Source organism: Levilactobacillus yonginensis, assembly GCF_003946265.1.
GTDB classification, from domain to species: Bacteria; Bacillota; Bacilli; order Lactobacillales; family Lactobacillaceae; genus Levilactobacillus; species Levilactobacillus yonginensis.
The window spans coordinates 230,686-275,326 of the sequence record NZ_RHNO01000001.1; the positions used below are offsets into that span (position 1 = coordinate 230,686).

General features: G+C 48.9%; 39 protein-coding genes, 1 tRNA gene and 1 riboswitch (1 of these 41 cut by a window edge). Of the genes, 28 read left to right on the forward strand and 12 right to left on the reverse strand.

What is annotated here, in order from left to right; translation table 11 throughout:
- Positions 1-90, reverse strand: partial view of a hypothetical protein gene (locus tag EKM87_RS01035; RefSeq protein ID WP_125680927.1) — the 5' end (the start) only. The gene continues 108 nt to the left of window position 1, outside the view; 90 of the gene's 198 nt are visible here — the first part of the coding sequence; the start codon lies at positions 88-90; the stop codon falls past the left edge of the window.
- A gap of 217 nt (positions 91-307) precedes the next feature.
- Here EKM87_RS01035 and EKM87_RS01040 point away from each other — a divergent pair, with 217 nt between their 5' ends.
- A complete protein-coding gene (locus EKM87_RS01040) occupies positions 308-802 on the forward strand; it encodes a GNAT family N-acetyltransferase (RefSeq protein ID WP_125680929.1) in 495 nt (164 codons plus the stop codon).
- Here EKM87_RS01040 and EKM87_RS01045 read toward each other — a convergent pair.
- Positions 799-1,113: a DMT family transporter gene (locus EKM87_RS01045; RefSeq protein WP_125680931.1), complete on the reverse strand. Its 315-nt coding sequence runs from the start codon at positions 1,111-1,113 to the stop codon at positions 799-801. The two genes, EKM87_RS01040 and EKM87_RS01045, sit on opposite strands and share 4 nt — an antisense overlap.
- Before the next feature lie 2 nt (positions 1,114-1,115).
- A complete protein-coding gene (locus tag EKM87_RS01050) occupies positions 1,116-1,442 on the reverse strand; it encodes a DMT family transporter (RefSeq protein WP_125680933.1) in 327 nt (108 codons plus the stop codon).
- Between the two features lie 70 nt (positions 1,443-1,512).
- Positions 1,513-1,610: riboswitch (guanidine-I (ykkC/yxkD leader) on the reverse strand.
- 321 nt (positions 1,611-1,931) lie between these two features.
- Between EKM87_RS01050 and scrK the strand changes: the two genes are divergently transcribed.
- Genes scrK through EKM87_RS01070 form a run of 4 tightly spaced genes read left to right on the forward strand, consistent with a single transcriptional unit; the run spans position 1,932 to position 5,048 of the window.
- Positions 1,932-2,807, forward strand: a complete 876-nt coding sequence (gene scrK / locus EKM87_RS01055; RefSeq protein ID WP_125680935.1) for a fructokinase ScrK — start codon at positions 1,932-1,934, stop codon at positions 2,805-2,807.
- 18 nt (positions 2,808-2,825) lie between these two features.
- Positions 2,826-3,827, forward strand: coding sequence for a zinc-dependent alcohol dehydrogenase family protein (locus tag EKM87_RS01060; protein ID WP_125680937.1), 1,002 nt, complete (start codon positions 2,826-2,828; stop codon positions 3,825-3,827).
- A gap of 23 nt (positions 3,828-3,850) precedes the next feature.
- Positions 3,851-4,624, forward strand: a complete 774-nt coding sequence (locus tag EKM87_RS01065; RefSeq protein WP_125680939.1) for a fructose permease — start codon at positions 3,851-3,853, stop codon at positions 4,622-4,624.
- Positions 4,625-4,655: 31 nt separating this feature from the next.
- Positions 4,656-5,048 carry a VOC family protein gene (locus EKM87_RS01070; protein WP_125680941.1) on the forward strand — a complete coding sequence of 131 codons (393 nt, stop codon included), beginning with the start codon at positions 4,656-4,658 and terminating at the stop codon, positions 5,046-5,048.
- A gap of 820 nt (positions 5,049-5,868) precedes the next feature.
- On the opposite strand, the gene EKM87_RS01075 is transcribed toward EKM87_RS01070, so the two are convergent.
- Positions 5,869-7,269 (reverse strand): aminotransferase-like domain-containing protein, encoded by a 1,401-nt coding sequence (locus tag EKM87_RS01075; protein ID WP_125680943.1) that lies wholly within the window; start codon positions 7,267-7,269, stop codon positions 5,869-5,871.
- Between the two features lie 118 nt (positions 7,270-7,387).
- Between EKM87_RS01075 and thiD the strand changes: the two genes are divergently transcribed.
- From thiD to EKM87_RS01090, 3 genes are read left to right on the forward strand one after another with little or no spacing between them, the layout of a single operon-like run.
- Complete coding sequence (gene thiD / locus EKM87_RS01080; protein WP_125680945.1) at positions 7,388-8,188, forward strand: bifunctional hydroxymethylpyrimidine kinase/phosphomethylpyrimidine kinase; 801 nt, start codon at positions 7,388-7,390, stop codon at positions 8,186-8,188.
- On the forward strand, positions 8,185-8,685 hold the full coding sequence (locus tag EKM87_RS01085) for an ECF transporter S component (protein ID WP_125680947.1): 501 nt from the start codon (positions 8,185-8,187) through the stop codon (positions 8,683-8,685). The genes thiD and EKM87_RS01085 overlap by 4 nt, the downstream gene beginning before the upstream one ends.
- 20 nt (positions 8,686-8,705) lie before the next feature.
- Positions 8,706-9,266, forward strand: coding sequence for a TIGR01440 family protein (locus EKM87_RS01090; protein ID WP_125680949.1), 561 nt, complete (start codon positions 8,706-8,708; stop codon positions 9,264-9,266).
- A 409-nt stretch (positions 9,267-9,675) separates the two neighbouring features.
- On the opposite strand, the gene EKM87_RS01095 is transcribed toward EKM87_RS01090, so the two are convergent.
- Positions 9,676-9,927: a hypothetical protein gene (locus EKM87_RS01095; protein WP_125680951.1), complete on the reverse strand. Its 252-nt coding sequence runs from the start codon at positions 9,925-9,927 to the stop codon at positions 9,676-9,678.
- 811 nt (positions 9,928-10,738) lie between these two features.
- Here EKM87_RS01095 and EKM87_RS01100 point away from each other — a divergent pair.
- Positions 10,739-11,374 carry a pentapeptide repeat-containing protein gene (locus EKM87_RS01100; protein WP_125680953.1) on the forward strand — a complete coding sequence of 212 codons (636 nt, stop codon included), beginning with the start codon at positions 10,739-10,741 and terminating at the stop codon, positions 11,372-11,374.
- On the opposite strand, the gene EKM87_RS01105 is transcribed toward EKM87_RS01100, so the two are convergent.
- Entirely contained in the window at positions 11,366-12,343 is a 978-nt protein-coding gene (locus EKM87_RS01105; RefSeq protein WP_125680955.1) for a LacI family DNA-binding transcriptional regulator, read from the reverse strand. The genes EKM87_RS01100 and EKM87_RS01105 overlap by 9 nt on opposite strands.
- Before the next feature lie 209 nt (positions 12,344-12,552).
- Between EKM87_RS01105 and EKM87_RS01110 the strand changes: the two genes are divergently transcribed.
- The 5 genes from EKM87_RS01110 to EKM87_RS01130 all read left to right on the forward strand — a co-directional run bounded on the left by EKM87_RS01110 (position 12,553) and on the right by EKM87_RS01130 (position 20,202).
- Positions 12,553-12,624: transfer RNA gene (locus EKM87_RS01110), tRNA-Gln, on the forward strand.
- 1,088 nt (positions 12,625-13,712) lie between these two features.
- On the forward strand, positions 13,713-15,368 hold the full coding sequence (locus EKM87_RS01115; RefSeq protein ID WP_125680957.1) for a bifunctional aspartate transaminase/aspartate 4-decarboxylase: 1,656 nt from the start codon (positions 13,713-13,715) through the stop codon (positions 15,366-15,368).
- Positions 15,369-15,397: 29 nt separating this feature from the next.
- Positions 15,398-17,044: an aspartate-alanine antiporter-like transporter gene (locus EKM87_RS01120; protein ID WP_225426634.1), complete on the forward strand. Its 1,647-nt coding sequence runs from the start codon at positions 15,398-15,400 to the stop codon at positions 17,042-17,044.
- Positions 17,045-17,251: 207 nt separating this feature from the next.
- Positions 17,252-19,030, forward strand: a complete 1,779-nt coding sequence (gene aspS, locus EKM87_RS01125) for an aspartate--tRNA ligase (protein WP_191988547.1) — start codon at positions 17,252-17,254, stop codon at positions 19,028-19,030.
- Positions 19,031-19,521: 491 nt separating this feature from the next.
- On the forward strand, positions 19,522-20,202 hold the full coding sequence (locus EKM87_RS01130; protein ID WP_125680961.1) for a YoaK family protein: 681 nt from the start codon (positions 19,522-19,524) through the stop codon (positions 20,200-20,202).
- A gap of 347 nt (positions 20,203-20,549) precedes the next feature.
- On the opposite strand, the gene EKM87_RS01135 is transcribed toward EKM87_RS01130, so the two are convergent.
- The 4 genes from EKM87_RS01135 to EKM87_RS01150 all read right to left on the reverse strand — a co-directional run bounded on the left by EKM87_RS01135 (position 20,550) and on the right by EKM87_RS01150 (position 25,379).
- Entirely contained in the window at positions 20,550-22,286 is a 1,737-nt protein-coding gene (locus EKM87_RS01135) for an aryl-sulfate sulfotransferase (protein WP_164506404.1), read from the reverse strand.
- Between the two features lie 416 nt (positions 22,287-22,702).
- Positions 22,703-23,635, reverse strand: a complete 933-nt coding sequence (locus EKM87_RS01140) for a C39 family peptidase (RefSeq protein WP_125680963.1) — start codon at positions 23,633-23,635, stop codon at positions 22,703-22,705.
- Between the two features lie 289 nt (positions 23,636-23,924).
- The gene (locus EKM87_RS01145; RefSeq protein ID WP_125680965.1) at positions 23,925-24,740 is read right to left on the reverse strand and encodes a C39 family peptidase; all 816 of its coding nucleotides are present in this window, start codon (positions 24,738-24,740) and stop codon (positions 23,925-23,927) included.
- An 87-nt stretch (positions 24,741-24,827) separates the two neighbouring features.
- Entirely contained in the window at positions 24,828-25,379 is a 552-nt protein-coding gene (locus EKM87_RS01150; protein WP_125680967.1) for a cysteine hydrolase family protein, read from the reverse strand.
- Positions 25,380-25,623: 244 nt separating this feature from the next.
- Here EKM87_RS01150 and EKM87_RS01155 point away from each other — a divergent pair, with 244 nt between their 5' ends.
- The 12 genes from EKM87_RS01155 to EKM87_RS01210 all read left to right on the forward strand — a co-directional run bounded on the left by EKM87_RS01155 (position 25,624) and on the right by EKM87_RS01210 (position 38,850).
- Positions 25,624-25,941, forward strand: coding sequence for a PadR family transcriptional regulator (locus EKM87_RS01155; RefSeq protein ID WP_125680969.1), 318 nt, complete (start codon positions 25,624-25,626; stop codon positions 25,939-25,941).
- Positions 25,934-26,560, forward strand: coding sequence for a DUF1700 domain-containing protein (locus EKM87_RS01160; protein ID WP_125680971.1), 627 nt, complete (start codon positions 25,934-25,936; stop codon positions 26,558-26,560). Before EKM87_RS01155 ends, EKM87_RS01160 begins: the two co-directional genes overlap by 8 nt.
- A complete protein-coding gene (locus EKM87_RS01165; protein WP_125680973.1) occupies positions 26,557-27,516 on the forward strand; it encodes a DUF4097 family beta strand repeat-containing protein in 960 nt (319 codons plus the stop codon). The genes EKM87_RS01160 and EKM87_RS01165 overlap by 4 nt, the downstream gene beginning before the upstream one ends.
- Positions 27,517-27,638: 122 nt before the next feature.
- Positions 27,639-28,637 carry a tRNA dihydrouridine synthase gene (locus EKM87_RS01170; protein ID WP_125680975.1) on the forward strand — a complete coding sequence of 333 codons (999 nt, stop codon included), beginning with the start codon at positions 27,639-27,641 and terminating at the stop codon, positions 28,635-28,637.
- 457 nt (positions 28,638-29,094) lie between these two features.
- Positions 29,095-30,294 carry an enoyl-[acyl-carrier-protein] reductase FabV gene (gene fabV, locus EKM87_RS01175; protein WP_125680977.1) on the forward strand — a complete coding sequence of 400 codons (1,200 nt, stop codon included), beginning with the start codon at positions 29,095-29,097 and terminating at the stop codon, positions 30,292-30,294.
- A 187-nt stretch (positions 30,295-30,481) separates the two neighbouring features.
- Entirely contained in the window at positions 30,482-30,925 is a 444-nt protein-coding gene (locus EKM87_RS01180) for a flavodoxin domain-containing protein (protein WP_125680980.1), read from the forward strand.
- A 25-nt stretch (positions 30,926-30,950) separates the two neighbouring features.
- The gene (locus tag EKM87_RS01185; protein WP_125680982.1) at positions 30,951-31,469 is read left to right on the forward strand and encodes a GNAT family N-acetyltransferase; all 519 of its coding nucleotides are present in this window, start codon (positions 30,951-30,953) and stop codon (positions 31,467-31,469) included.
- A 284-nt stretch (positions 31,470-31,753) separates the two neighbouring features.
- A complete protein-coding gene (locus EKM87_RS01190) occupies positions 31,754-33,136 on the forward strand; it encodes an amino acid permease (RefSeq protein WP_125680984.1) in 1,383 nt (460 codons plus the stop codon).
- Between the two features lie 897 nt (positions 33,137-34,033).
- Entirely contained in the window at positions 34,034-34,696 is a 663-nt protein-coding gene (locus EKM87_RS01195) for a hypothetical protein (protein WP_125680986.1), read from the forward strand.
- A 236-nt stretch (positions 34,697-34,932) separates the two neighbouring features.
- Positions 34,933-35,589, forward strand: coding sequence for a WxL domain-containing protein (locus EKM87_RS01200; protein ID WP_125680988.1), 657 nt, complete (start codon positions 34,933-34,935; stop codon positions 35,587-35,589).
- A gap of 63 nt (positions 35,590-35,652) precedes the next feature.
- Positions 35,653-36,684 carry a DUF916 and DUF3324 domain-containing protein gene (locus EKM87_RS01205; RefSeq protein WP_225428368.1) on the forward strand — a complete coding sequence of 344 codons (1,032 nt, stop codon included), beginning with the start codon at positions 35,653-35,655 and terminating at the stop codon, positions 36,682-36,684.
- 12 nt (positions 36,685-36,696) lie between these two features.
- The gene (locus EKM87_RS01210; protein WP_125680989.1) at positions 36,697-38,850 is read left to right on the forward strand and encodes a WxL domain-containing protein; all 2,154 of its coding nucleotides are present in this window, start codon (positions 36,697-36,699) and stop codon (positions 38,848-38,850) included.
- A gap of 691 nt (positions 38,851-39,541) precedes the next feature.
- On the opposite strand, the gene EKM87_RS01215 is transcribed toward EKM87_RS01210, so the two are convergent.
- Positions 39,542-40,777: an ArgE/DapE family deacylase gene (locus EKM87_RS01215; protein ID WP_125680991.1), complete on the reverse strand. Its 1,236-nt coding sequence runs from the start codon at positions 40,775-40,777 to the stop codon at positions 39,542-39,544.
- Positions 40,778-40,896: 119 nt separating this feature from the next.
- On the reverse strand, positions 40,897-41,310 hold the full coding sequence (locus EKM87_RS01220; protein WP_125680993.1) for an Lrp/AsnC family transcriptional regulator: 414 nt from the start codon (positions 41,308-41,310) through the stop codon (positions 40,897-40,899).
- Between the two features lie 303 nt (positions 41,311-41,613).
- Between EKM87_RS01220 and EKM87_RS01225 the strand changes: the two genes are divergently transcribed.
- Both EKM87_RS01225 and EKM87_RS01230 read left to right on the forward strand, forming a co-directional pair.
- Positions 41,614-42,546, forward strand: a complete 933-nt coding sequence (locus EKM87_RS01225) for an ABC transporter ATP-binding protein (RefSeq protein WP_125680995.1) — start codon at positions 41,614-41,616, stop codon at positions 42,544-42,546.
- A gap of 1 nt (position 42,547) precedes the next feature.
- Positions 42,548-44,068 (forward strand): ABC transporter permease/substrate-binding protein, encoded by a 1,521-nt coding sequence (locus EKM87_RS01230; RefSeq protein WP_125680997.1) that lies wholly within the window; start codon positions 42,548-42,550, stop codon positions 44,066-44,068.
- The last annotated feature ends 573 nt before the right edge of the window (positions 44,069-44,641 follow it).

A 44,641-nucleotide genomic window follows, 5' to 3' on the forward strand; every position in this document is an offset into this window, starting at 1 on the left:
ACCGAACCAGAAATAGGTGATCAACATTAGCCAGAGATAGTAACCGAAGGCTAACTGTAAAAAGGTGGCGGTCGTTAGACTTGTGACCATCAGTAAGACGGCAACGAGACAGTAGAAGTCATAGATAATAAAGATGGTTTTCGCGTTCTTGATAAGTGCCCCTCCTTAAATGTTCCCCTGAGACCCATCCAATTATAACAGATACTTATTTGGCTAGGGCCTGAATTTATAGCGGTGGTGTTTGACCACTAAACGACTAGATATCAGGTATACTGAGGACATGAATATTTAATGGAGGTTGATTAAGATGACAGTCACAATTATGAACGCCCAGATTACCGATCTGACGCAAATCATGGTCATTGAGAATGCCGGTTTCTCAGTAGCTGAGGCGGCCAGTGAGGCCAGCATGGCCGAACGAATCCAGCAGATTCCAGATACTTTTTTGGTTGCCAAACAGGGCCCTGAAGTGCTGGGCTACGTGGTGGGGCCGGCGTTTGACCGCCGTTACCTGACCGATGACCTCTTTGCCAAGTCGACACCTAATGCCGCTGGGGCACCGTACCAAACGGTGCTGAGCTTGGCAGTTAGTCCACAGCATCAGGGTGAGGGCGTTGGTGGGCAACTTCTGACGGCGCTGGCTAAGGTTGCCCGACAGGAAAGTCGCCAAGCCATCACACTGACCTGCCTGAAGCGATTGGTCCCCTTCTATGAGGCCAATGGGTACGTGAACGAAGGCGTCTCCGCCTCGGCCCATGCGGGTGAGACCTGGTACAACCTGGTCTTACCGTTGATGGACTAGCTGATTAATTTCAATCCCATAGTAGCGCCCAGAATCACCGTCACCCAGAGCAACTTCCGCCAGTCCTTGGACTCGTGGAAGAAGAGCATGCCAGTGATGACCCCGCCGGCGGCACCGATTCCCGTCCAAACAGCGTAGGCGGTCCCCATCGGCAGGGTGTTCAGGGCGAGTTCCAGACCACCAAAACTAAAGGTAAAGGCCAGGATCATCAGTCCCCATAGCCACCATTTATGGGCGTGAAGGGCCCAGTTCATGAAGGTGACGCCCAACATTTCGCAGAGTCCTGCGACAATTAAGAATAGCCAAGCCATGATTAGTTTCCTCCTTGAGTTGTGGTGAACTGGAGGCCACCGATACCGATGACCAGCAATCCGACCAAGACGAGTTTACTGAAACTGATGGGTTCACTGAAGGCCAGCACACCCACGGCGGTCGTTCCCAGCGTTCCGAGTCCAACGTAGACCGCGTAGGCGGTTCCGGCGGGGATGACCTGACTGGCGCGAATCAACAAGTAGAAGCTGAGGAGCACCGCGAGGCCAGTTAGTCCCCATTCCCAAGGGGTGGTCGCGTGTTTGAAGCCCACGACCCAGCTGACCTCAAAGAGGGCACCTAAGACGACGAGTAACCACTGTTTAAGCATAAATACCGTTCCTCCTTAATCCTCACGACCAAATAAAAAGCCTGAGAAATATTGCCGAATTAACGACAATATCTCCCAGGCTTTTTCCCTTCCGTGGCCGTAGCCGCGGCTACGGGTTCTCTCTCGGACCAGACCCATGGTAGTGGCGGAACCCTAGAGAACTTTCTTCAGTTGTGAGTCAGTAGCGCTAGCTTAGCACATTTTGAAAAGAGGGGCAAGCTGGACGTGAAAATGCGTGTAAGAAACCGTGATAACAACGCTTTTACCCAGATAAGTGACGAATTTCACGAAAAATACAATCGATTGTATTTCCGTCCTGATAGGATTTTTACGGATTTTCTGAAAATTATTGTGCGAATCTCCCCCTTAAAAACGTCAAATGCGATGCTATACTGAAAACGATTTAAAAATGACTGTACCGGTCATTCATAGCTTTGGAAAAAGGTGCCGCGGGTCACGGCCCCCGGCGTAAATATGGAGGTAGCAATTATGCAACTCGGAAGTATTGAAGCTGGGGGAACTAAATTTGTTTGTGCAGTTGGTAACGAAGATTACCGTGTGCAAGACAAGGTGCGGATCCCAACGACCACCCCAGAAGAAACGTTAAGCAAAACCATCGACTACTTTAAGCAATTCCCAGAAATCAAGGCAATTGCCATTTCATCATTTGGTCCCATTGAACTGCGGCACAACTCGCCGAAGTACGGTTATATCACGGACACGCCTAAGAAGGGCTGGTCCAACACCGACTTTGTGGGGCGGCTCAAGCAGGATTTGGACGTGCCAATGTACTGGACGTCCGACGTCAATGGCTCGGCCTATGGTGAATACGTTATGTCGACACTGTTTAATGAAAACATCAACTCACTGGTCTACTTTACGATTGGGACTGGCGTTGGTGCTGGGGCGATTATCAACGGTAACTTTGTGGGGAGCTTAGGCCATCCCGAAATGGGGCACGTTCGCTTGAAGCGGCATCCTGATGATTTAGACTTTCCCGGGATCTGTCCGTTTCATGGGGACTGCTTGGAGGGATTAGTCAGCGGACCAACGTTCGACGCGCGGCTGGGGAAACCCGGTAAGGACGTGCCACTGACGGATCACGTGTGGGATATTTTAGCCTACTACGTGGCGCAAGCAGCCCTGCAGGAAACGTTGATGTTGCGGCCTGACAAGATCATCTTCGGTGGCGGTGTCGTCAGTGAAGACTTCTTGGTCAAGGTCCGGGCCGAATTCGACAAGCTATTGAACGGCTACGTCAGCGTTGGCAATCTGGAAGATTACATCGTGATGCCAACGGTTAAAGACAACGGTTCAGCCACGCTAGGTGACTTTGCCTTAGCACTCAATGAGTATAACAAGTGAGAGAGGGAGAACTAAATTATGAAAGCCTTAGTATTAACTGGAACCAAGCAAATGGAGATTCAAGACCTCGCCAAGCCAGAAGTTAAAGCGGATGAAGTGTTAGTTAACACCGCCTACGCTGGAATTTGTGGAACCGACCGCGCATTGTACGCGGGCCTTCCTGGTTCTGCCGATGCTGTGCCACCAATCGTTTTGGGTCATGAAAACTCTGGAATTGTTGCTGCCATTGGTAGCGATGTGACCAACGTGAAGGTTGGCGACCGGGTAACGGTTGACCCTAACATCTACTGTGGCCAATGCGAATACTGCCGGACTGACCGTCCAGAACTCTGTGATGACTTGTCTGCCGTTGGGGTTACTCGCGATGGTGGGTTGGAAGAATCCTTTACGGCACCTTCCTCCGTTGTTTACCCAATTCCTGACAGTGTTTCCTTAAAGGCCGCCGCAACCACTGAACCAATTTCTTGTGCGGTTCACGGGGTTAAATTACTCGACTTGACGCCATATCAAAAGGCCTTGGTCATCGGTGATGGTTTCATGGGGCAATTATTTGTGCAATTATTACAAGCTTACGGCGTACACCAAGTGGACTTTGCCGGCATCAACGACAAGAAGTTGGCTTTCAACAAGGAAAAATTTGGCGTTACGAACACCTTCAACACCAAGCATGAGAGCTTACCAGCCGACTACGACGTTGTGATCGAAGCCGTTGGGTTGCCACAAACGCAGGAACAAGCTGTTGAAGCAACTAAGAAGGGCGCTCAAGTCTTGATGTTTGGTGTGGGGAAGCCTAACCAGACTTTCTCCATGAACACCTACGAAGTTTACCAAAAGCAATTGAAGATCCAAGGGGCTTTCATTAACCCATACGCTTTCGAAGATGCCATTGCTTTGTTGGCTAGCGGTCAATTGGACGTGGAATCTTTGATCAGCCACGAAGTTAGTTTGGAACAAGTCGAAGATGTATTGAATGGTAAGGTTGCCGGCGTCAGCAAGGCTGTCGTCAAGGTTGCTGACTAGTCACGTAAAGGTAAGGGATAATCATGAAAGCTGAAGCAGTGAGTGATTTGAATGAGGGGGCGTCAGGCGTGGAATTAACTGGTCAACGAACCATTTCAATGTCCAAAGCAATTTCGTACTTCGCCCTGTCGCTGGTCATCAACTCAGCAGGAAACGTGCTGACGTTGGTCACAAGTGCTAAGATTCATCCGTCCTTCTTGGGGGCGGCGTATTGGTCAGCCGCGGAGGCCAACCTGGGGACGGCCTTCCACTGGAATTTGTTCTGGGCGTTCCTGATCATGGGATTCTTGACCGCAGTCTTAAACGCGGTCCTGATTCACCACTGGGACTGGAAACGAATCGCTGGGAACATGGTCTTCATGGTACCGTTCTCCGCGTTGATCCAAGTCTTTGAAGACTTCTTTGACGGCAAGTATCCCGCATTGTTTGCGGGCCTGCCAGACGCGCACAGTGCCGGGATGATCATCTTCTACATCGCCCTGAACTTCTTGGGGGTGGCCTTCATTGCGGTGGCCATTTCCATCTACCAACGGGTCAACCTAGTCTTGCATCCAGCCGATGATTTGATGCAGATTCTCCGGTTCCGGTACTTTAAGGGGCAAGCTGCTAAGGCGATGTGGGCATCGTACATTCCACCAACCATTATGGCCATCATTGCGATCATCATTACCCGGCAATTCACCAACTTCGGTCTGGGGACCGTCTTTGCCTTCCTGGCACAGGGTGGAATCACTGGGGTCGCTGACCGCGTCATCTTCCCTAAGCTGAAGCATCAGGCTGTGGATGTTGGTAAATAACGACTGAAAAAAGAAAGAGGCGTCCTTTAACATGGCAATTAATGACTTTATTACTGGGATTCAACACGTCGGCATTCCTTCCGCCGATTTGGACAAGACCATTGCGTTTTACAAGTCTTTAGGTTTTGAACAGGCCGGGCTATTTCCTAACGGGGCTAACCGGTGTGCCTTCATGCGATTCGGCAATTTGACGATTGAAACGTGGGAAGGCGACCCAACCAATCCAACGGCTGGTGCCATCAACCATATTTCATTGAACACGACTGACGTCGATCAGGCCTTCGCTGCTGCTAAGGAACAGGGCTTGGACTTGGTCAACGATGAGATTCAATCTATCCCATCCTTCTGGGACAAGGGCATTCGGTTCTTTAACATTTTAGGACCTAATCACGAAACGATTGAATTTTGTCAGATTCTCAAATAAGTAAGTTAGTGGTCACGCAATTCTGGGGGGATGGCGTGACCACTAACCCTTCAAGTGAAACGTTCAGCGGGAAATTTCACGAGGACTGGCCCGGCGCTGCCAGCAAAGGGCTAGCTTGATTCCTATGTGAATAACCAGCAAAAAAAGTTGTGGCTACGGCCGCAACTTTTTTTATCGTCAATTTTATTAGGTTGAAACGTGCAATCTCAACGTTACTTAACCTCGATAGACAAACAATCTAAAGGTTGAAAGTACTGAAACACCCACTATGCTTGATATAACAAGGATTGGGTGTAGGGGTTTAGTCAAATATGGCGGGAAATTGTTGCCTTACCGTTCGCCAAATTTTGCCTGGAACGCGGTGGGAAGGACGGGGCAAGCCAAAGAGCGGTCTTGCCCCTCGCTTGAAGCCGCAAAGCACGTCTCCAAGTCGTTCAAGAAAATCACTTGAAAATTCCACGGCTGAGTCCAAATTTGACTCACTCTCGGCTACCTAGTGGCGCGCCAATAATATTGCGTAAGTGCTGTCATTTAGGCATCTAAGCTAGCTTATTCTCCAGGAACCTATTTAACCGGAGGTGGTCAGAGGTGGAGCCAGCTGTGTCAACGGTGTTAGCCGATTTCGGCTTACAGCGTGGGACGGGTTTGAAGACTGGTGGTTTTTCCAGGCTTCAAACCGATCCGAAGGACCGCTTTTCAGGCCGGAGGCGTTCCCCACAGCAGGCGGAATCTCTGATTGCCTCCGGTGGCTGGGTGAGACGAATTTAAGTCGATAATGCTTTACTAGTCTTGGCTTGATAACGGTTTTCGCACGCTGTTATTACTGCAATTTTTGCGTTAAAACTTGTTGCAGGCTGGCGTCCATCCCAGCGAAGTTGAACCGGAAGGATTGCTTAGTGGCACCGTAAATGGGGCCAGGCTTAACCAGGATTTGGTTAGCCAACAGGTCGTTGAAGATGTTGGGGTCGGCCTGAGTGACCCACAGATAGAAGCCGCCCCGGGGTGTGATAAATTCCCAGTTGGGTCGCTCTTGGCGAAAGATAGCCGTCACGGCTTCACGGCGGGTGGCCAGTTCGGCGGTGAGCTTGGTAATTTCAGCGGTAAAGGTGTCGCTACTGAGGGCCAAGTGTGCCATGACCTGGGCCAACATGCTGGGTACGATGTCGAGCTTTTTTTGAACCTGGAGCAACCGTTGGCCAATGGCTTGCGGTGCGACGATCCAGCCCAGACGGGTCGTGGAACCCAGCAGTTTGGAGAGGGAGCTGATGTAAATGACGTTCTCAGGCGCCAGAGACTTGAACGTTGGGACGACATCTTCCTTGGGTACGAGCCAGCCAAACACATCATCCTCAATGATGGCAACTTGGTAGGACTGGCACAGGTGCAGGATTCGTTGGCGTTCGGCTAGCGGCATGACCCGACCGGTTGGGTTTTGGAAGGTGGGATTAAGTATTAATAACTTAATTCGATGTTTAAGAATTACGTCCTCCAGTACGTCGAGGTCTAAGCCATTAGGTGTCGTTGGGACAGCGTAAGTCTTTACACCGATGGTCTTAAAAATGGCACTGGAGTTGAAGTAGGAGGGCGAGGCAAATGCCACAGCGTCGCCCATTTGTAGGAGACTTCTGAGTATTAATAACAAAGACTGTTGGGCACCACCAGTAATAATTAACGACTGGTTGGTGGTCTTAAACTGGTTACGCTGCGTGTGGAGTCGACTAATTGTATGAATCAATGGCTGATAGCCCGCGTCCTGCTCCTGTTTCTGAGCCATTAAGAAACTTCGCCAGTCCATCTGAAGGGAGCCAAGTTGCGGAATTAAAGCCATTGGTAGTTCGTTAGCAGCACCGTCGATTAGATGGCCCTTGTCCAACGCCCGTGCTTGGAGGAGTTTACTCTGATAGGTGTCATCACGAGAAGAACCCGCGTTTTCCAGGAAGACATTCCAGTTTACTTTAGTTGTGAGTGAATTAACTTGTGGGAGCTCGGAAATAAAGGTACCGCTTCCAGTTTTCTTGACCAGGAGGCCACTCGCGGTGAGTTCCATGAAGGCCCGAGTCACGGTCGACCGGTCAACGTGAAGTAACTTCGCCAGGTCTCGTTCTGCGGGGAGTCGTTGTCCGGGAAGTAGCTTGTCCTCTTGGATGAGGCGCTTAACCAGTTGGGTGATGGCGAGGTATTTTGGCTTAATGGGTGGGAGATCTTCGTGCCAATTAATCATGAGCAATTTTCCTTTCTTTTGCCCCCAGTATAGTAATTGGCTGGATTAAAAACAAGCCAATTGGCCGTTGTGATTTTTTCACAAAAAACCAATACTAGAACGTGTAGGAGGAGATCACATGGAAAACGTCTTAACGATTGCTGGATCAGACAGTCTGGCCGGCGGTGGTATTCAAGCCGATTTGAAAACGTTTGAAGAGCTCAACGTCTTTGGCGTGAGTGCTCTGACCAGTGTGGCGAGCATCACGCCAACCAACTTAACCCTTCATCAGTTACCCACAGCGGTAATCGTTGACCAGTTGACGTCGATTCTGACGCAATTGCCGATTCATTTCGCTAAGACGGGTCTGCTGGGTGATCTGGCCACCTTGGAGGTCGTGTGTGCACAGCTCGAGTCAACCACGACACAGGTGGTGGTCGACCCGGTCCTGGTCTTTAAGGAAGGGCAGTCACAATTACAAGCAACTTACATAACCGCCGTCAAGCAACGGCTACTCCCGTTGGGTTACGTGACAACGCCAAATTTGGCGGAAGCGGCGCAACTGAGTGGGATGACCATCACCAACAAGACGGAGATGGTCGAAGCGGCCAAACGAATTCAGGCAACGGGTTGCCCCAACGTGGTCATCAAGGGTGGTAATCGGTTGACTGGGGACGTGGCCAGCGATTATCTGAGAATGGGCAGTGTAGATTATTGGTTTGAGAGTCCAAAGATCGATCGGCAGACGACCGATGGTGCTGGGTGTACCTTCTCCGCGGCAATTACTGCGCAACTGGCGAAGGGCCAAGCGTTACCGGAAGCTGTCGAGGTGGCCAAGCGGTTCGTCCACATGGGAATCACCCATGGTGTAAGCATTAGCGAGCGGCTAGGCAGTGTTTGGCAGGGAGCAAGTCGACAATGGGAGGAAGAGACAAAATGAAACGTGGATCATTAAGAGAAAACACTTTAGCAGCTGTGCTGATTGCCATGACCGTGGCGTTGTCAATTTTGGTCGTTATCCCCATTCCCGCAACCAAAGGGATGGTGACACTGTGTGAGGTGGGTATCTACACCAGTGCCATTCTTTACGGCGGCCGGATGGGTTTTCTAGTCGGTGGTGCCAGTGGGTTCCTGATCGATATCTTAACGGGTTATCCAGTTTGGTGCCTGTTCTCGTTGGTCATTCACGGGACGCAAGGCTTGGCAGTCGGGTATTTTACCCCACAAAACAACAAGTCAATCAAAACAATGATTGTGCCACTACTGATTGGCAGCGTTATCATGGTCGTTGGGTACTTTTTTGCCACGGCCTTACTGTTTGGCTGGCCCGCGGGGTTAGCTTCAATCTTCAGTAATATTATTCAAGTTGGATTCGGCATGGTGGTCACGTTGTCAATCGTGGGCAGCCTTGCCAAGTTGAAACCAAATTTAGTTTAGTCTAGGGAGTGTGTGTTGGTATGTTGGATATTAATTTGGATGAGTTGAAACAGCAGTTAGCTAAAATTGTACAAGACGTCTTGGACGCCGCAAAATTACACCGAGGAGACCTCTTCGTCTTAGGGTGCTCAACTAGTGAAATCGTCGGGGGCCACATCGGTAAGAATTCCGATTTGGATGTTGGGATGGCCGTTATCGAGACCCTACGGAGTAAATTAGAACCACTTGGCGTTCATTTAGCTGTCCAGGGGTGTGAACACATCAACCGGAGCGTGGTTGTTGAACGTGAAGTGGCAGAGAAGAAAGGCTTTGAAATTGTCACGGTTGTGCCAGCTATGCACGCTGGCGGGGCTGGCTCCATCGCCGCCTTCAAGCAATTCAAGGATCCCGTTGAAGTTGAACATATCGTTGCACAAGCCGGGTTGGACATTGGTGACACGTCAATCGGGATGCACGTCAAGTTCGTTCAGGTTCCCGTTCGTCCATCACAATTGGAATTAGGCGGCGCACACGTTACGGCACTACGGTCACGGCCAAAGTACGTCGGCGGCCCTCGTGCCAACTACGACCCAATCCAGTAAGATTTGCCGTCTTCGGCTGGCAGTCTGTGAGCGATTTTATTACGATGTTATTTTAACTAAATTGAAACTATACAAATAGAAAGAGGATTGAGACAACTGGGATTACCTAGCTGTTTCAATCCTTTTGCGTTAATGTGGATATTTGATAGTTTTAAGAAATAAGATATTGTGGTTATTTTTATCAACGCGGCATAAGTTTTTTTGCAGTTAACCCAATCGTAGCTGGAGGTTGTCAGGGTGGGGCCAGCTGTGTCGGTGGCGTTAGCTCGGTGATTTACCGAGGTTACGCCACGGGACGAGCTTGGAAACACGCGTTTCTGTCGTGGTTTCAAGTCGAGCTGGAGGACCGGTTCATAGGCCGGAAGCGGTCCCCACAGCAAGCCGGCACCCTGACAACCGGAGGCGGAAATTATAGTGTAATTGTGATAGCAAAGACGTGCTGGTTAGCAGTGAGCCGCCAATGCTTGGGGTCCTGATCCATGGCAACAGCTGGATGACACATAAGCTGCTGGATGTCTGCTTTGGCTGCGACGGTCAGTAGTTCTACACTGGTTTCGCGGGTCGTTAGTTCGGGCAATGTAGGGGAAGTTGCCACGTAGTAGTGGCCCTCCTGGTTGTGGTATTCAGTCGCAATAATGGGGTAAACGGTCCGTTTTTTCATAATAAGCTCCCTTGGTTGTTTGGCCAAGTATACCCGTTGGTTGCGGGAAAACCAAGTAAAATTGTAAACGTTTACATTTTTTTTACAATGAAATCAATCGTCGCATAATTGTATTTGGCAATCAGGGATTGCAGTGCTTGATGATTCAACGTATATTAACTAAAGGTTGAAAATACTGAAACACCCACTATGCTTGATACAACAAGGATTGGGTATTGGGTTTTAGTCAGACATAGTTGGAAATTATCGCCTTACCGTTCGCCAAATTTGGACTGGAACGCGGTGGGAAGGACAGGACAAGCCAGAAGGCGGTCGTCCCCTCGCTTGAAGCCGCAAAGCACGTCTTCAAGTCACCATTTTCAAGAAATTCACTTGAAAATCCCCCGGCTAAGTCCAAATTTGACCCACTCTCGGCTACCTAGTGGCGCGCCAATAATTCTGAATAAGTACTGTCATTCAAGCATTTAAGTTAGCTTAGTTTCCAAGAATCCGTTTAACCGGAGGAGGTTAGAGGTGGAGTCAGCTGTGTCGACGGTGTTAGCCGATTCTCGGCTTACAGCGTGGGACGTGTTTGGAGACTGGTGGTTTTTCCAGGCTTCAAACCGAGCCGCAGGACCGCTTTTCAGGCCGGAGGCGTTCCCCACAGCAGGCGGAATCTCTGACCGCCGCAGGTGGCTGGGTGAGGCTAATTTTAAGTCGATAACGCTTTTCTATTCTCGGTTTGATAACAGTTTCCGAACTTTCAACCTTTAGGTATATTAAGCTTTACGGCATGAAGTTGTTTGATGAAAGCAGAAAGGAAGTTTACTGAATGAATGCACCTAGACTAGCCAGGGCAGCCCTGTCGCCCGTTGAATTTACTAGCATTGAGCAGGAGGAGGACCACTTACTACAGTTTGGTGACTTACAAGGTCAGACAGTAGAAGAAATGGTGCAGGAACATCCGATGATTGATCAGTGCTATTTCAAAGGCATGACGTTTTTAAACGATACCTTTGATCGGTTTGAACTAACGGATGTTGTCTTTGAAAATTGTACGCTGGCGAATTGCCAATTGACCGGTGCCAGTTGGTATCGGGTGCAGTTTCAGAACTGTAAATTGGTGGGTTCCACGCTGGACCACGCCGTTTTGAAGGATGTGGCTTTTCAGGATTGTGATTTATCATTAGCTAATCTCAACCAGGCAAAACTCACGAACGTTACGTTTACTGATTCCCGGTTGAAGGAATTGAACTGCTTGGACACCCAGTTGCGTCAGGTAAAGTTGGTTGGCTGTGATTTAGATGCCGCTGACTTTACGGAAACGTCGTTGAAAAAGACCGACTTAACGACCTGTTCGTTTACCACGCTGCAAGCAACGGCATTGGATGTCCGCGGCTGTCAGATGACCACGGAGCAGGCAGCGTACTTTGCCCAACTTTTTCTTGGCATTGACTGGCTAGCGTGAAATGGTCGTGGCAGCCAAACGAATCTCGGCGGGGAGCATGTCAGCACCGTTGATCCGGTCTAACAACCGATCGATGGCGGTCTTACCCAACTGATTGATGGGCTGGCGAGCAGTGACGATGGGTTGAGGGAGAAAGTCAAACCAGTCCTGATCGTCAAATCCTCCCAGTTGAAGGGTGGGGAGGGCTAACTCGGGTAATTTCCGAAGAACGCCTTCCATGATGGTATTGTCGGCGACAAAGAGGCCATCACACTTCTGGTTGACCAGCAGTTGGCGGGTCATCTGCGGAACGTTACTGTTATCTGTACGAGCCGTGGCCTCAATTGCGGGATCGGGTTCCAGGCCAGCTGCAATGAGGGCTTGCTGGTATCCCTGCAGGCGTTCAGCAGCGGTAAAAGACACGGCACTGTTGATGATGCCGACGCGCTGGGCACCTTGCGTAATCAGTTGCGCGACGATGTCTTGCGTTCCTTGGACATTATCGACTAAGACCCGGTCGAAGGGCGTTTCAATGCCAGCGGGTGGCATACGGTCCACGAAGACGGCCGGTGTGTCACCCAGGATGGCGGCGTAATCCGTGGGACCGCCGGCACTGGTGATAATGACGCCGTCCACCTGCTTTTCCAGCATCAAGTTGAGCGCGTTGGCCTCCTTAGCCAGACTTTCGTCAGTATTCACGATTAAAACGTCATACCCAGCCTTGCCAGCGGCGTCCTCAATCGCCCGAATCAGGCGGGTGAAGAAGTCGTTCAGAATATCGGGGATGATGACGCCGAGGGTGTGGGTCTGTTGTAGCCGGATGCTGCGAGCAAGCCCATTGGGATGGTACCCAAGATTATTGGCGATGTTTTGAATCTTCTGGCGCGTGTCGCGTTTGACACGGGGGCTTTGGCTGAGCGCCCGCGAAACGGTAGCTTCTGAGACGCCTGCCGCCTTTGCCACATCTTTAATGGTTACTTTTCCAGTCAATCAGAGTCACCTCTTATTAATAAGATTTCGGTTTATTAGGACTAAAAATAAGCGCACTGTCCAATGAATTATCACCTATGGTAGCGTTTTAGGTGGACTAGCGTCAACTTATCTTGAAAAATGATGAAAAAATGCAAAAAAAGACTTGCGTAATCTTGGACATAAATGCTAAAATTATTACCTGTTGAGTCAGTAATGACGTCAATTCTTGGGCTATAGCCAAGTGGTAAGGCAACGGGTTTTGATCCCGTGATGCGCTGGTTCGAACCCAGCTAGCCCAATTCGTTATGCCTTAAACGCTACCGATTAGCAAGCAATTGCTATGACGGTAGTTTTTTTTTCGGCCAAATTAAGTTGAACTTGCAAGTAAAGTTCCGGTGGTAAAAAAAGATTTTCAGAAAAATAAGTCTTATTTTTGGTAGCGCTTAATTACTTGTTGCACAAGCAAAAACAGTGAGTTAAACTAGGGCAGTAAGTAGTAGGAAAAGTTTTGCCAAAAACTATATTCGTTATGAATTGATTGAATATATTTTGATTTAATCGTATAAATTATACGGTGTGGCGTCTATTAATTTTACTTATCGGTTGACAGGGGAAAATCTAGGCGATATAATGCAGTTAAATTAAATACGTATTAAGCCGTGATTAGAAGATTATTAGCGGGTTGATGGGTTTTAGCGAGCGATGTTTGGTGGGAGATCGTATTTCTAAATCCGTGAAGACACTTCTTAGGCTGGCAGCGCGTCTGGCTACCCGTTCGGAAATTTTAGGAACGTTATCAATAAAGTGAAACTATTTAAGGTGGTACAGCGTCATGCGCCCTTGCAATTGCAAGGGCGCTTTTTTGTACAATTTTTTAATTAGATATTTAATGGCATGTTAGAAAAAGAAGACTGATAAGGGGGTAACGATTATGTCCAAACATAAAACGAGCCACGGTTCTGGATGATTTACGATAGCTTGGTGAATTTTCTGTAAGTGTGTTAGTTCTTGCGGGGCTTTAACACGTAAATAGAGATAAGTATCGTGACCTCCCGGAGTCTAATCAGCTCCGAAAACTAAAATAACTCATTTCATTTTGGTTTTTTTTGGAGATTAAATTATTACCGTTGGCAAGGGCCTAGTCAAGCGATTGGGCCCTTTTTGTGGTGCCCTAAATTTCATTGTTGGTGCTTTCACATATTGCAATGAAATAAAGTAAGTGTTATAACAAAGAAGGATGAAAACGATTACAGAGCCCCGCAAGCTTAAATTGTTGAATCCACAACTACTGGCCAGTAGAAAAAAATATACTTAACGTGTTTCTTCTTATAACTTGAACCGATTATTTGAGTTTTGAAGAAGGGCGTTAGAAATGAGGGCTATTCTTATGACTGTCAAAGATGTTGTGGCAAATGCTGATTTAGCTACTTTTAATAAGATTGACGAATCAGGTTTAGACAAATTCACCAAACTATCAAATTTCGAAGTTTCTGCAATTTTCCTGGAATACGCTGCAAAGAACATCAGAAATAACCGGGTTATCAACGCCGGCCGTGGGAATCCTAACTGGATCAACACGACTGCCCGTCTGGCTAACCAAAAGTTAGTTAACTTCGGTGTTGAAGAATCAAAGCGTACCTTTGAACGTGATGATGGTGCCATGGCCGGCTTTATTGAAGGCGAAGGCGTTGCTGATCGTTTCTTAGCTACCTTATCAGATACGGATTCAACTGATCAATTCCTACGTTCTGCATTCGACTACTGTGTCGACAAGTTAGGTTTTGATAAGGATGCATTCGTTAAAGAATTATTAGACGGAGTAATTGGTAACAACTACCCTGTTCCTTCTCGTGCACTCAAATACACGGAACAAATTTTGAACGCTTACTTACAAAAGAACTTATACAAGGGTGTCGACCTGGCTGGTGAGACTGATGTCTTCCCAACTGAAGGTGGGACTGCCGCAATGGTTTACTTATTCCAAGAATTAAAGCAATCACATATTTTAAACCCTGGTGACACTATTGCTATTAACTCACCAATCTTCACGCCTTACTTACAAATTCCTGAATTAGCAGAATACAACTTGAAGATCGTTAAGTTGGCTGCTGACGAAGATGACAACTGGCAGATGACTGACGAGCAAATGGATACTTTGAAGGACCCATCTATCAAGGGCTTCTTCGATGTTAACCCTACTAACCCTTCAGCTCGTGCCTACAGTCCTCACACTCTTGATAAGTTCAAAGAAGTCGTTGAAGCTAACCCTAACTTAGTGGTTATTTCAGATGATGTTTACGGAACCTTCGCAGATGACTATCAATCAATCTACGCTGCTATTCCTCACAACACCCTGTTAGTTTACTCATTCTCTAAGCTTTACGGTGCAACTGGCCAACGCTTAGGTTTGATTGCTGCTAACAAGAACAACGTTTGCGACCGGATTATCAAGGAAGTTACGAACAACGATAAGTCCATCAAGGATGCTATGGAAGAACGTTACTCCATGGTCGTTCCAGAACCAAACGAAATGAAGTTTATTGACCGGACTGTTGCTGACAGCCGTGCTATCGGCCTGTACCATACTTCTGGTCTGTCAACTCCTCAACAAATCATGATGGATCTGTTCGCTTTGAACAGCTTGATCACTGATGATGTTGATGATTACCTGTTGACTTCTAAGAAAGTCGTTAACTACCGTTACCACGCCCTTTGGGATGAAATCGGTGTTAACGTTGACAACTCACATGCCAACACGAAGTACTACACGTTGGTTGACATTTATGACTTGGTTGAAAAGGTTCATGGCGAAGAATTTGGGAAGTACTTCCGTTCTCAATACTCTTACCTGAGCTTCCCATACAGATTAGCTAAGGAATTCGGTGCCGTTGTTATGGACGCTTCTGGATTTGGTGCTCGTAAGGGTTACGTCCGGATCTCATTAGCTAACTTAACTTCCGATGATTACCGCGATCTTGCTAAGTGCATTAAGTCATTGATCGACGAGTACTACATGGAATTTCAACAAGATCAAAAAGCATAAAAAATAATCACGTTTAGGAAGTAATTACTATGGGCGCAATAGCTAGTTTTATGGTGGCAACACCAGTATTCTCAATCTTCATTTGTCTAGCTTTGGGATATTTATTAGGTAAAGTAAAAATTGGTTCGTTTAATCTTGGGGCAACCGTTGGTGTTTTGATTGTTTCCTTGATTATCGGCCAAATCGGGGCATTTACCCGTGATAAAGTTTTAGGTGCCATCTTCTTCGACTTCTTCATGTTTGCCGTTGGGTACCGAGTTGGACCTTCATTCATTTCAAGTATGAAGAAATTCGGGACTAAGATCCTGATTTCCAGTTGTGTCTTCTTACTCTCAGCCTTCTTGGTTGCGTGGGCCTGCTTCGCAGCATTTCACGTTGGACCAGGGATTGCTGCCGGGACCATTGCCGGTGCCTTAACGCAATCTGCTGTTATCGGGAGTTCTCTGGAAACCATTTCTAAGTTACCCGTTAGTGCGGCAGTCAGGGCAACCTACTCCGCACAGGTGCCAATTGTTTACGCTTTGACGTACGTATTTGGGACTATCGGTGTTCTGATCTTCTTGCGTGATATCGCACCAAAACTGTTGCATATCGACATCAAGAAGCAATCAACTGACGTTGCATTGAAGATGAACTTCCATACTGCAGCTCCAAGCCCTACTCGGGTACGGACCTTTGCAATTCAAAGCGAATCTCGCTTCATTGGCTGGACAATGCCAATGTTGAAGAAGTCTATTGGCTTCGGTGTGAACGTTTTGGAAGCCTTTGACAGCGAAGGTAACAGTGTTGCTGACAACGACTACCTCTTACAAGCTGGTGACCGCATTACGTTGGCTGGTTATGCCGACAACGTCTCGCAAGCCATCAACGGTGAAGACGTCGCCGAAGTTCTAGGTCAAAAGACGCGTTTCAAAGAAAAAATGTTTGTTCTTGCTAAGAACTTTAACAAGAGCCAACTTGCTGAATTGAAGGCAGACAATGTCTTCATCAACATGTTCGATCCTAAAGACGGTCAAAAGCAAAAAGCTGATGAACTGAAGCCAGGTTCCATTATTGGACTGACCGGTGATACCAGCAACAGTGGTAAGTTATTGCATACCATGGGCTTATGGCGGTCTGACCGGGACGCTATCAACTTTGCACTCTTCTGTTTCGGGATTGCAATCAGTGCCCTCTTAGGGATTGCCGGCTTCAAGGTTAACGGTATTCCATTGCAATTAGGTGATGGGACTGCCAGTCTGTTGATGGGGTTAGCATTGAGTATCTGGGTTAACCGTTATCAATACCTTGAATCCATTCCTGACAGTGTCAGTGGATTCTTCCAAAGCTTAGGCTTGAACTTATTCATCGTTACTGTTGGATTGAACGCTGCGCGGACGTTTACGAGCGCCTTCCAGTCATTGGGGATCAGTATCTTCTTGATTGGTGCTATTATCTCCATCGTGCCACATATTATTACCCTGTACATTGGTAAGTATGTCCTGCACATGGAACCAATTGCACTGATTGGGTCATTGACTGGGGCAGATACGTTGTCCGCTGGACTGAACGCCATTTCAGAACGTGCTGGAGATGTCGGTGGTCCATACTACGCGGCTACCGTGGCTCCTGCATATGTAATTGGTAACATTGTCTTAACGCTGCTTGGACCTATCTTCTTAGTTCTCTTGAGCTAATTGAGTTTGGTTCGCAGAATAGGCCTTTCCCCGGGACGAGGCGCCTAACCACCCAGTCCTAGAAAAGGTAAGAGCATCGCAGTTAAATATGTCACAGCTCCTTTAAAAAAGATAAGGCTCGAATTTGGGTTTTATCTTTTTTTTGGAAAAATTTATTAAATAGTCTTAATGGTTTATGACCAACACTCACAGACTGGAGATGTTAATATAATGAAGAGAACATGTTATGCCGGATTAGTTGATACTGATTTATTGGATCAAGAGGTTGTTTTGAAGGGCTGGGTTCAAAAACGTCGGGACCTGGGTAATCTGATTTTCGTTGACTTGCGGGACCGTGAAGGAATCGTGCAATTGGTCTTTAGTCAAGAATTTAGTGCGGATGCACTAGCAGTTGCGGATGGTTTACGTAGTGAGTACGTGATTGAAATCAAAGGGACCGTTAAAAAACGGGCCAGAGATGGCGTTAATCCCAATATCAAGACTGGTCAGGTGGAAGTGGAAGTTCACGAAGCCAAACTCTTAGCTGCTGCTGAGACGCCACCATTCTATATTGAAGATGGCAACAACGTGTCTGATGAATTGCGGTTGAAGTACCGGTATCTTGATTTACGCCGGCCAGAAATGCAGCATAATATCAAGACGCGGAGTCTAATCATGCGGGCTACTCGGAATTACTTGGATACGCACGACTTCTTCGATATTGAAACGCCAGATTTAACGGCGTCAACGCCCGAAGGGGCCCGGGATTACTTAGTACCATCCCGAGTTTATCCAGGCCATTTCTACGCCTTACCACAGTCGCCACAGCTGTTTAAACAGTTGCTGATGGGGTCGGGATTTGACCGTTACTACCAAATTGCCCGTTGCTTCCGTGACGAAGATTTACGGGGCGACCGCCAACCAGAATTTACGCAAATTGACTTGGAAACGAGTTTCTTGGAAGCCGACGAGATTCAAAGTATCGTTGAAGGCCTCCTGAAGCAAGTGATGCATGATGTTCTGGGGAAGGATATCAAGACGCCATTCCAGCGGATCGAATGGCAGGAAGCCATGGATCGTTTCGGTTCAGACAAGCCAGATGTTCGATTTGATATGGAACTGCACGACCTCTCTGACATCGTGAAAGACCTGGACTTCAAGGTCTTCCATGACGCTGTTAGCAATGGTGGCTTCGTGAAGGCCATTTGTGTTCCTGGTGGGGCTGACAAATACTCTCGCAAGGATCTCGATACGAAGACGCAGTACGTTGAACGCTTTGGTGCCAAGGGAATTGCTTGGGTCAAGGTCACAGACGACGGCTTTACTGGACCAACTAGCAAGTTCGTTGCCGGTAAAGAAGCTGAAATTAGTGCGGCACTTGGTGCAAATGCGGGCGACCTGATTCTGTTCATTGCGGACAGCTTTAAGGTGGTTTCAGACACCCTGGGTTACCTGCGGAAGTCGATCGCCAAGGAAATGGGTATGATCGACGAGTCTCAATTTGCTTACTTGTGGGTCGTTAACTGGCCACTGTTTGAATATGATGAAGGCATTAAGCGGTGGATCGCCGCTCACCATCCATTCACCATGCCAAACGAAGAGGACCTGCATTACCTAGAGGAGGGTGAAAACCCACATCTGGCTCATGCGCAAAGCTATGACATTGTTTTGAATGGGTACGAAATTGGTGGGGGATCCATCCGGATTCACACCCGTGAGGTTCAAGAAAAGATGTTCAGAGCGCTTGGATTTACCAAGGAACGGGCTGAACGGAACTTTGGTTTCTTGATTCACGCTTTCGATATGGGCTTCCCACCTCATGGTGGCTTGGCGATTGGACTGGATCGTTTTGCCATGATTCTGTCTGGCAGTAAGAATATCCGTGACGTGATTGCCTTCCCTAAGAACTCCAAGGCAACGGAGCCACTGACCAACGCGCCAGAAACGGTATCCGCTGATCAGCTGGAAGCGTTAGGCTTGGCTGTTGTGAAACAGGACAAGGACTAGCTAGAACGTGTCGGCCGCAATGGCCAGATCCCCCGCGTTGAAAAATAAAAGCTTGCGGGGCTATCTTGGGTTTCATGATCAGTGGCAATGACGGTTCAGTCTTGAGGTTGTCTAAGTTGCGTGAAAGCAAGAAATTTTGGGTCGACTGAATTGACGCGGACGGATTCGTCTGGTCATTGAGGGAAAATACGAGTTAATTTTCAATTATTAATAACAGGATAGATGTATTATCAATACTTGGAAACTGGCTCACTTATTTTAAGAATTACCATTGTTTAACTTACTTGTACTGGCCTGAGAAACCGCGGTTTAATTTCTCAGGCCAGTTTTTTTTGCGTTGGATTCTTTAGATACTTTTAACCAAGTACGAGAGTGGCGGTATTTCAAGGATACTAAATAATCCATCGTGGGGTTATTAAGAAATTTAACTGATTTATTAACAATTTAGTTTATACTAGCTGAACGCAAAAACTTCAGAGAGGTGAACTGAATTGAGAGAAACAGCTTTTCCCGCCCACGAGCAATTAATTTTTGGGTGCGGATTAACTATGGTTGCTGGTGGCTTGGACGCGTACTCCTATCTGGTCCACGGGCAGGTCTTTGCTGGTTTACAGACTGGGAACCTGATTTTATTGGGGACCAGCTTGAGCCACCTACAATTTACCGCTGGTGGGCGCTATTTGGCGTCACTACTGGCTTTTGCATTGGGGACGATCATTGTTCGCGTCCTGCAACACATCCTTGAGAAGCGGCGAGTAAATCGTCAATTAGTGGTGTTGAGTTATATGCTGGTGCTACTAGTAGCGGTTTTACTTCTGGGGCAGCAACTTCCCGGTTTCTTAGTTGCAGCACTATTATCCTTAGCTGCCGCCGCGGAGCTGCAGGAATTCCGGCAGATTAAAGGGATGCCCTTTACGCCGTTGATGATGACAGGAAATGTGCGCCGACTTTCTGAGTCCGCTTACGATGGCGTACGCTACCGTGACAAGGCGGCTCGTGGCCGGGCACTGGATACTGCCACCTTAATGCTCAGTTTTATCACTGGGGCCTTCTTGGTGGGTTTGTTTACGAAGACGCTGGGGAATTGGGCGTTGATTATCCCGGTGCTGATTGTATTGGGGCTGGCAATCTGGCTTTATGAGCAGACGCGCCAACGTAAATGGAAACATTAATCTTTAGATTTCTAATAACCAATAAGAATTAGATCTAGGAATAAATGATAAATTGGGTAACACAAAAGCGGCTTCACGCTATTCTCATTACGAGAGTCGTGTGAAGCCGCTTTTGTTGTAAGTAATTCATGATTGATGCGTCAACCATCTGCAGTTGAGTTTACTGTGAAAAAGCTAGTCGTTGTTGCTAAATAGCAATCACAGTCGCAGGTTGGTAGGGCTGGCGTCAGCTGTGACAGTGGTGTTGGCTCGATGGTTTTTCAAGTCGAGGAGCAAGACCGAACTTTGGCTTGTTCCGGTCCCCACAGCAGACGTCAGCCCTACCAACCGGAGACAAAAAGGACAGCCTATTTAGTGGCGTCGAACTGATAAGCGGTACCGTAAAATGGTACGCGGTAAGCCCGGTAGGCGTATGCCTTAGAGGCCGCACTCTTCATCGTCACGTTGAAGACTTGCTTGCCTGACTGGGTGACTTCAATCGCGTTACTTTCTTTCCCGCCATTCTTGAAGCCAAAGTCGATCAGCACGTTGTCATTGGCCAATTTTTGCGCGTAACCAATGACCGGTGTGAAGTTGGTCTTACCCAGGGATTTGCCGTATGACCAGGTTTGTTTGATGGTCATCTTGTTAGCGTCCACGTGGTATTCGACCGCCTGTGAGTATTGGCCAGAGGTCTGTTTATTCCCATTGGTGACGTCAATGTTATTGTCGTAGAGCATGAAATCTTCACTGTTAGCGGTATTCTTACCACCATTATTCAGCAAATACAGCCCGTGTTGACCACCGGTAATCGTGGTGCCCTTGGTTGGTTTCAGCAGGTATTTACGGTAGGCCTTGGGCCAGGTAGCCTTCTTCTTGCCGCTGTAGATCCATTTGATATGGTCAGTCTTGTAATCCAGCTTCATAATCATATCTTGATTTCGGCTGGAAATGACGATTGATTTATCGTTTTTATCGTAGTCCACGGCGTTTTGGTGCAGCCAGTCAACTTTACCATCCAAGCCCTTCTTGAACTTGGTCCACATGGACTTCGGCAGGAGCTTCTTCATGTCGATGACCTTAACGATTTTCCCGGTCTTGTGGGACACCTCAATCATTGTATCTTCCTTATATTTCGAACCATCGGAGACGGTTGCCAGGAAGTTATGGTTGGGTAATTCAACCAAGTCGTGGTGAATGACCGTCGTTTCTGAACTGGCCTTGGCCGCAGCTTTGGAGATGCTACTCCCGTCGGAACTACTGGTGCCAGCAGAGAAACTGTACTCTTTGTAGACCCGGCCCAGGTAGTCAGTTTCTAGGAGGTCGTTATAGACGTCCGAGTTCACATTTTTCTTAGAGAGCATCATGATGTGGCCGTTTGACCACTGCTCGATGGTGTGTTGCGAGTAGTTCGTGTCATACCATCGCACGGCGCCATCGGCATCAATGGCAAATGGTTGTTTCGTGGTTCGGTTCATGATGGTCAGCTTGTTTTTGCCGATTTCCATTTTATCCTTATCGTTCTTGGAGACCGTGACCTTGGCGTCTTTGATGTATTTTGGCAAGGAACCAGTCTGCATCGTGAGCGTCTTGGTCTTGGTTTTACCGCTCTTGGTAGTCGTGGTGATTTTTACCGTGTTGTTGGTATCTGCATACAGACCGACCACGGGAACTTGGTGAGTCGTGGTGTAGCCGCCCTTAACGGTATTAGTGATGGATGTCTTGTCCGTCTTACCGACAACTGTATAGGTTACCTTGACGGCGTCGTCAGTCTTAAACGTGACCAGCGCAGCGAGGGGCGAAGCGGCGTAGGGGTCGACCTTAACGAACGGACTGTCTAACGTATATTTATCGTTTTCAGCAGCGGCTTTATAGGTCGCCGTCAAGCTTTTCTGATCGTCCTGACGCGTGGTAATGAGCTTGGTGTCCAGATTCTTGGTGATCTGGGCCGTTGTCAGAACGGGCTTGTTGTCCTTAATGTTGTAACTTTCCGGTTCCTTAGATGCGGACGAGGTCGAACAACCGGCCAGGCCAACCGTCAGAATCGCCAGGGAGGCAGCAGCAAGCGCTACCATCCGGGGGTGTTTGAATTGCAAATGAGCCATCTCCTTAATAAAATTTCGAAAAAAGGAGAGACTGGTCACCAGACCAATCTCCCCCGCAAATTCTTTATGTAACACCTACAATCGTACACCTTGTCCGCTTTAGAGATGTTAACAAATCCTAACTTTTTTATGAATAACTTGTGAAGATGACAAATAATCTTATGAAAACGGTAGTCGAAGGAGACGCTGTGACAATGGTTTGCGATGGATTGGGTGATGAAGTGAAGGGGCACAGCCTTAACCCAGGAAATATCAAAATTCAATGAATTTTAAAAAGTAATGAAGGCCTGACATGTTTGCTTAAGGACCTAAGTTGGAGAACTAAAAAAGCGGCCATGATTTTCATCACAACCGCTTATCTTTTAAAACTTTAGTTGGTAGCCAAGGAATTTAATTTGGCCTAGCTCATGTCCGTGTTAGAAAATAGTCATAGCTTGCTTGCCGTATTCCTTCTTGAAGTTCTTCATAGATTCCCAACTGATGGCACCATGGTCGTACTTCATGTTCTTACCACCAGAGCCAGCTTTATCCTTAGAACTGTAGTACAGGGGATCGTTGACCTTGAATTTGCCGTTCTTGTAGCCAACGATGACCTTGCAGTGGTTCCGGTTCTTGTCGCCGTTCTTCTGGTAAGAAGAGTAACCGTAGAACAGAACAGGGTAGCCACCTTGAACGTACATCTTGATGGTGTTCGCACTCGACTTAGAAATATTCTTCGTGTTCTTTGTCCAGTGGTGTGAGTACTTCGTCAACGCTGCGGCATTGATTACGTGACCGAAGCCAACCCCAGTATAGACGTTACCCTTTTGACCACCCTTGGTTGGGACCATTGGTAAGTGATTTTGGGCATAACGGAGGTTGACCTTGTTGCCGCGGTAACGAAGCAACATGGTCATGGCAGCGGAAGCACAGCCCCAAGGTGCGAAGACAGGCTTATATTGGCTGACGTAAGGGACCTTCATGACCTTACTAGTCGTGCTCGTGGCTACAGCATGAGCGTTCACGTAACCTAAGTATTTCTTCTTAGAGTTGTACAGCCGGTAGTAGGTCCGACCGTTAGTCAACTTGTACTTGCCGTTGGCTTTGTAAGCCTTATGGAACAGCTTGTTTGAAGATGAAACGGCGTGCCATTTGTCCTGGTAGACCTTGTAGCCCTTTTTAACAAAGTGAATGCTATGTTTATAGGATTTCCAAGATTTGCTGGTTTGTACAGGCACCGTGGTAGTAGCAGCGCTGGCACTGACTTCAGCTGGGGCAGCCAGTGGCAGAACGCTACTGCCAAACATAATAGTGGCTAATAGAGCGGCACCACTACGAATTAAGCGCTTACTAAAATGTGGTTTATCCATGCGGATTCCTCCTAAATATATGTATATCGACTAGGTACGCTTTTAATTGTACATCAAAATTGTTTAGGTAAACAATACTTTATAAAAAGAACATTACGCGGCTTATAAAGTGGACTGAAATAGTCGCGAATTTAGCAGAACCCTGGTATTTAGGCCGCCAGAAGCCGGGCTCCCAAAACGAAATTTCCGATTAGGCCTAAATAATTGCTGACAAAAAGCACCGCTATTAACGGGATTCCAGCTAATAGCGGTGCTTTATTTTGGATTTTAGTTCATCTGCCAACCAGGGTTAGTAGCTTAATGCCCGGTAAGCGTCCTGTTGACGATGCTTATGCAGCGTCTTTAAAGACATACTCGTCTTTTTCTTGGTCCAGGGATCGTTGTAGTAGGCCCGGTTATGGCCGTAACCGGTTAACGTAATCGCGTGGGTATTAAAACCGTCAAACCACGCGATCCAGACCACAACGGGGTGCCCCGCGTTAATCTGTTGTTTGAGACGCTTGAAGGACGCACCCGTCAGGTTCTTAGCGGAGCCGGTGTTCTGTTTAACCAGTTTCATCAGGGCCTTAGGATACACGACCCAACCGTTAAAACCCTTGTTGGGGTTACTGTTACGGGGGAGGGCCTTATCCAGGCGGACCTTGCTGACCTTGGCACCCGCGTACTGCAACATCATGGTAGTAGCGGTAACTTCGCAGCCACGTGGTAACTGTGGTCGCTGGCCAATCAATGGGACGTTTAACCAACGGTAGGATTTAACGGTCCCGTTGCGGTGAATCCAGCCCGTTTTCTTGTGATTGTAGGTGAATTTAAGCCAGGTGCCATCCGCCATCGTTTGTTCCCGGGTGATGTGGACCTGCTTGTTCGCATACTGTCGGCCAGTGGCAATGGGCGTCAGGTTAGCAGCTGAGGATTTGGCCCCACCTGACCGATAAACCTGATAATTATGCGTCTTATTTGGACCGATTTTCGTGTAGTAATTTACCTTCTTAGTTCGGGTCACCGTCCGCAGCGGCGTCGCTGCTTGGGCGGATTGACTGACGTCGACCCCACCGATGAGCAGGCCCAACAATAGTGCACCGAGGAGCTTAATAGAACGTTGCATCTTAAAACCACCTAACTTTTAATCGTCTATGTGGTTATTGTAACGCTTAGTTAGGTGCCAGAAAAGGCAAGAACGTGGCTGAATCAGTTAAATGAGTTGGGCACCCAGCGCAGTGGCAAAGTGGTTCAACGCCCAGTCGTGGCCGGCCTGGTTGAAGCTGGCTACGGCGTCGCGGTGAATAACCAGATGGTAGCCTAGATTGTACGCATCGACGGCCGTGTGGAGAACGCAGATATCCGTGCAGACCCCGGTTAAGTGGAGGGTATCGACGCGGCGCTCACGCAATCGCAGATCCAAATCCGTGCCAGCAAAGGCGCTATAGCGGGTCTTGTCAAAGAGCCAGACGTTATCGTCAGCACGGTGTTGGCGGTACCAGTCATTGACCTCACCGAAGAGCTCGCGACCCCAGGTGTCACGAACATTGTGGGGTGGAAACAGCTGGCTTTCAGGATGGTAGGGGTCGTGGGGGGTGTGAACATCGGTTGGGAAGAGGACCCATTCACCATTTCGATGGAGGTTTTCCGCCAACTGAACGATAGCTGGGGCGAGTGATTGGCCCGCTGGTCCACAGGTTAGCGCGCCTTTATCTGCGACGAAGTCATTGGTGTAATCGATGATTAATAACGCTTGATTTGTCATGGGGAATCCTCCTTATAATTGCTGTTAGTATGCGGATTAGCAGGGGATAAGTCAACGAAAGTGGCTATTTGTTTTTTTATATTAATTAAGTGATATTGAAGGCCCTGAAGCAAGGAAAATTAATCTTCTGAGTCGTGATTTTGGTGGAAACTTGCACTGGGCCGGCTTGACACGGTTTTAGATGTATCGTATATTATTAGTGAATTCATATTATACGAGATATAATATACAAGGAGGCAAGGACATGGCCATTCAAGTACCGACTGAGTTGCTCGATGGCAGCGTACTCGGTTTGTTGACACGTCAAGATCATTACGGCTATACGCTGACCCAGGAAGTGCGGCAGTTGATTCCAATTTCAGAATCGACGCTGTACCCGGTGCTCCGACGGTTGAAGAAGAATGGTTGGCTGACGACTTACGATGAACCCTATCAGGGGCGGAATCGACGTTACTACCGTCTGACGACTAGTGGTCGTGAACGGCTAGCCGAAATACAAGCAGAGTGGGCTGATTTTAATCAGGCCATCACTAAGTTACTGGGGGGCAACCAAGATGAATGAGTACATTCAGGCCGTACAAAAATTACTCGGCCAACTCACAACGGCCGAGCAGGAAGACGTTGTGGAATATTATCGCGAATATCTGCAGGACGCGGGGATCACGACCTACCAAGAAGCCGTCGACGAACTGGGATCACCACGAGCCTTGGCGCGTAAGGTCTTAGCGGACTATTCTATTAAGTTAGTTGAAAATAGTCACCAGCAGTCGCGGACAACCACGCAGGCTGCCCGGAGCAATGCGAAGACGATTTGGCTGATTATTCTGGCCTTGCTGTCAACGCCAATTACGATTCCAATTATGATTGTCGTGCTGGCATTGGGGTTTGCCGGTGTAGCCGTGGCGGGGTCATTAGTCGTTGCCCTGATTGCCGTTTTATTTAGCATCGTGGCGGTTGGCGTTGTGGGCGTCGTGGTGGGGGTGCTGGTTATTTGGCAGGAACCTTGGGTCGGCGTCTTTTACCTAGGGATTGGGTTAACAGCTCTGGGAATGATGGGCTTTGCAGCAATTATTTTAAAATGGATCTGTGTAAAACTGCTGGCAGTCATGGCGTGGTTGGCCCGGGATATCTACCGGCGTTTCATCCCGCGTAGTCGAGCAGAACGGGGGCGGAAATTATGAAACGCAGTGTGAAAATCTCACTAGTATTAGTGATTTTAGGTGCAATTTTAGCCGGTTTAGGATGGTGGAATCACGGGGATAAAACCATTGTTTGGAACAACCAGTCACGACGGTTACGCGTGGCGAATACGGCTCACAAAGTCTATTATCCTGGAAAGTATCGAGACATTCAGGTGACGTCGGCGCTGCCGGTGACCATCAAACGGGGCGCAACTAGCCAGGTAACGGTGCGTTCGGGTTCGGGGATGGCTCAGCAACCCAAGGTTACAGTCAAACGGGGACAATTGACCGTAACGGCGGGGTCACGGAGTAGCCATGACAACGTTATTTTTGGTGCAGACCTTTCGAGCTCGGCGGCTAATGGGATCACCATCACGGTGCCAGCTAGCCAGAAGTTGCGGAACGTCCGAGTCACTAAGAGTCAAGAAGGGGTCAATCTACGCTACTTGAAGCTACGTCAATTAACGGTGGCAACGGCTGACGATGTATCGCTACAACAGGTGTCGACCACGGAACCAACCAACGTGACTAGCCAAGATGGTGACGTTTGGTTGGCCTCCCTGACGACGCCACAGCTAAAAGTTCAGGCGGCCGATGGGGATATTACGTTGACTAGCGTTGACTTGACTAGCAAGCATAACCAAGTTACCGCTCAGGAAGGCGGCGATGTTCGGCTGACTGAATCGAAGCTGGGCGGTGGCCGGGTGACGACGCATGATGGGGACATTCATTTGCAAAATAACCGGTTACAGGATCACCTGACCGCGACGACCACCGATGGGGATGTGCAAGCCCACATTGCCCAATCAGCGGGGGCAGTCGTTAACAGTGCTGATGGGGATATTCACGTGTTAGGTAAGTCCCAGAAAAGTGGCTACCGCTTGAATCGCGGCGCCAAAACTTGGTATCAACTAAGCTCACATGACGGGGATATTCACCTATCAACAGATAAGTAACCAAATGAGGTTGTCCATTGTGGGCAACCTTTTTGGTGGATTCAGGCTAGAAACGTGGTAGAATGTAAAGACTGCGTATACCGGACTAAACATCAAATTTAAGTAATCGAGGAGACTTTATCGTGTCTGATTCATCATCCTATTGGCAAAATATTGCGAACCACGCTAAGGCCGAGAACCGGCCGTTCTTTAGCTTGGCTCCCATGGAAGCCGTCACTAACGCTATCTTTCGCCAGGTTGTGGCCCGTGCGGCTGCACCTGATGTCTTTTTCACTGAATTTACGAATGCTATCAGTGTGACCCATCCCAAGGCCAAATTCACGGTCCAGGGCCGGCTCTACGTGGCGCCCGAGGAGGCTCACATGCCAGTGGCACAACTATGGGGCAATGATCCTGACGCCTTTGTACGGGCAGCAGCGGATGTCAAAGACCGGGGCTACGAAGCCATCGATTTGAACATGGGTTGTCCGGACGCAACTGTCATCAAGAATCACGGTGGTAGTGACTTGATCCGTAATTTTGATAGTGCGGCGGCTGTGATTGCTGGCGCGAAGACGGCGGGCCTGCCCGTCAGTGTGAAAACACGGTTGGGATACAGCCGCCTGGATGAATGGCGCGATTGGTTAACCTTCCTCTTTAAACAGGATATTCCGTTGTTGACGATTCATCTGCGGACCAAGAAGGAAATGAGTCGGGTGCCGGCCCATTTTGAACTGATCGACGACATCGTGAAGTTACGTGACGAGATTGCACCGGACACGTTGCTTCAATTGAATGGCGACATTGAGAACTATCAAGAGGGCGTCAAGCTAGCCCAGGAACATCCTGGCGTTGACGGTATTATGATTGGCCGGGGGATTTTTACTAGTCCCTTTGCCTTTAAAAAGGAACCTAAGGAGCACGATATCAAGGAATTGTTGGGCTTGCTGAATTATCAGCTCGATCTGTACGATGACTTTGAACGGCGCTTCGACACCTCGCGCTTCCCGTCCTTGAAGCGATTCTTCAAAATTTATGTGCGTAACCAGCGGAATGCTGCGAGTTTGCGAAACGCCATGATGGAGGCACACACTACGGATGAGGTGCGTCAGCTGTTGGCGGAGTCAGACTTTACTGACTAAGATTGGCACGGATTCAGCACCTTACCGGTCGGCAGATATGGGCTGGAGCGGTGCGGGCACAACTTGAAGCCTCGGAAATCACGAGTCTCCAAGCTTGGCCTTATGCTAAGCCATTGGGGAAAAGCACCCACTGGCTAAGAATAATTTCGCGCCTGAGCCCATATCTGCCGACCTCTCGGCTTAGATAGTTATATCAAGTTAAGTGTTTAATGAAGTCCAAGCGTGATCACTGTTTCCGTGCTGGTCAAATGGCCAACTATATCTTCAAATTTCTAAAACTATGGCCCGGAACGTGTATGTTTCGGGCTTTTTTGCTGCGCTATTATATGGTGGATGTGGTCACGAGTGAGGCAGATTATTGTTGTGACCTATCGCCGCTTAAAATATAAGACAAATTAGAAGAGACTCTGGCGTCGGGGTGTTAAGCTAAAGAAAAGTGGTGGAAGGTGATGACGGTATGACACAGGTGACGGTAGCAGAAAAAATTACGGGCAACGTAGCGCGGTCGGTCAATCCATTGGGAATTCAACGGATGGTTCAGCAGCAGATTCAAGCAGTGACCGATGCAGACCGCTTTACCGGGCCACAACGCGCATTGATTCTGGGTGGCTCCTCCAGTTATGGTTTGGCTAGTCGAATCACTGCCGCCTTTGGTGCTGGAGCCGCCACCCTTTCTGTGGGGTACAGTCGACCGCCCCAGGATGATTATCTCGGTACCGCTAGTTGGTGGAACCAAGTTTACTTTAAACAGGCTGCTGAAGCGGCGGGATTACAAGCGGATAATATCAACGCCAACGCTTTTTTGCCGTCGACTAAGCGGGCTGTGATCGAGGCGATTCAAAGGAATTTTGGCGGGAGCATTGACCTCTTGGTCTATTCGATTGCTGCTCCGAAACGGCAAGATCCGGTTGACCCAGATAACGTTTGGCGTTCTGTCATCAAGCCAATTGGGCAACCCGTTAGCGACTTTTCCGTCAACCTTGAACACCAGCGATTAGAGTCAATTTCTTTAGAACCGGCGACTCCTGCTGAAATCAGTGCCACCACCCACGTCATGGGTGGTGAAGACTGGGAGCTGTGGGTGCATTCACTCCAGGCAGCGGGTGTGTTGGCCCCTAATTTCAAAACGATTCTTTATTCATATGAAGGGCCGCGTGCTACGGCAGCAATTTACCACGATGGGACGTTGGGTCGTGCTAAACGCGCAGCCGAGGTCAGTGCCCGCCGGTTACAGAGACAACTAGCTCCCGGTGGTGGGGAGGCCTTGATCAGCGTGAACCGGTCAGTAACGACCAAGGCGTCCGCTGTGATTCCGGGATTTTCTCGCTACTGTCTGGCACTTTATCAAGTTGAACAGGCGTTAGGCTTACGAGAACAAACGGGGGCCCACATTGACCGGTTGTTTCGGGACATGCTTTACGGGGCGCACCGGGAATATGATCAGGAGGGCCGCCTACGCCCGGATGCCCGCGAGTTAGCACCCGCAGTCCAGGTAGAAGTTGAACGCCTACTCCCACAGCTGACACCAGAGAATTTCTCACCGGAATTGATCGGCTATCAGGAATTTCGGCGGGAGTTCCGTCAGCTCAACGGGTTTGCGGTGCCGGGCGTGGGGGATGTCGTTGATTTGGACCAGCTTGCTGACTTGCAGTTTTAGGCGTTGCCTAGTTTCGCGGGGCTCAGTGACTATTTTGCGGAACGCGGCTGTATTTTTAACCGGTAGATGCATCTTTTTACTGGGGTAATGGGCCAAAAAGGTCTATAATATTTAGCAGTTTCTAGTGGGCCCCAGTCTGACGTTTGGCCCGCCAACGAATTCTAGACTCGAGGAGAAATTTAAACTTATGACCCCTTCAATTCAGATAATTTTTGCTAGTCAAACCGGCCGTAATCGGGCCATTGCTGGGCACTTGCAGGCCCAGCTTGCATCACGGGCACAGACAGTGATCACGGAAATCTCGCAGGTCGATGCCTTTGCCTTAACGCAAGCAGACGCTGTCATCATGGTGAGCTATACTTATCACGACGGCGATCTTCCGGACGAAGCCCAGGACTTCTTTGAAGACTTGAAGAAAGTCGACCTCGAACGGACAAAATTTGCTGTCTGTGGATCGAGTTCGAAGAGCCATATCCACTTTGGCCGAGCCGTTGACTATTTAACCATTCAATTCAATTCTAGCAACGGTGAACAAGTCGCAGACAGCGTTAAAATTGATCAAGATCCTGACGACGCAGACTATCAACGTCTGGATCAGCTAGCTCAGAACGTATTGGCCAGCTTAGCTTAGGAATTAATGACGAGGTGAAGACAAGATGTATTTACGTAAAGCACGGATGGAAGAATTAGATTTAGTTTGCGATATTATTGAAGATGGCAAGCAGCAACTGGCCGATGCAGGTATCGACCAATGGCAGGATGATTATCCTAACCGCAACATTATCAAGGGGGATATCGAAGATGGCCGGGCCGTTATTTATAACAGTGATGACCACGAAACGTTGGGCGTTGCCGTGATCAACGAGGCTCCCGACCACGCGTATGACACAATGGAAGGTGAATGGTTACGACCTTCTGACAAGTACGTGACGGTTCACCGGGTCGCCATTTTCTCCCATCATCAAGGGAAGGGCTACGCCTCTCAATTGTTCCGCGATTTGTTCGACTACATTGCCGAGAACCATTCGACGACTGATAGCATCCGGATTGATACCCACCGGGACAATACGAAGATGCAGTACTTAATTGAAAAATTTGGCTTCAAGCGGGTCGGTAAAATTGTTGGCGTTTATCAACCAACTGACTATTGCTACGTTTATGAAAAGTTACTCTAATCACAAAGCATTATCAGAGAAAATCTGGTAATGCTTTTTTGTTGCAGCCTAAAGGGGGCAAGCTTTCATTGGAAATTGGCCAAAAAATTAATCGATTAGGGGCATAATCTTTTAGCTAAATAATCATTGAATATAACCGGGTTCTGTTGCATAATGGCCAATATATTAAATTAATGATATCGTGGCATATTTCGAAGAAAAATTTGCGAAATGTGCAGAAATCAGGTAGCATTTTCTCATGAAGCTTTAATTTTTAATCAATTAGATAGAGAGAAGGAATTGGATTGCAAAGAAAACTAACTGCCCGCCAAATGCAGATGATTGCGTTGGGTGGAACAATCGGTGTCGGACTATTTATGGGGTCCGGTTCCACTATTAAATGGACGGGACCATCCGTCTTACTGGCGTACATAATTTCTGGGATGTTTTTGTATTTAATTATGCGGGCTATGGGTGAAATGTTGTACGTCCACCCTACGACCGGCTCATTCTCCACGTTTGCCAGAGAATACATGCACCCCGTCTTTGGTTACCTGACCGCTTGGAGTAACATTTTCCAGTGGATCGTCGTTGGAATGAGTGAAATGATTGCGTTGGGCGGTTACTTCCGTTTCTGGTGGCCAAACCTGCCGGAATGGATTCCGGGGTTAGTGGCAATCACTTTCCTGTGTATCGCCAACTTAGTCTCCGTTAAGATGTTTGGGGAACTGGAATTTTGGTTCTCACTCATTAAAGTGGTCACGATTATTTTGATGATTATCGTTGGTTTAGGCGTCATTCTCTTTGGTTTTGGGAATGGTGGCCATCCATTAGGGATTAGTAACTTATGGACGCACGGATTCTTTACCGGTGGGGCGAAAGGCTTTATCTACGCCATTGCCATCGTGCTAGCGTCGTATCAAGGGGTCGAGCTGATTGGGATTACCGCCGGTGAAGCTCAAAATCCACAGGAAACGTTGGTTAAGGCTATTCGTTCCACTGTGTTCCGGATTTTGATCTTCTACGTTGGGGCCATCTTCGTGATTGTCAGCATCTTCCCTTGGGACGAACTGAACTCTGTCGGGTCACCATTCGTGCAAACCTTTGCTAAGATTGGGATCACGGCGGCTGCTTCCATCATCAATTTCGTGGTTATCACGGCCGCACTGTCCGGATCGAACTCCGGGATTTACAGTGCCAGTCGGATGGCCTACACGTTGGCTGAAGAAGGTCAGTTACCTAAAAAGGCCGTTCAGCTGAACAAGCATGGTGTGCCTTACATCACAGTTATTGCGATTTCTCTTGGTATTGGTATTGGGGTCGTTTTAAACGTGGTGCTGCCACTGATTTACAAGGATGCTAGCCAAATCTTCGTGATGGTTTATAGTTCTAGTGTCTTACCTGGGATGATTCCTTGGTTCGTGATCTTGATCAGTGAAATTGACTTCCGAAAGAAGAAGGCCGACGAACTGGTCAATCACCCATTTACTATGCCATGGGCACCTTACTCAAACTACGTGACGTTAGTCTTTCTGGTTATTACGTTGTTCTTCATGTTCTTGAACCCTGAGACGCGGATCTCCATCCTCGTTGGGGTGGTCTTCTTGGCCATTATGACCGTGATCTACTTCGTGAAGTTCCAGCCTAAAGAAGCTGCTAAGGCTAAGCAACAGAACAAGCAAGACTAATTAGTTCAAATTAGTTCAAATGGCCGCCTGCGGCCGCCAGGACTGGTACCTGCTGTGGGGACCGGCGCGAGCCACAGTGCGGTCTCGCACCTCGACTTGAAACCACGCCAAGAACGCGTGTTTCCAAGCTCGTCCCGTGGCGTAACCTCGGTAAACCACCGAGCTAACGCCACTTTCACAGCCGGCACCAGTCCTGACGGCCTCCGGCTACGTTGGTGAGTAACCGCTACTTAGTAGTGGCTTATCAACTGTGCTAGTCTTGCTTTCGGTTGTTTAGACTGGATTAGCCGCGTTGTTAGTCCCACAATTTAGGTGTCATTTAACGGGATCTGCGAGTCGCTACTGATTTTTCTGTAGCTGACGGGCGGGTCCTTTTTATTTGGTGGACGGACGGTTGAATATTGGTAAAGGGCAATTAAGTTGGTTATACCAGCGATATTAGCGTGTTAGTTTAGGCAACTTAGAGTAGCCGATGTCTGGCGGTTTCTCGGCTTAACTTAGTAGTAATGACCACAAAGTTGTTACCAGTTAGCTCATAAAGAGTGATCCACCTAAGACCTTCAATGGTGACAACGTTAGGTCGCAATCAGAGCGGAGGTGGCCAGGAAGGGAGCCGGCCGTGACAGTGGTGTTAGCTGGCTGGCCAGCTTACAGCACGGGCGACTTTGAAGACACGGGGGCCTTCGTGGCTTCAAATCGAGCGAGAAGCCCGTACTTTGGCTGAAGCGTCCCCACAGCAGGCTACCTCCCTGGCCGCCGGAACGTCTAATTTAGCATTCAGCCTCTAGTTACGGATGATTAGTGGTAAGATAACTAAGACAATCAACGAACGGCGCATCTCACTTTAGGGGATGTCAAAATTTATTTCATTCATGGTTAAATTTGGAGGTAACTTACATGAGTCGACCCGGAAATTATGGTAAATCTAGTCGCATCAAAAAAATCCGACAATTGCACCGGCGTAAACAGTCGCAGGCCAGTCGCACCATCACTTGGGAGCAGACGGAGGACTTTCTGCTGGCCCGTTATCACCTGGTTCAGGGGAGAAAACTACCCCAACTGGTGGATGCCACGGTTCAGCGGTTCTTCAGTGAATGGCTGGAGACCGCTTTAGCCCAGGGAGAGCAACAGGTTCAGTGGGACATTGCCGCGATTTCAGCCACGACTTTGAAGCGCATTGGGAATCAGGTTCCCTGGCAGTTTTACGGTATTTTATTGGGACAGGTTATGCGTTGGCAGAAGTTCCTCCTGCGGGAGGGTCCCGCGGTGCCACTAGCCACCCCGCGGCAAATTATCACGCCGTTAACGGCGACCGCCTGGAAGGCCCTGGTGGCCGACCAGATAGCTGTTAACTTACTCACAGTCATGGCTACACCAGTGACCGTTGAACAGCGTGAGCGGCTTACTAAGAGCTTCCTGACTGCCGGCGAGGTCCAGTGGTCAGCGGTGGCTGCCCTCTTTGGACCAATGGGTTTCCAGGTGGCGGCTTCTGCGGACGAACCAGTCCGTCAATGGTTAAATGGGTTGTTGGCCTTAACTGTGGGCGACTTCCATGACTAAATGTGTAGATACGAAAGACTAGCGAAAAGCTGGCCTTTTTATTTTGGACAAGTTATTATCTTCATTGAATCAAGCGTCGGAGCTAGAAATGGTTTATTCGGTCAGACAGTCGGCGGACAAAGTGGTCGGCATGGAACAAGTTAGGTAAGTCACTAGCGGGTGGTTCAACCATTACCGGAGCTACTCGTTTACTCTAAAACTGGTAATCACGATATTATTTTAGAGGAGTGAGTATGATGACTCGCAGACTAAAGATTTCTCTGCTGAGTAGCCTAGCTGTCTTAGGATTAGGTGCCGGATTTATCGCGGCAGTTCCAGCTGTTGCGGCAACTACCGACACATCTTCAACTAGTGCAAGTAGCAGTTCTAGTAGTTCAGCGGGACCAACCTCTCAGACCACGACCACCACGGCCGAGTTTGATACGAGTCCCACTGCAGCGATTTCTCTCGATTCTGCACCGAACATCGGTTTTGGCACCAATGTAACGCCTAACAGTAAAGCCAATGGGAGTTACAAGGCTGTAACAGCGGACAACCCCGTCCAAGTTTCCAACCCTGGGTTACCTAGTGGGTGGAGCGTTCAATTGAAGAACACGCCATTTACGGACACAGCCGGGGACACCTTGGGTGGCGCTGTTTTATCGTTGGGGGCGGCTGACGTCGCTGCCGCTAACACCGGCAACCCATCGACTGCACCAACGGCTGGGGCTAGCACCTCTCTGAACGGCACCGGGACGAATCAAATCGTCTTCTCTGCTGCTACTAAGGGTGGCTTGGGTGTTTGGACCGCCGATTATGGTCTCGCTGACATCAACTTAGCTGTTCCAGCTGGGCAATTAGGTGGTACCTACACCTCGACGATGACCTGGCAGTTGAGCGACACACCACAGTAGGTGCAGTGACTATTCGGTGAGGATGGCGTTAATTTTCCTGACGACTGATGGGGGGAGTCAGCGATGATGAAACGAGGACTGAAACTTTTGCTCGCAATTGGGTTAGCACTTTTGGTGCTGGCCTGGAAATTACCAACGGCCGCTGCCGACAGTGTGGGCTATTCCGTCAGAGCAATTTTGCCAAGCAATCAGGATGATGCGCAGGCCAATTATTTTGCCTTGCGGGTTAAGCCGAAAGAACATCAACGTTTGGCAGTTCTGATCAATAACACCAGTAATAGCAGCCAGCAGTACCTGGTCAGTGTGAATCAAGCGGTCACCAACGATAACGGGGTGATCGACTACAGTCAGTTGAAACCTAAGTTAGATCCCTCACTGAAGGTGGGCACTAAGGACATCTTCACGAAGGGGTCGAATCAGAAAGTCACGGTTCCAGCAAATACTCAGAAACGGGTGTATCTCACCTACACCATGCCTGCAAAGCGGCTGCGGGGCATTATTCTTGGTGGGGTCTACGTTGAACAAGTGCCGTCAAAGACGCATAAGAAATCCGCGGCGAAAATCTTGCTCAATAACGCATTTGCGTACGCCATCGGGATTCGCCTGCGGGAGAGTCCATTGACGATAGTGCCAGACATGCAGTTACACCAGATCCAAGCGGTACAAATCAACCGACGCAATTTTATTACGGCTAATTTGCAAAACCCCCAGCCCGGTATTATGCAGCAACTCACGATCAATGCGCGCGTTACCAAAGTGAATTCCAACCAAACCTTGATCAGGCAGCAACAAGCTAATCTGGGGATGGCCCCGAATAGTAACTTTAACTTCGGCATTCCGTGGGGGAACCAGAACCTTCCAGCTGGTCGGTACACGCTCCACTTAGCGGCTAAGGCGGACGGGCAAAATTGGCAGTTCGCGCGGAACTTTACGATTGCTAACAAGACGGTACGGCGGCTGAACAAGACTGTTCTGACACCAGCTAAGCAGCCAAACTACTTGCTCTATGCCTTGTTAGGCTTACTGATTGCGATGTTGTTAGCCATCATTGGCTACCTGCTCTATCGCAATCGTCGGGAAAAATCAGCAAAATAGGAGGGATGAAAGTTGTTCAAACGGTGGTTGAGCGCTGGCTTGATTCTACTAGCCGTTTGTCTTGGGGGTAGTGTGATCACAGCCCGTGCTGATAATGATGACAAGCAGGCGCTGGCAACAGTGCCACAAGGAATTTTAATCAACAAGACAAACCCGTTCTTAACAACGGACACGACTAATAAGAGCTCGGCGACCATTGTGAACGGCGAGAATCCTGCTTCACCAGGAACGCAAGTCGCTGTTTTAACGAACGGCAAGAATCAGTTTGGATCAATTTGGTCCACGAATTCTGGCTATTGGAATCTAAAGAAGAATCAACGGCTGTCCGCGTGGCTATACTTGGGGAACCGAGGGAAATTAGCCGGTGAGGGCATGGCGTTTGTCCTGCAGAATGATTCACGTAATTTGGCAGCGATGCCGCAGTCTTCTGTAAAAAAGAAGGCACTTCCTGGTGAAACGTTAGGTGTCTGGGGCGTTGATAACAACAAGGCCCAGTCAACTAAAAACGGGATTGCGGCGACGGCTATTCAGAATAGTTGGGCACTGGAATTTGACACGCAATATAACGGGGTGACGGGCAGCAAGGCGCCTGGCAATGCCAACTCATTTGACGTTGGGATGGCGGGCGTCCATATTGCCTCGAACTACCCCGCACAGGCTTCTTCGTATGAACAACTCGTGACGGACTATGGTTTCTGGGGCGGTCTCTTTAGCAAAAAGGACTACCACTACCAGTTGATTCACCAGGGCTTGATTACCGATACCAATCATCCGGACTTCCTGTCGAATGGTAGCTGGCATCATCTCACGTTGAAGTGGGATGCCAAGGCCGAGAACATGACCTATATCTTTGACGACAAGAATCCAGTGACGGAAGCTAAGCTCCCTGGGAAGAGCCAGACGGTTCACATTGACACCAAGAAGATTGATCCGCAGCGGAGTAATCGGGCACGTTGGGGCTTTACCGCGACGACGACCGACCGGTACGAGAACAATATGGTCGTCTTTGAAAACATCCCGGGGTTGATCGTAGTCAACACCACTGGTGAAATCACGGATGTTAAACGGCAGCGGAAACTGACCACGGATAGTCAGGTTCTCAGTAATGATAAGCTACAAGTGGATTATCACCTTGATTATGAGGATGGCCAGCAGCCTTGGTCGGATATTCAGACGCACATTGATCTTCCAACTGGAATCACCTATGAGTCAGCTGAGGTGACCTATAGTCACGGGGCGACTCAGAAGATTCCGCTGGATAGTATTCGGGATGGCAAGCTGGCCATTCGGTTGGCAGAGAGCCTGAGTCAGAGCAATGCGCACGCGACCATTAAATTGCTAGGTCGGGCGGATACCGTCAAAGAAACTCAGGTCGTTCCGGCAGCGAGTGGCTCGTTTACCTCTTCAGCTCGAATCAGTTCGGCAGATACCCCCCAATTTATCATCAATCCGAACGCACATCTTGAGCTGACGGTAACCAGTAACCACGCTACCAGTCTGAACAAGGGCGAGGGCACCACGGTCAAAGGGCGAGTGGACGTTGTTTCCAACACAGCGACATCGCCTAAGGTCACGGTTCGCCCAGTTCTAAATGGTAAGCAACTGAACACGGTGACGGTTGAGAAGGATGGGACCTTCAAGATTCCGTTAGCGGGTAATCAGCTACAAGCCGGGACCAACCGACTCCGGTTGGTGGCCAAATCATTTTTGGGAGATACCTCCCAAACGGTGATTGTCCCCATTACGGTGGCTGGGGAATTGAAGTTTGCGGCTGTGTCGCCGAACGAAACGTTCGAGGCCAGCAAGCTAACGGGGAAGACCCAGTTCGTTAAGCGTCGGGGTGATTGGCAACTTGCTATCTCGGATACCCGGGGAACCGGTGAACAATGGACGTTGGTCGCCCAGGCATCGCAGTTTACCACCAGTGATGGGACAGCGATGTCGGGACAACCAGTCTACGTCGACGATTTTCGGGTGATTTCACTTGGCGAGACGCCAACGCCGGTCCTAACGCACACCACGGATGACGCTGTCGATGATGGCACGTTTGACGTTGCCAAGACTTGGACACCGGATACCGGAGTTCTGCTGGAACTAAATGGTGGCGCCGCTGCTGGTGACTACCAAGGAACCATTACCTGGACGTTGTTGGACGCACCTAACTAGTCTTTATATTGCCATTGGCAAGTGCCAGAAGGTATTCTGAATAGCACCTCACTGAATGGTCTTAAAAGGGTCACGGCAGTTTTGCCGTGACCCTTTTCTGTTTATATTGTTATCCGCTGATTGCCGTCTTCGGTTGCCAGGGCAGGCGCCAGCTGTGGGGATCGGAGTGAGCCACAGTGCGGTCTCACTCCTCGACTTGAAACCACGCCAAGTGCGCGTGTTTCCAAGCTCGTCCCGTGGGGTAACCTCGGAAAACCACCGAGCTAACGCCACTTTCACTGCTGACACCTGCCCTGGCAACCTACGGCTACATTGGTGGCTAATCGGCAATTTGTTTTAGTTGTTTTCGTCAGGACTGGGCTGATTCCCTCAGCGAAATGGCACGATTATCTTGTTCCAAATTTAAGCTAGGTATTTTGTAGAATGCCAATGCCCAAATCAAACAACGCCACACATTTGTCGTAGGCGACCAGGGATGGAGCTGGCAGTGAAAGTGGTGTTAACTGGTAGTTTTCCAGTTTACAGTACGGGCGACATTTGAGACGCTGGTCTTTAGCGGCTCCAAATCGAGTCGGAAGACCGTTCCTCAGTCTGGAGCGTCCCCACAGCTAGCGGAATCCCTGGTCGCCGGAGTACAGGCAACCATTCCAGAAACGGCGGTGACCGGTAAGGCGGCCAATATCAACAAACCCTAGCTCAACAGTTTCGTGACGAGTTTTTCGTAGATGGTGATGAACCGGTGGTACATGTCGAGGTCGACGTATTCGTTGACCTGGTGCGCCGTGATGTTACCCGGCCCGAAGACAATAACGTCGATGTCGGGGTTGGCTGCCAAGAATGAAGAGGCATCGGTGCCACCAGGAACGCCAATCAATGGCAAAGCCTGTTGTAGTTCAGTGCTCCCAATTTCCTTAGCAGCTTGAACCAGTGGTGTATCTTCCATGGTATGCATTGGCCGTAAATCACTGTGAATTTCCAACGTTAAGTCAGCACCGGCGGCGTTTAAGTCGGCGATGATGGCCTTGATAGCGACCGTGATGTCAGCGTTTGGCAGTTCGGGGATGGTCCGAATCTTAACGGAGAGGTCGGCGGTTGCGGGAACCGTGTTGATCTGTTCGCCACCCTTAACCATGGTAACGACCGGCGTAATTGCCCCCAAGACGGGGTTACGATAGTCCTTGATGGAGGCAAAGTAGTCCTCTTCTTTTTGATAGAAGGCCATCAGTGGTGTGATGGCGTTCTTCCCGATTTCTGGCATTGAGCTGTGGGCGGCCACACCCTTGGAGTGAACCGTGTAGGTCAAAGAACCCTTGTGGGCCAGTTCAATGAAGTGTTGTTCACCGGTTTGGTTGGCGTTTAAGAGTTTCTTGGCGCCGTCCTCGTTGATTTGTAGCATAAATTGAATCTGTTTTTGCAGCAGTAATTGCTTGTTGACCCCACTAGGTTCACCGACAATCAACGTGTCGAGGTCCTTAGCAAAGCCCTCCTCAGACAGCTGCTTGGCACCGTATTGGCCGTATTCTTCCCCAACCGTGGCCATTAACCGGAACGTTCCGTGAAGTGGCGCGTTCTGTTCCTTCAAATGAATCATGGCGAAGACCCCGGCCATCAAGCCGGACTTCATGTCGGACGTTCCCCGGCCAATCATCATGTTGTCCTTGATGGTGGCGGACAGCGCGTCGACTTGCCACTTGGCGGCGTCACCCAGGGCGACGATGTCTTCGTGACCATCGAACCCAGCGACGGGGCCATTGCCGTCACCAATTTCGGCGACCAGGCTGACCCGGTCGGGTTCGTAGGCGTAAGTTCGACTGTCGATGCCATGTTGCTTTAGTAAATCTGCGAGGTAATCGGCGACCAATTTTTCGTGGCCATTGACCGTATTTAATTTAATGATATCGCTTAATGCTTGGACTACTTCATCCATGTTGTATACCACCTTAGATTTGAAATTTATTCTGGATACTATAACCTATTAAGGAAAGAAACAATTGTGTACATTTTGATTACAGCACTTTTCCTGGGAAGGGTCAAGAAACTACGCAGTTAAATGTCGTCGATTACGTCAATCACTTGGTAGGTCGCAAATTGGTTGAGGTGGACGAGAAAGTCGTTCAACACGTGTCGGTCAGGAAAGGCACCCTCCAGGAGGTAATCAAACTTGCCAGTTGTACGGTAGTGGTGGCGGAAATCATTGTGGTGCGTCTTGATGAAGGCCAGGTAGGCCGACTGCTTTTGGGCTTGGACGGCAACTTGGATAAAGACTTGGCGGGGCAAGCCCACCTTGTCGAGGTCAACTTCAATCGTATAGTTGGTGATGACCCCCGTATCTTCTAACCGTTGAATCCGAGCGGCAACTGCCGGCGCGGTCAAATGGACCAGCTGGGCTAGATGGCTGACCTTGATGCGGCTGTCACGGTTAAGTTCTTTGATAATGGCAAGATCAATTTCGTCTGACATGGTGAACACCTTGTTTTCTAAGTTTTCGGGGCTAAAACTCTTTCATTTTAATATTAACAGTCGCTACTTCGGCGTGTAAAGTAGACAATGCTGCTGAGAAAAACTTTGTAAGCTGTTTACTTCGGTTATGGGGTGAACATTTGTATAATTGACCCTATGCACAGACAGCAGGGGTATCGGCTGAGATGGTGTAAAATGCCTTGATTCTCCGGTAACCTTGCGAGTTTAAGGACCTGTCCAAGTTGTTTAAGCGGCAGATGAGTCCGGAAATTTATTTGTAAAAATTATTGGTCGGAGGTCAACATGATAGAATTTAAAAACGTTAGTAAGCGTTACAGCGGTAACCAAGCCATCGATGATCTGAACCTGACCATTCCGACGGGGGACTTTTTTGTGTTGGTTGGTCCCAGTGGGAGTGGGAAGACGACCACCCTCAAGATGCTCAACCGCTTGATTGCGCCTACCGACGGCAACATTTATTTCAATGACAAACGGTTGATCGACTATGACCTGACCCAGTTACGGTTACAGATGGGTTATGTCCTACAAAACATTGCGTTATTTCCTAATTTAACGATTCAAGATAACATTGCCATTCAGGCAGAATCACTGGGCTGGCCCCGCAAGCAACGAATCGAACGAGCCCGGACGCTCCTTCAACAGGTGGACTTGGATCCGGATAAATATGCGACCCGGATGCCCAGTGAACTGTCCGGTGGGGAACAACAACGAGTTGGTATCATTCGGGCATTAGCGATTAAGCCCAAGGTCGTTTTGATGGATGAACCGTTCAGTGCGTTGGACCCGATTTCCAGAAAACAGTTACAGGACTTGGTTCTCCGGCTTCATCATGAATTAGACATGACCTTTGTCTTCGTGACGCACGATATGCACGAGGCCTTGCGGTTGGGCCAACACATTGCGGTGATGCGGTTGGGACACATTCAACAGGTGGGAACGAGTGCAGAAATCATGCAACATCCCGCTAACGACTTTGTTCGCGGCTTCTTTGAAAATGAGCACGCGCCCCAAGTATTAACCGTGCAGACTCTATTGGATGCGGGTTACGGGACGCCGGTCACGACGCCAGCAACGTTGGCAGTTACAGCACCAGTACGTGACTTGGCGGCAGCGTTGCAAACGGCCAGTGCGGTCGTGGTGGCGACTCCGACTGGGTCCCAGTCGCTGACGACGCCAGATTTATTGGACTATTTAGCCACGAAGGAGGCGGACTAGCTTGCAACAGATTATGCATATTTTGCAGACCCAGGGTGGGGACATCGTTCACGCCATTGGCCAGCATATTGGGTTGTCCCTGATTTCGCTACTGATTGCGGCAGTCATTGCCATTCCCCTGGCTATCGTCTTGATGAATCACAAGCGGTCAGCCAACGTGATGCTGCAGATCACCAGTGTTTTGCAGACGATTCCCAGTCTAGCATTGTTGGGGATTCTGATTCCCATCGTGGGGATCGGGACGATTCCGTCAATCATTGCCTTAGTGATCTACGCAGTGATGCCCATCTTTCAAAATACCTATTCCGGGTTAACGACGATTGATCCGAACCTGGAAGAAGCGGCGACGGCGTTTGGGCTGTCCCGCCGGATGAAATTATTTCGAATTGAGTTGCCGTTGGCTTTGCCAATGATCATCTCGGGTATCCGTATCGCCATGGTCATGATCATTGGGACCGCGACGTTGGCTGCCCTGATTGGTGCCGGTGGTTTAGGGACCTACATTCTGTTGGGGATTGAAACCAACAATAACGCGTTACTGATTATTGGGGCCGTCCTGTCCGCCATTTTGGCATTAGTCTTTGGTGCTGCAATCGACTGGTTGGGTCGGCTGTCGTTTAAAAAAGTCGGCATCATCTTAGCCACGTTGGTGGTCTTAATTGGGGGCTTCGCAGGCTATCGTAAGTTGGTCAAACCAGAAACGACCATTACCATTGCCGGGAAGATGGGCAGCGAGCCCGAGATTCTGATCAACATGTACAAGGACCTGATTGAGAACGACCACCCCAACATGAAGGTCAGCACCAAGGCCAACTTTGGTGGGACCAGTTTCCTGTTCAAGGCCTTGAAGTCAGGTTCCATCGATATTTATCCTGAGTTTACTGGAACGGTGCTGGAGTCGCTAGTGACGGGGCAGAAGTCAGCGAGTCATAATCCGGCGACCACTTACCGGGTGGCGAAGCAAGCGCTCAAATCGCAACAACAGCTCGCCTACCTGAAGCCCATGAAGTACCAAAATGGGTACGATTTGGCAGTGACGAAACAGTTTGCGAAGACCTACAACTTAAAGAACGTTTCAGACTTAGTGGCCGTTGAAGATAAGATTCACGCTGGGTTTGATCCGGACTTCTATCAACTGAAGGATGGCTATCCTGGATTAAGTAAGGCTTACAATCTTAAATTTGCCAGTGCCAAGACGATGGAACCTTCCATTCGTTACAAGGCGATTGCCAATGGGAAGGTCAACCTGGTCGATGGGTACACGACCGATCCCGAGATTCAGGAGTACCATTTGGTGGTCTTGAAGGATGACAAGCAGTTCTTCCCACCTTATCAGGGCGCACCGTTGATGACGGAAAAATTATTGACGCAGCATCCGGAACTCCGGACGACGTTGAACAAGTTAGCCGGTAAGGTGTCAACAACTGACATGCAGAAAATGAATTACCGGGTGACCGTTAAGCACGAGAAGGCCGCAACCGTTGCGCGGGACTACTTGAAGAGTCACGGTTTGTTGAACTAGAGAGAACTGTCAAAAATGAAAGCAATTGTCGTAGAACATTCCGGCGGTCCAGAAGTATTGACGGTACATGAGGTCGACCGGCTAAAGTGTTTGCCTTACAAGATATGCGTGTGGCTCACGAATATTTAGCGAGCCATCAGAGTTTTGGCAAAGTGGTGGCCCTTTCCTAAAAACCACTTGACAATTATGAGGCCGGAGCATAAACTTATCATTAATTTCTAATCGAATTGTCATAATCTCAGCTAGGAGAAGAGTAGTGACGACGCCGCTGTTCAGTGAGCCCGGTAAGTGGAAACGGGCCAGTGGTTAGCCATGAAGATGAGCTCCCGATAGCTATCAAGCGGTTCACGCTGCTTGATCGGTAGGAACCGTTAACTTTCCGGGTATCAATTGGTACCGTTGAGGCAGAGTCTGTGAAGGCTGTGTGAATTAGGGTGGTAAAACGACGCGTTCGTCCCTAGAACTAAGCAATTAGTTCTGGGATGAGCGCGTTTTTTTATGCCTTTAGGCCCGGTTGAGCACGCTAAAGCGTGCGAAACAAAAAACCACCCGCTATGCGGGCGGATAGTAAAT

What these genes read in the sequence shown, in the direction of transcription:
- EKM87_RS01040 (WP_125680929.1), top strand. Translation starts at nt 308, where the DNA reads ATGACAGTCACAATTATGAACGCCCAGATTACCGATCTGACGCAAATC.
- EKM87_RS01045 (WP_125680931.1), bottom strand. Translation starts at nt 1,113, where the DNA reads ATGGCTTGGCTATTCTTAATTGTCGCAGGACTCTGCGAAATGTTGGGC.
- EKM87_RS01050 (WP_125680933.1), bottom strand. Translation starts at nt 1,442, where the DNA reads ATGCTTAAACAGTGGTTACTCGTCGTCTTAGGTGCCCTCTTTGAGGTC.
- scrK (WP_125680935.1), top strand. Translation starts at nt 1,932, where the DNA reads ATGCAACTCGGAAGTATTGAAGCTGGGGGAACTAAATTTGTTTGTGCA.
- EKM87_RS01060 (WP_125680937.1), top strand. Translation starts at nt 2,826, where the DNA reads ATGAAAGCCTTAGTATTAACTGGAACCAAGCAAATGGAGATTCAAGAC.
- EKM87_RS01065 (WP_125680939.1), top strand. Translation starts at nt 3,851, where the DNA reads ATGAAAGCTGAAGCAGTGAGTGATTTGAATGAGGGGGCGTCAGGCGTG.
- EKM87_RS01070 (WP_125680941.1), top strand. Translation starts at nt 4,656, where the DNA reads ATGGCAATTAATGACTTTATTACTGGGATTCAACACGTCGGCATTCCT.
- EKM87_RS01075 (WP_125680943.1), bottom strand. Translation starts at nt 7,269, where the DNA reads ATGATTAATTGGCACGAAGATCTCCCACCCATTAAGCCAAAATACCTC.
- thiD (WP_125680945.1), top strand. Translation starts at nt 7,388, where the DNA reads ATGGAAAACGTCTTAACGATTGCTGGATCAGACAGTCTGGCCGGCGGT.
- EKM87_RS01085 (WP_125680947.1), top strand. Translation starts at nt 8,185, where the DNA reads ATGAAACGTGGATCATTAAGAGAAAACACTTTAGCAGCTGTGCTGATT.
- EKM87_RS01090 (WP_125680949.1), top strand. Translation starts at nt 8,706, where the DNA reads ATGTTGGATATTAATTTGGATGAGTTGAAACAGCAGTTAGCTAAAATT.
- EKM87_RS01095 (WP_125680951.1), bottom strand. Translation starts at nt 9,927, where the DNA reads ATGAAAAAACGGACCGTTTACCCCATTATTGCGACTGAATACCACAAC.
- EKM87_RS01100 (WP_125680953.1), top strand. Translation starts at nt 10,739, where the DNA reads ATGAATGCACCTAGACTAGCCAGGGCAGCCCTGTCGCCCGTTGAATTT.
- EKM87_RS01115 (WP_125680957.1), top strand. Translation starts at nt 13,713, where the DNA reads ATGACTGTCAAAGATGTTGTGGCAAATGCTGATTTAGCTACTTTTAAT.
- EKM87_RS01120 (WP_225426634.1), top strand. Translation starts at nt 15,398, where the DNA reads ATGGGCGCAATAGCTAGTTTTATGGTGGCAACACCAGTATTCTCAATC.
- EKM87_RS01135 (WP_164506404.1), bottom strand. Translation starts at nt 22,286, where the DNA reads ATGGCTCATTTGCAATTCAAACACCCCCGGATGGTAGCGCTTGCTGCT.
- EKM87_RS01140 (WP_125680963.1), bottom strand. Translation starts at nt 23,635, where the DNA reads ATGGATAAACCACATTTTAGTAAGCGCTTAATTCGTAGTGGTGCCGCT.
- EKM87_RS01145 (WP_125680965.1), bottom strand. Translation starts at nt 24,740, where the DNA reads ATGCAACGTTCTATTAAGCTCCTCGGTGCACTATTGTTGGGCCTGCTC.
- EKM87_RS01150 (WP_125680967.1), bottom strand. Translation starts at nt 25,379, where the DNA reads ATGACAAATCAAGCGTTATTAATCATCGATTACACCAATGACTTCGTC.
- EKM87_RS01155 (WP_125680969.1), top strand. Translation starts at nt 25,624, where the DNA reads ATGGCCATTCAAGTACCGACTGAGTTGCTCGATGGCAGCGTACTCGGT.
- EKM87_RS01160 (WP_125680971.1), top strand. Translation starts at nt 25,934, where the DNA reads ATGAATGAGTACATTCAGGCCGTACAAAAATTACTCGGCCAACTCACA.
- EKM87_RS01165 (WP_125680973.1), top strand. Translation starts at nt 26,557, where the DNA reads ATGAAACGCAGTGTGAAAATCTCACTAGTATTAGTGATTTTAGGTGCA.
- fabV (WP_125680977.1), top strand. Translation starts at nt 29,095, where the DNA reads ATGACACAGGTGACGGTAGCAGAAAAAATTACGGGCAACGTAGCGCGG.
- EKM87_RS01180 (WP_125680980.1), top strand. Translation starts at nt 30,482, where the DNA reads ATGACCCCTTCAATTCAGATAATTTTTGCTAGTCAAACCGGCCGTAAT.
- EKM87_RS01185 (WP_125680982.1), top strand. Translation starts at nt 30,951, where the DNA reads ATGTATTTACGTAAAGCACGGATGGAAGAATTAGATTTAGTTTGCGAT.
- EKM87_RS01195 (WP_125680986.1), top strand. Translation starts at nt 34,034, where the DNA reads ATGAGTCGACCCGGAAATTATGGTAAATCTAGTCGCATCAAAAAAATC.
- EKM87_RS01200 (WP_125680988.1), top strand. Translation starts at nt 34,933, where the DNA reads ATGACTCGCAGACTAAAGATTTCTCTGCTGAGTAGCCTAGCTGTCTTA.
- EKM87_RS01205 (WP_225428368.1), top strand. Translation starts at nt 35,653, where the DNA reads ATGATGAAACGAGGACTGAAACTTTTGCTCGCAATTGGGTTAGCACTT.
- EKM87_RS01215 (WP_125680991.1), bottom strand. Translation starts at nt 40,777, where the DNA reads ATGGATGAAGTAGTCCAAGCATTAAGCGATATCATTAAATTAAATACG.
- EKM87_RS01220 (WP_125680993.1), bottom strand. Translation starts at nt 41,310, where the DNA reads ATGTCAGACGAAATTGATCTTGCCATTATCAAAGAACTTAACCGTGAC.
- EKM87_RS01225 (WP_125680995.1), top strand. Translation starts at nt 41,614, where the DNA reads ATGATAGAATTTAAAAACGTTAGTAAGCGTTACAGCGGTAACCAAGCC.